The 52,371-nt window shown below is 74.8% G+C and carries 47 protein-coding genes, 1 tRNA gene and 2 pseudogenes; 19 read left to right on the top strand and 31 right to left on the bottom strand.

Annotation, left to right across the window (positions count from 1 at the left end; all coding sequences use genetic code 11):
• The 4 genes from AB0E83_RS21205 to AB0E83_RS21190 all read right to left on the bottom strand — a co-directional run.
• Positions 1–668 (bottom strand): hypothetical protein (locus AB0E83_RS21205; protein ID WP_362113860.1); only part of this gene is annotated, 668 nt, incomplete at its 3' end.
• 130 nt (positions 669–798) lie between these two features.
• Positions 799–1,773 carry an ABC transporter substrate-binding protein gene (locus AB0E83_RS21200; RefSeq protein WP_362113857.1) on the bottom strand — a complete coding sequence of 325 codons (975 nt, stop codon included), beginning with the start codon at positions 1,771–1,773 and terminating at the stop codon, positions 799–801.
• A gap of 34 nt (positions 1,774–1,807) precedes the next feature.
• Positions 1,808–2,476, bottom strand: coding sequence for an ABC transporter permease (locus AB0E83_RS21195; RefSeq protein ID WP_362113854.1), 669 nt, complete (start codon positions 2,474–2,476; stop codon positions 1,808–1,810).
• Between the two features lies 1 nt (position 2,477).
• Positions 2,478–3,164, bottom strand: a complete 687-nt coding sequence (locus AB0E83_RS21190) for an ABC transporter permease (protein WP_362113851.1) — start codon at positions 3,162–3,164, stop codon at positions 2,478–2,480.
• Positions 3,165–3,324: 160 nt separating this feature from the next.
• Between AB0E83_RS21190 and AB0E83_RS21185 the strand changes: the two genes are divergently transcribed.
• Positions 3,325–4,329 (top strand): ATP-binding cassette domain-containing protein, encoded by a 1,005-nt coding sequence (locus AB0E83_RS21185; RefSeq protein WP_362113848.1) that lies wholly within the window; start codon positions 3,325–3,327, stop codon positions 4,327–4,329.
• 4 nt (positions 4,330–4,333) lie between these two features.
• Here AB0E83_RS21185 and AB0E83_RS21180 read toward each other — a convergent pair whose 3' ends face one another.
• Entirely contained in the window at positions 4,334–5,446 is a 1,113-nt protein-coding gene (locus tag AB0E83_RS21180) for an alpha/beta hydrolase-fold protein (protein ID WP_362113845.1), read from the bottom strand.
• Between the two features lie 161 nt (positions 5,447–5,607).
• Here AB0E83_RS21180 and AB0E83_RS21175 point away from each other — a divergent pair, with 161 nt between their 5' ends.
• The 6 genes from AB0E83_RS21175 to AB0E83_RS21150 all read left to right on the top strand — a co-directional run bounded on the left by AB0E83_RS21175 (position 5,608) and on the right by AB0E83_RS21150 (position 10,455).
• A complete protein-coding gene (locus AB0E83_RS21175; RefSeq protein ID WP_362113842.1) occupies positions 5,608–7,455 on the top strand; it encodes a phosphatidylglycerol lysyltransferase domain-containing protein in 1,848 nt (615 codons plus the stop codon).
• Between the two features lie 37 nt (positions 7,456–7,492).
• Positions 7,493–8,356 carry a dihydropteroate synthase gene (gene folP / locus AB0E83_RS21170; protein ID WP_362113839.1) on the top strand — a complete coding sequence of 288 codons (864 nt, stop codon included), beginning with the start codon at positions 7,493–7,495 and terminating at the stop codon, positions 8,354–8,356.
• Positions 8,353–8,838, top strand: a complete 486-nt coding sequence (locus AB0E83_RS21165) for a nuclear transport factor 2 family protein (protein ID WP_362113836.1) — start codon at positions 8,353–8,355, stop codon at positions 8,836–8,838. The genes folP and AB0E83_RS21165 overlap by 4 nt, the downstream gene beginning before the upstream one ends.
• Before the next feature lie 133 nt (positions 8,839–8,971).
• Positions 8,972–9,331: a dihydroneopterin aldolase gene (gene folB, locus AB0E83_RS21160; RefSeq protein ID WP_030495863.1), complete on the top strand. Its 360-nt coding sequence runs from the start codon at positions 8,972–8,974 to the stop codon at positions 9,329–9,331.
• Positions 9,328–9,927, top strand: coding sequence for a 2-amino-4-hydroxy-6-hydroxymethyldihydropteridine diphosphokinase (gene folK / locus AB0E83_RS21155; RefSeq protein ID WP_362113833.1), 600 nt, complete (start codon positions 9,328–9,330; stop codon positions 9,925–9,927). The genes folB and folK overlap by 4 nt, the downstream gene beginning before the upstream one ends.
• A gap of 48 nt (positions 9,928–9,975) precedes the next feature.
• Positions 9,976–10,455: a DUF3180 domain-containing protein gene (locus AB0E83_RS21150; RefSeq protein ID WP_362113830.1), complete on the top strand. Its 480-nt coding sequence runs from the start codon at positions 9,976–9,978 to the stop codon at positions 10,453–10,455.
• 18 nt (positions 10,456–10,473) lie between these two features.
• Here AB0E83_RS21150 and folE read toward each other — a convergent pair whose 3' ends face one another.
• From folE to dacB, 6 genes are all read right to left on the bottom strand, one after another.
• Positions 10,474–11,079, bottom strand: coding sequence for a GTP cyclohydrolase I FolE (gene folE, locus AB0E83_RS21145; protein WP_031006474.1), 606 nt, complete (start codon positions 11,077–11,079; stop codon positions 10,474–10,476).
• Positions 11,080–11,180: 101 nt separating this feature from the next.
• Complete coding sequence (gene ftsH / locus AB0E83_RS21140) at positions 11,181–13,193, bottom strand: ATP-dependent zinc metalloprotease FtsH (protein WP_362113826.1); 2,013 nt, start codon at positions 13,191–13,193, stop codon at positions 11,181–11,183.
• 186 nt (positions 13,194–13,379) lie between these two features.
• Positions 13,380–13,919 (bottom strand): hypoxanthine phosphoribosyltransferase, encoded by a 540-nt coding sequence (gene hpt, locus AB0E83_RS21135; protein WP_030219931.1) that lies wholly within the window; start codon positions 13,917–13,919, stop codon positions 13,380–13,382.
• Positions 13,920–13,960: 41 nt separating this feature from the next.
• Positions 13,961–14,977: a tRNA lysidine(34) synthetase TilS gene (tilS, locus tag AB0E83_RS21130; protein WP_362113823.1), complete on the bottom strand. Its 1,017-nt coding sequence runs from the start codon at positions 14,975–14,977 to the stop codon at positions 13,961–13,963.
• 291 nt (positions 14,978–15,268) lie between these two features.
• Entirely contained in the window at positions 15,269–16,408 is a 1,140-nt protein-coding gene (locus AB0E83_RS21125; RefSeq protein ID WP_362113820.1) for a zinc-dependent metalloprotease, read from the bottom strand.
• Positions 16,409–16,466: 58 nt separating this feature from the next.
• Entirely contained in the window at positions 16,467–17,882 is a 1,416-nt protein-coding gene (dacB, locus tag AB0E83_RS21120) for a D-alanyl-D-alanine carboxypeptidase/D-alanyl-D-alanine-endopeptidase (RefSeq protein WP_362113818.1), read from the bottom strand.
• 102 nt (positions 17,883–17,984) lie between these two features.
• On the opposite strand from dacB, the gene AB0E83_RS21115 reads away from it, so the two are divergent.
• Complete coding sequence (locus AB0E83_RS21115; protein WP_030495855.1) at positions 17,985–18,476, top strand: inorganic diphosphatase; 492 nt, start codon at positions 17,985–17,987, stop codon at positions 18,474–18,476.
• A gap of 126 nt (positions 18,477–18,602) precedes the next feature.
• The gene (locus tag AB0E83_RS21110; protein WP_362113863.1) at positions 18,603–20,258 is read left to right on the top strand and encodes a threonine/serine exporter family protein; all 1,656 of its coding nucleotides are present in this window, start codon (positions 18,603–18,605) and stop codon (positions 20,256–20,258) included.
• A 114-nt stretch (positions 20,259–20,372) separates the two neighbouring features.
• On the opposite strand, the gene AB0E83_RS21105 is transcribed toward AB0E83_RS21110, so the two are convergent.
• Complete coding sequence (locus AB0E83_RS21105; RefSeq protein ID WP_362113815.1) at positions 20,373–21,578, bottom strand: DedA family protein; 1,206 nt, start codon at positions 21,576–21,578, stop codon at positions 20,373–20,375.
• A 173-nt stretch (positions 21,579–21,751) separates the two neighbouring features.
• Here AB0E83_RS21105 and AB0E83_RS21100 point away from each other — a divergent pair, with 173 nt between their 5' ends.
• Entirely contained in the window at positions 21,752–22,120 is a 369-nt protein-coding gene (locus tag AB0E83_RS21100) for a YbjQ family protein (RefSeq protein WP_362113812.1), read from the top strand.
• 230 nt (positions 22,121–22,350) lie between these two features.
• On the opposite strand, the pseudogene AB0E83_RS21095 reads toward AB0E83_RS21100, so the two are convergent.
• Positions 22,351–22,547: pseudogene (locus AB0E83_RS21095) on the bottom strand (MerR family DNA-binding transcriptional regulator); the annotation flags it as partial.
• Between the two features lie 126 nt (positions 22,548–22,673).
• On the opposite strand from AB0E83_RS21095, the gene AB0E83_RS21090 reads away from it, so the two are divergent.
• Positions 22,674–23,951, top strand: a complete 1,278-nt coding sequence (locus AB0E83_RS21090) for an ion channel protein (protein WP_362113809.1) — start codon at positions 22,674–22,676, stop codon at positions 23,949–23,951.
• Positions 23,952–24,001: 50 nt separating this feature from the next.
• Complete coding sequence (locus AB0E83_RS21085; protein WP_362113806.1) at positions 24,002–25,423, top strand: glutamate decarboxylase; 1,422 nt, start codon at positions 24,002–24,004, stop codon at positions 25,421–25,423.
• On the opposite strand, the gene AB0E83_RS21080 is transcribed toward AB0E83_RS21085, so the two are convergent.
• From AB0E83_RS21080 to AB0E83_RS21065, 4 genes are all read right to left on the bottom strand, one after another.
• A complete protein-coding gene (locus tag AB0E83_RS21080) occupies positions 25,420–26,652 on the bottom strand; it encodes a sialidase family protein (RefSeq protein WP_362113803.1) in 1,233 nt (410 codons plus the stop codon). The genes AB0E83_RS21085 and AB0E83_RS21080 overlap by 4 nt on opposite strands.
• A 177-nt stretch (positions 26,653–26,829) precedes the next feature.
• Positions 26,830–27,369 (bottom strand): DinB family protein, encoded by a 540-nt coding sequence (locus AB0E83_RS21075; protein ID WP_362113800.1) that lies wholly within the window; start codon positions 27,367–27,369, stop codon positions 26,830–26,832.
• A gap of 101 nt (positions 27,370–27,470) precedes the next feature.
• Positions 27,471–28,928, bottom strand: coding sequence for an aldehyde dehydrogenase family protein (locus AB0E83_RS21070; protein ID WP_362113797.1), 1,458 nt, complete (start codon positions 28,926–28,928; stop codon positions 27,471–27,473).
• 95 nt (positions 28,929–29,023) lie between these two features.
• Positions 29,024–29,896 (bottom strand): helix-turn-helix transcriptional regulator, encoded by an 873-nt coding sequence (locus AB0E83_RS21065; RefSeq protein ID WP_362113794.1) that lies wholly within the window; start codon positions 29,894–29,896, stop codon positions 29,024–29,026.
• A 340-nt stretch (positions 29,897–30,236) separates the two neighbouring features.
• On the opposite strand from AB0E83_RS21065, the gene AB0E83_RS21060 reads away from it, so the two are divergent.
• Positions 30,237–30,737, top strand: a complete 501-nt coding sequence (locus AB0E83_RS21060) for an ATP-binding protein (protein WP_362113791.1) — start codon at positions 30,237–30,239, stop codon at positions 30,735–30,737.
• A gap of 167 nt (positions 30,738–30,904) precedes the next feature.
• Here AB0E83_RS21060 and AB0E83_RS21055 read toward each other — a convergent pair whose 3' ends face one another.
• The 6 genes from AB0E83_RS21055 to AB0E83_RS21030 form a co-directional block, all read right to left on the bottom strand.
• Positions 30,905–31,117, bottom strand: coding sequence for a DUF397 domain-containing protein (locus AB0E83_RS21055; RefSeq protein WP_030219358.1), 213 nt, complete (start codon positions 31,115–31,117; stop codon positions 30,905–30,907).
• 250 nt (positions 31,118–31,367) lie between these two features.
• The gene (locus AB0E83_RS21050; RefSeq protein WP_362113788.1) at positions 31,368–32,303 is read right to left on the bottom strand and encodes a hypothetical protein; all 936 of its coding nucleotides are present in this window, start codon (positions 32,301–32,303) and stop codon (positions 31,368–31,370) included.
• Entirely contained in the window at positions 32,300–32,905 is a 606-nt protein-coding gene (locus tag AB0E83_RS21045) for a SigE family RNA polymerase sigma factor (RefSeq protein WP_362113785.1), read from the bottom strand. Before AB0E83_RS21045 ends, AB0E83_RS21050 begins: the two co-directional genes overlap by 4 nt.
• Before the next feature lie 80 nt (positions 32,906–32,985).
• Positions 32,986–33,504 (bottom strand): hypothetical protein, encoded by a 519-nt coding sequence (locus tag AB0E83_RS21040; protein ID WP_362113783.1) that lies wholly within the window; start codon positions 33,502–33,504, stop codon positions 32,986–32,988.
• A 111-nt stretch (positions 33,505–33,615) separates the two neighbouring features.
• Positions 33,616–35,730 carry an FUSC family protein gene (locus tag AB0E83_RS21035; protein ID WP_362113780.1) on the bottom strand — a complete coding sequence of 705 codons (2,115 nt, stop codon included), beginning with the start codon at positions 35,728–35,730 and terminating at the stop codon, positions 33,616–33,618.
• 51 nt (positions 35,731–35,781) lie between these two features.
• A complete protein-coding gene (locus AB0E83_RS21030) occupies positions 35,782–36,933 on the bottom strand; it encodes a DUF2786 domain-containing protein (RefSeq protein ID WP_362113773.1) in 1,152 nt (383 codons plus the stop codon).
• Between the two features lie 160 nt (positions 36,934–37,093).
• Here AB0E83_RS21030 and AB0E83_RS21025 point away from each other — a divergent pair, with 160 nt between their 5' ends.
• Together AB0E83_RS21025 and AB0E83_RS21020 are read left to right on the top strand one after the other, a co-directional pair.
• Complete coding sequence (locus tag AB0E83_RS21025; RefSeq protein ID WP_362113771.1) at positions 37,094–37,900, top strand: ABC transporter ATP-binding protein; 807 nt, start codon at positions 37,094–37,096, stop codon at positions 37,898–37,900.
• Positions 37,894–40,023, top strand: coding sequence for an ABC transporter permease (locus AB0E83_RS21020; RefSeq protein ID WP_362113768.1), 2,130 nt, complete (start codon positions 37,894–37,896; stop codon positions 40,021–40,023). Before AB0E83_RS21025 ends, AB0E83_RS21020 begins: the two co-directional genes overlap by 7 nt.
• Before the next feature lie 321 nt (positions 40,024–40,344).
• Here AB0E83_RS21020 and AB0E83_RS21015 read toward each other — a convergent pair whose 3' ends face one another.
• Complete coding sequence (locus AB0E83_RS21015; protein WP_362113765.1) at positions 40,345–41,274, bottom strand: NADP-dependent oxidoreductase; 930 nt, start codon at positions 41,272–41,274, stop codon at positions 40,345–40,347.
• 206 nt (positions 41,275–41,480) lie between these two features.
• Here AB0E83_RS21015 and AB0E83_RS21010 point away from each other — a divergent pair, with 206 nt between their 5' ends.
• On the top strand, positions 41,481–42,725 hold the full coding sequence (locus tag AB0E83_RS21010) for a LuxR C-terminal-related transcriptional regulator (RefSeq protein ID WP_362113762.1): 1,245 nt from the start codon (positions 41,481–41,483) through the stop codon (positions 42,723–42,725).
• Positions 42,726–42,792: 67 nt separating this feature from the next.
• Positions 42,793–44,490 carry a bifunctional 3'-5' exonuclease/DNA polymerase gene (locus AB0E83_RS21005; protein ID WP_362113759.1) on the top strand — a complete coding sequence of 566 codons (1,698 nt, stop codon included), beginning with the start codon at positions 42,793–42,795 and terminating at the stop codon, positions 44,488–44,490.
• Between the two features lie 44 nt (positions 44,491–44,534).
• Here AB0E83_RS21005 and AB0E83_RS21000 read toward each other — a convergent pair whose 3' ends face one another.
• Positions 44,535–45,884, bottom strand: coding sequence for a hypothetical protein (locus tag AB0E83_RS21000; RefSeq protein WP_362113756.1), 1,350 nt, complete (start codon positions 45,882–45,884; stop codon positions 44,535–44,537).
• A 92-nt stretch (positions 45,885–45,976) separates the two neighbouring features.
• Complete coding sequence (locus tag AB0E83_RS20995) at positions 45,977–46,486, bottom strand: SigE family RNA polymerase sigma factor (RefSeq protein ID WP_362113753.1); 510 nt, start codon at positions 46,484–46,486, stop codon at positions 45,977–45,979.
• A 169-nt stretch (positions 46,487–46,655) separates the two neighbouring features.
• On the opposite strand from AB0E83_RS20995, the gene AB0E83_RS20990 reads away from it, so the two are divergent.
• On the top strand, positions 46,656–47,039 hold the full coding sequence (locus tag AB0E83_RS20990; protein WP_362113750.1) for a DUF6479 family protein: 384 nt from the start codon (positions 46,656–46,658) through the stop codon (positions 47,037–47,039).
• Between the two features lies 1 nt (position 47,040).
• Positions 47,041–47,814 (top strand): RNA polymerase subunit sigma-70, encoded by a 774-nt coding sequence (locus tag AB0E83_RS20985; protein ID WP_362113747.1) that lies wholly within the window; start codon positions 47,041–47,043, stop codon positions 47,812–47,814.
• Positions 47,815–47,833: 19 nt separating this feature from the next.
• On the opposite strand, the gene AB0E83_RS20980 is transcribed toward AB0E83_RS20985, so the two are convergent.
• The 5 genes and pseudogenes from AB0E83_RS20980 to AB0E83_RS20960 form a co-directional block, all read right to left on the bottom strand.
• Positions 47,834–48,520, bottom strand: a complete 687-nt coding sequence (locus AB0E83_RS20980) for a pyridoxamine 5'-phosphate oxidase family protein (protein WP_362113744.1) — start codon at positions 48,518–48,520, stop codon at positions 47,834–47,836.
• A gap of 88 nt (positions 48,521–48,608) precedes the next feature.
• A tRNA-Thr gene (locus AB0E83_RS20975) sits at positions 48,609–48,682 on the bottom strand.
• Between the two features lie 96 nt (positions 48,683–48,778).
• Positions 48,779–50,326, bottom strand: a complete 1,548-nt coding sequence (locus tag AB0E83_RS20970; RefSeq protein WP_362113741.1) for an alpha/beta hydrolase — start codon at positions 50,324–50,326, stop codon at positions 48,779–48,781.
• 65 nt (positions 50,327–50,391) lie between these two features.
• Positions 50,392–51,594 carry a DNA polymerase III subunit delta' gene (locus tag AB0E83_RS20965; RefSeq protein WP_362113738.1) on the bottom strand — a complete coding sequence of 401 codons (1,203 nt, stop codon included), beginning with the start codon at positions 51,592–51,594 and terminating at the stop codon, positions 50,392–50,394.
• Positions 51,595–51,664: 70 nt separating this feature from the next.
• Positions 51,665–52,371: pseudogene (locus AB0E83_RS20960) on the bottom strand (dTMP kinase); the annotation flags it as partial.

The raw sequence follows: 52,371 nt of genomic DNA, 5'->3' as shown, positions 1-52,371 counted from the left end.
CGGCCGTGCTGCTCGGCGGCGTGCCGGCCGCGCGGCTCCTCGGTCTCGGCGGCGCGCTCGGCGAGGTCGCGGGCGCGGGCCGCCTCGGCGGTGCGCCGGGCCTGCTGGGCGGCGGCGTTGCGGGAGAGGTCGCGCAGGGCCTCGGCGGCGCGGCGGTACGCCTCCGGGGTGGGCGTCGCCCCCGCGGCGGGCAGCTCCTTGGGGGTGTCGGCGGCGCTCGCCCGGGCCAGGACGCGGCGGCCCTCCAGGGCGCTGGCGCGCTCGGTCTCGGCGGTCGCGTAGCGGCGGAGCAGGTCGGCGTGCTCGCCGCGCAGTCCGGCCAGTTCGACGCGCTTGGCGCGGAGCTTGGCGTCCAGGCGGATGCGCAGGGCGCGGGACTCCTCCAGGTCCGCCTCCAGTTCGGCGAGGCGCTCCTCGGCCTTCCACTGGTCGGCGGTGCGGGCCCGGGTCAGCTCGGCGACCTGGCGGCCGGCGCTGCGGTCCCAGCCGCGCATGAGGACGGCACCGGTGACGGCGGCGGCCGCCGCCGCGGCGGCGAGCAGCCGCACGACCACGAGTTCCCCGGGGATCCAGGCGGCCACGGCGCAGACGACCGCGGCTCCGGCGACCGCGGAGGGCGGCATCAGCTTGTGCAGAGGCGGGGAATGGCGGTGACGTCCACGTGGCATGGCCTGAAATTTACCGTGCGTAGGGACGGTGTGGGGGGTCGGCCCGGCAATCTCTTGGCCACTTCTCGGCGACGGAATCGGAGAGACCGCGTTCCGCTTCCGCTTCGGGCCGACTTCCCCTCTCCCGGGTCTACTTGCCGACCAGCCCCTTCTCCTTCAGATAGGCGGCGGCGACATCCTCGGGCTTCGCCCGCTCGGCGTCGACCTCGCGGTTGAGTTCGGCGAGATCCGCGGTGGTCAGCACCTTGGTGATCTTGTCGAGCGCGGCGGCGACCTCGGGCGCCCCGGCCTCCTTCGCGTTCACCACCGGCAGGACGTTGTCGGCGTTCTGCAGGTGCTTGTCGTCCTCCAGGAAGACCAGGCCGAAGCCGTCCACCGTGGCGTCCGTGGTGGTGGTCAGGACCAGCTGGTCCACGCCGTCCTTGACCGCCTGCTTGGCCTGCGGGGTGCCGACGCCCTTGGGGTCGACGCCGATCACGTCGATGCCGTAGGTCTTCTTCAGGCCGGGGGCGCAGAAGGGCCGGACCGCGCATTCGTCGCCCGCCGCGATCTTCACCTTCAGCTTCGCCGCGCCGAGATCGGAAAGCGTCTTCAGGCCGTTCTTCTCGGCGAATTCCTTCGACACCGCGAAGGCGTTCTGGTCGACGGCCCCGCCGGCTTCCAGGACCTTCAGTCCGCGCGGTTCCGCGAGCTTCCGGAGCGCCGCCACGGTGGCCTTCGCGTCACCGGAGGCGACCGGCTTCTCCTCCGGCGCCTTCGGGCCGTTCGTCTTCGCGTTGAGGAATTCCGCGAGCGTCGCCGCGTATTCCGGGACGACGTCGATCTCGCCCTTCTCCAGGGCGGGCTCGTACAGTTCGCGGTTCTTCACCGTGGTGACCGAGACCGAGTAGCCCGCGTCGCGCAGCAGCAGCGCGTACAGCTCCGCGAGCACCTTCGACTCGGTGAAGGCCGCCGCGCCCACCACCAGGGAGCCCTTGCCGCCGCCGGAGCCGCCGGACGCCTCCTCCTTGCCCTGCTCCAGGCTGTCACCGCCGCACGCGGCGAGCGAGACGGCCAGCGCGGCGGAGCCCAGCAGCGCGCCGGCGGCGCGCGAGATCCTCTTCACGGATTCAGTCCTTCGCTCTCGGTGTCCAAGTACGTCAAGTGCGGGGCGGGCGGGGCACGAGGAGCCGGTCCACCCCGATCAGCAGGCCCTCCACCACGAGCGCCAGCAGCGCCACCAGGACGGCCCCCGCGACCACCTGCGCGGTGTCGTAGAGCGCGAAGCCCGCGGTGATGATCCGGCCGAGACCGCCCTGGCCCACCATGGCGGCGATGGTCGCCGTGGCGACCACCTGCACGGCGGCGGAGCGCACCCCCGCCATCACCACCGGTGCCGCGAGCGGCAGTTCGACCCGCCGGAAGAGCTGGGCGCCCGTCATCCCCATGCCCCGGGCCGCCCGGACGGCCGCCCGGTCGACCTCGCGCACCCCCACGTACGCGTTGGTCAGCAGCGGCGGCACCGCGAAGAGGACCAGGGCGGTCACGGTCGGCACGTAGCCCGCGTTCCGCAGGGGGGAGACCATGAAGAGGGCGAGGACGGCGAAGACCGGGACGGCCCGCCCGACGTTCGACACGTTGACCGCCAGCGCGCCGCCGCGCCCGAGGTGGCCGAGCCAGAGCCCGAGCGGCAGCGCGACCGCGCCGGCGATCAGCAGCGCGAGGCCGCTCACGTACACGTGCTCGGCGAGGCGGGCGCCGACGCCCTCCTCGCCGGTCCAGTGCGCACCGGTGGTGAGCCAGGTCCACGCGTCCGTCACGACCCCCACCTCACCCACCTCCCGGCGCGCCCGTGGCCCGGGCCCAGGGCGTGAGCACCCGCTGGACGCCCAGGAGCAGCAGGTCGGCGGCGACCGCGAGCAGCACGCACAGCACCGAGGCGGCGAGCACCTGCGCCTTGAAGAAGGTGGGCAGGGCGTCCTCGATGAGGTTGCCGAGGCCGCCGCGGCCGACGACCGAGCCGATGGTGGTGAGCGCGACCGTGGAGACGGTGGCCATCCGGACGCCGGCCATCAGGACCGGCAGCGCGAGGGGCAGTTCGACCTGCCAGAGCAGCCGCCAGGGTCCGAAGCCGAGGCCGCGGGCGGCCTCCCGGGTCTCCGCCGGGACGGCTTCGAGGCCCGCCAGCGCGTTCCGCACCAGGATCGTCAGCGCGTACAGCACCAGGCCGGTGACGACGAGCGCCGAGGAGAGCCCGAAGACGGGCAGCAGCAGCGAGAACATGGCGAGCGACGGCACCGTGTAGAGCAGGGTGGTCAGCCCGAGGACCGGGGCGGCCAGGCGGGGCCGGGCCCGGACGAGGAGGGCCAGCGGCACGGCGACGAGCAGCGCGATCGCCACGGAGGCGGTGGTGATGCCGACGTGCTGGACCAGGGCGTCGGTCAGCTCCTCGCGGCGGGTGCGCAGGTACTCGCCGCAGATCCAGTCGTTGGCGACCAGGCAGTTCGACGAGCTCATCCGGACCTCCCCCCGGCCGTCGGCGTACGAACGCGTGTCTGACGACCCTAACCCCCGCCACCGACAACGGGGCCGGTCCACGGGCCCGCGCCGCCGATCCGCCACCCCGCCGCAACACGGCCTTCACACGCGCCGGATGACGAGGGGACAGAATGGGCCCATGATCCGGTTCGAACAGGTGACCAAGCGCTATCCGGACGGCACCACCGCGGTCGACGACCTCTCCTTCGAGGTGGCCGAGGGGGAACTCGTCACGCTCGTCGGCCCCTCCGGCTGCGGCAAGACGACCACGATGATGATGGTGAACCGGCTGGTCGAACCGACCTCCGGCCGCATCCTCGTCGACGGCCGGGACGTCGCCGGCACCGACCCGGTCGCCCTGCGCCGCAAGATCGGATACGTCATCCAGCAGGTCGGGCTCTTCCCCCACCGCACGGTCCTCGACAACACCGCGACCGTCCCCGCCCTCCTCGGCTGGAAGAAGTCCGCCGCACGCGCGCGGGCCGCCGAACTCCTCGAACTCGTCGGCCTCGACCCCGCCGTCCACGGCCCCCGCTACCCCGCCCAGCTCTCCGGCGGACAGCGCCAGCGCGTCGGCGTGGCCCGCGCCCTCGCCGCCGACCCGCCGGTCCTCCTCATGGACGAGCCCTTCGGCGCCGTCGACCCCGTCGTCCGCGAACGGCTCCAGAACGAGTTCCTCGCCCTCCAGGCCACCGTCCGCAAGACCGTCCTCCTCGTCACCCACGACATCGAGGAGGCCGTCCGCCTCGGCGACCGCATGGCCGTCTACGGACAGGGCCGCATCGAGCAGTTCGACACCCCGGCCACCGTGCTCGCCGCCCCCGCCACCCCGTACGTCGCCGACTTCGTCGGCGGCGACCGCGCCCTCAAACGGCTCGCCGTCACCCCGGTCACCGCCGAGGACCTGGACCCGCTGCCGGACGACCGCGCCCCGGCCCCCGCCACGCGCGCGCGCACGGACGGCGCCCACGCCCCCGTACCGCCCTCCGTCCCCCTCGGGGGCACCCTCAAGGACGCGCTCGCGCTGCTCCTCCAGGACGACTCCGGCCGGCTCACCGTCACCGGGGCCGACGGACACCCGGCCGGCGTCCTCACCCCCGCCGGGGTCCACCGGGCCCTGCGCCGCGCCTCCCGGACCCCCTAGGGGCTCAGTCCCCGCGGAGCTTCCCGCTCATCCACACCAGGCCGGGCGGGATCTCCCTCTTCCAGGTGGTGAAGTTGTGCCCGCCGCTCTCCAGCGTGATCGAGGAGACCCGGGCCGGGCTCCTCACCTTGCGGATGAACTCCTGGGTCCCCTTCAGGTTCCCCTCGCCCGTCCTCGACGTCGTCACCAGGAACGACGAGGCCGGCTGCGGCCGGTGGTCCAGGCTCCACAGCAGGTCGGCCCGGCGCCGCAGCCCCTGGTCGCCGTGGAAGAGGTCGCCCGTCGTCACGTCCTCCGCCGCCTTGTAGTACGCGGAGAAGCCGGCGCCCGCGGCGAAGCGGTCCGGGTGGTGCAGCGCGATCTTCAACGCGCAGTACCCGCCCGTCGAGTTCCCCATGAACCCCCAGTTCCGGGGCTTCGTCCCCACCCGGTACGCCGCCGAGACCGCCCGCGGCAGGTCCTCGGCGAAGAAGGTCTCCGTCCGCGGACCGCCCGGCACGTCCACGCACTCGGTGTCCCGCGGCGGCGCCACCGTCGGCCGCAGCATCACCAGGACCATCGGCTGCATCCGCCCCTCCTTCGCCTGGAGGTACGCCGTCCTCGGGTACTTCAGCCCCTTGATGAGGTTCTCCGCCGTCCCCGGATACCCCGTCAGCACCACCGACGCCGGGAACGACCGCTTCGCGTACCGCTCCTGGAAGTACTCCGGCGGCAGGTAGACGAAGGCCGGCGAGGTGATCCCCGACCGGTCGCCGCGGATCACCACCTGCTGGATCTGCCCGCCCACCGACGGCCGCGCCCCGCCCGGCACGTCCAGGGCGCGCGTCCCCACCACCCGCACGTCCTTCGACGCGGCGCCGTGGTCGACGACCACCCCCATCTCCTGCTCCTGGCCGAAGAGGTCCGCCCACGAACCGTAGAAGAGGAAGGAACGATTCGCCCCGAGCCCCACCGCCGCGAACAACACCACCTGCGTCGCGAACAGCAGCCCGACCCTGCCGAGCACCGCCCGCCAGCCCCGCCGGGCCAGCCGGGGCCACAGCACCACCGTGACCGAGAACAGCACGACGGCCACCGCCACCGCCGTGACGAGGACCGCGCCGCTGGTGAGACCCATGAGACGGTCGAACCTTCCTTCCTGGGACGTCCCCGGACGCCCCGACGACTTCCTGAGAATTTCCTGAACCCGAATGAACCCGCCCCCGCCCAGCCCCGTCCTAAGGAGCGCCCCGAACAGGGCCCCAAAAGACCACGGAAGCACGGGAAGCGCGGGAAGCGATGTCTGTCACGGTAGATGGGGACAAAACATCATCGGTTCCGGTTCGGGTCCGCCGATTTCTGAGCGGCCCGGCCCCCGAGAAGGTCCCCTCCCTCGTCGGTACGGCCTGCACCCTGATCGGACTCGTCGACATCGCCGCCGGGGTCTTCCCCCGGTTCCGCGCCAGCCGGGTCCACGCCCTCGCCGAGGTCCTCCCCGGCACCCTCGGGCCGCTCTCCGCGGCCGTCTCGCTCAGCGCCGGCGTCCTCCTGCTCCTGCTCGCCCACGGCCTCAAGCGCCACAAGCGCCGCGCCTGGCGGGCCGTCGTCCTCCTCCTCCCGCTCGGCGCCGCCGCCCAGTTCGTCTGGCGCCACTCGGTCCTCGGCTCGCTGCTCTCGCTCGGCCTGCTCGCCCTGCTGCTGCGCCACCGCGACCAGTTCGCCGCCCTCCCCGACCCCCGCAGCCGCTGGCGCGCCCTCGCCAACTTCGTCGTCATGGGCGCCGGTTCCCTCGCCCTCGGCCTCGTCGTCGTCAGCGCCCACCCCCGCCGCGTCGTCGGCGACCCCAGCCTCACCGACCGCCTCGAACACGTCCTCCTCGGACTCCTCGGCGTCGAGGGCCCCGTCGCCTACACCCACGGCGTCGACTGGACCGTCGGCTACTCCCTCGGCGCCCTCGGCATGCTCACCGCCCTCACCACCCTCTACCTCGCGCTCCGTCCCGAGCACCCCGCCGCCCGCCTCACCGCCGACGACGAGACCCGGCTCCGCGCCCTCCTCGAACGGCACGGCGGCCGCGACTCCCTCGGCCACTTCGCCCTCCGCCACGACAAGGGCGTCGTCTTCTCCCCCAGCGGCAAGGCCGCCGTCTGCTACCGCGTCGTCTCCGGCGTCATGCTCGCCAGCGGCGACCCCATCGGCGACGTCGAGGCCTGGCCCGGCGCCATCGAACGCTTCATGGACGAGGCCCGCGCCCACTCCTGGACCCCCGCCGTCATGGGCTGCTCCGAGACCGGCGGCCAGGTCTGGACCCGCGAGACCGGACTCGACGCCCTCGAACTCGGCGACGAGGCCGTCATCGACGTCGACGCCTTCTCCCTCTCCGGCCGCGCCATGCGCAACGTCCGCCAGATGGTCAAGCGGATCGAACGGAACGGCTACACCACGCGCGTGCGCCGCGTCCGCGACCTCGACGACGCCGAACTCGACCTCGTCCGCAAGGCCGCCGCCGACTGGCGCGGCACCGACACCGAACGCGGCTTCTCCATGGCCCTCGGCCGCATCGGCGCCCCCGGCGACGGCGACGCCGTCATAGCGACCGCCCACCTCGCCGACCCCGAAGGCGGCCCCGAAGGCCCCTACGGCGACCTCAAAGCCATGATCCACTTCGTGCCCTGGGGCACCGACGGCATGTCCCTGGAACTCATGCGCCGCGACCGCTCCGCCGACCCCGGCATGAACGAGCTCCTCATCGTCGCCGCCCTCCAGGCCGCCCCCGCCCTCGGCATCCGGCGCGTCTCCCTCAACTTCGCCATGTTCCGCTCCGCCCTCGCCCGCGGCGAACGCATCGGCGCCGGCCCCGTCCTCCGCCTCTGGCGCGGCCTCCTGCTCTTCCTCTCCCGCTGGTTCCAGATCGAGTCCCTCTACAAGTTCAACGCCAAGTTCCAGCCACGCTGGGAACCCCGCTTCGTCGTCTACCGCGCCGGCCGCGACCTGCCCCGCATCGGCCTCGCCGCCATGCAGGCCGAAGGCTTCCTCACCCTCGCGCTGCCCCGCCCCTTCACCCGCCGTGCCAGCCGGGCCCCCCGCCCCTGCGCCCACGCCGTCCCCCTGCGGAGCGCCCGCGACCACGAGGTCAGCACGGCCTGAAACCGCCCCCGACCCCGGCGGGCCCTACGCTGGTCGTATGAGTACGACGATCGACCGGGGCGCTCCCCTCGGCCTTCCCGAGTGGGACCGCTGCGCGGTCATGGGCGTGGTCAACGTGACCCCGGACTCCTTCTCCGACGGCGGCCGCTGGTTCGACACGACGGCCGCCGTCAAGCACGGCCTCGACCTCGTCGCCCAGGGCGCCGACCTCGTCGACGTCGGCGGCGAGTCCACCCGCCCCGGCGCCACCCGCGTCGACGAGGAGGAAGAACTCCGCCGGGTCGTCCCCGTCGTCCGCGGCCTCGCCGCCGAAGGCGTCACCGTCTCCGTCGACACCATGCGCGCCTCCGTCGCCTCCGCCGCCGTCGCGGCCGGCGCCGCCCTCGTCAACGACGTCAGCGGCGGCCTCGCCGACCCCGGCATGGTCCCCGCCGTCGCCGCCGCCGAGGTCCCCTTCGTCGTCATGCACTGGCGCGGCTTCAGCGCGTCCATGAACAGCCTCGCCGTCTACGACGACGTCGTCGCCGAGGTCGTCACCGAGCTCCGCACCCGGATGGAGGCCGTCGTCGACGGCGGCATCGCCCCCGAGCGGATCGTCGTCGACCCCGGCCTCGGCTTCGCCAAGCTCGCCCCCCACGACCTCGCCCTCGTCGCCCACCTCCCCGAGCTGCGCGCCCTGGGCCGCCCCCTCCTCGTCGCCGCCTCCCGCAAGCGCTTCCTCGGCCACGTCCTCACCCGCGAACCCGGCGCCGCCCCGCCGCCCGCCCGCGAGCGCGACGCCGCCACCGCCGCCGTCTCCGCCCTCGCCGCCCACGCGGGCGCCTGGGCCGTCCGCGTCCACGAGGTCCGCGCCACCGCCGACGCCGTCCGCGTCGCCCGCGCCGTCGAAGGAGCCCGGTGACCGCGGCCCGCGAGGCCGACCGGGCGGCCGTGGAGGCCGCCAACACCGCCTTCTACACGGCGCTGGAGGAGGGCGACTTCGACCGCCTCGAAGACCTCTGGCTCGACGACGGCGCCACCGACATCTCCTGCGTCCACCCCGGCTGGCCCGTCCTCACCGGCCGCGGCGAGGTGCTCCGCTCGTACGCGCTGATCATGGCGCACACCGACTACATCCAGTTCTTCCTCACCGACGTCCGGGTCTCCCTCGGCGGCGACACCGCCCTCGTCACCTGCACCGAGAACATCCTCAGCGGCGGCCCCGCCGAGGACGGCGCCGAGCTCGGCCCCCTCGTCGGCCAGCTCGTCGTCGCCACCAACGCCTTCCGCCGGACCCCCGGGGGCTGGCGGATCTGGTCCCACCACGCCTCCCCCGTCATCGCCGAATCCGACGACGACACCCCGCCCGCGGCCCTCGACGACGACCCCGGCCCCTCCGCCTGACGGCCCCGGAAGCCGCTCCCGACGGCCCCGACAGCAAGCGCTGTCGGTGGCCGCAGGTAGATTCGATGGAGGACACCCGGCCGTCCGCACCCGGCTGCGTGCCCCCGCAACTACGACAGCAGGAGTGATTCGCGTGGATCGTGTCGCGCTGCGCGGCCTCAAGGCCCGAGGTCACCACGGCGTCTTCCCCAAGGAGCGCGAGGAGGGGCAGACCTTCATCGTGGACCTGGTCCTCGGCCTCGACACCCGCCCGGCGGCCGCCGACGACGACCTGACCAAGACCGTCCACTACGGCGTCGTCGCCGAGGAGGTCGTCGACGTCGTCCAGGGCGAGCCCGTGGACCTGATCGAGACCCTCGCCGAGCGCATCGCCCAGCAGTGCCTCAGCCACGCCGGCGTCCAGGAGGTGGAGGTGGTCGTCCACAAGCCGGACGCCCCCATCACCGTCCCCTTCGACGACGTCACCGTCACGATCACCCGGAGCCGACGATGAAGCCGACCCAGAGCGACCCCACCGTCCAGCCCGTGCCGGCCGCCGTCGTCGCGGCCGTCGACGCCGCCGACAGCACCCTCTCCAACCCGCGCTGGGCCGTCGTCGCCCTCGGCGCCAACCTCGGCAACCGCCTGGAGAACCTCCAGGGCGCCCTCGACGCCCTCGCCGACACGCCCGGCCTCCGCGTCAAGGCCGTCTCCCCCGTGTACGAGACCGAGCCCTGGGGCGTCGAGCCCGGCAGCCAGCCCTCGTACCTCAACGCCGTCGCCCTCGTGAAGACGACCCTCCCGCCCTCCTCCCTCCTGGAGCGCGCCCAGGCCGTCGAAGAAGCGTTCCTGCGCGTCCGGGACGAGCGCTGGGGCGCCCGCACCCTCGACGTCGACATCATCACGTACGCGGACGTGGTCTCCGACGACCCCGTCCTCACCCTCCCGCACCCCCGCGCCCACCAGCGCGCCTTCGTCCTCGCCCCCTGGCACGACGTGGACCCCGGAGCCCTGCTCCCCGGCCGCGGCGCCGTGGCCGACCTCCTGACCGCCGTCGACCGCACCGGCGTCACGCCCAGGACCGACCTGGAACTCCGCCTGCCCGAGTAATCGTTACGCTACGTGGCAGACCGCCCGCGACCACGTGAAGGACACCCGGTGAAACAACTGCGGCTCAAGGTGCTCGCCGGACTCTTCCTGGTCGCAGGCGCCCTCTCCTGGGGCGGCGCCCGCCTCTGGGACTCCGTCGGCACCCTCCCCAGCGTGCCGCTGGCCGCGCCCGTCGTCCTCGCCGTGATCGCGGCGGTCCTCACCGCCACCGCCCTCTCGCTCCGCGCCCGCCTCAGGGCCCAGCGCGAGCGCCGCCCCGGCGCCAAGGGCGTCGAACCCCTGATGGCCGCCCGCGCGGTCGTCTTCGGCCAGGCCAGCGCCCTCGTCGCCGCCCTCGTCGCCGGCCTCTACGGCGGCGTGGGCGTCTTCCTCCTCGGCTCCCTCGACGTCCCCGCCCGCCGCGACCAGGCCCTCTACTCCGCGGCCGCGGTCGTCGCCGCCTTCGGCGTCATCGCCGCCGCCCTCTTCCTGGAGCGCGTCTGCAAGCTCCCCGAAGACGACGAAGGCCCGGGCGGCGCCCGGGCCTGAGGCCGTTCCCCCCGCGCGTCAGCGGGCCATGATGAGGCTCATCGCCTCGGCCCGGGTCGCGGGGTCGCGCAGCTGGCCCCGGACCGCCGAGGTGATGGTCTTCGCACCCGGCTTGCGGATGCCGCGCATCGACATGCACATGTGCTCGCACTCGAAGACCACGATGACGCCGCGCGGCTCCAGGATCTCCATCAGCGAGTCCGCCACCTGGGTGGTGAGACGTTCCTGCACCTGCGGGCGGCGGGCGTAGACGTCGACGAGCCTGGCCAGCTTCGAGAGCCCCGTGATCTTGCCGGTGGTGGAGGGGATGTACCCCACGTGGGCCACCCCGCGGAACGGGACGAGGTGGTGCTCACAGGTCGAATACACCTCGATGTCCTTGACCAGCACCATCTCGTCGTGGCCCAGGTCGAACGTGGTGGTCAGGACGTCCTCCGGCTGCTGCCACAGCCCGGCGAAGATCTCCTTGTACGCCCGCGCCACGCGCGCCGGCGTCTCCCGCAGACCCTCGCGGTCCGGGTCCTCGCCGACCGCGATGAGGAGCTCTCGTACGGCGTTCTCGGCGCGCTTCTCGTCGAACTCGCCGATGGTTCCCTCGCCGTCCAGCGTCACCGGGTCGGTCATCTGTGCCTCGTTCCGTCTGGTCTGACATGGCGCGAAAAAGGGCCGCGCCCTCACAGGCTAAAACCTGGGAGGGCGCGGCTTCCATTCCGGGGGTCCGGGGCTCAGGGCTCCGGGGTGTCCTCGGGGGCGATGTCGATGCCCTTGGTGGTGTCCACCGAGGCCGTGCCGTTCGCGCTGTTCGTCAGGGCCAGCTCCTTGGGGGAGAGGACCGGCGGACGCGTGGACGGGGTGCGGCGGGAGGAGCCGGTCCAGGCCGGGCGGGCCGGGCGCTTGACGATCGGCGCGAAGATCTCGGCGATCTCCTCCTTGCCCAGGGTCTCCTTCTCCAGGAGGGCCAGGACCAGGTTGTCGAGGACGTCGCGGTTCTCGACCAGGATCTCCCACGCCTCGTTGTGCGCGGTCTCGATGAGCTTCTTGACCTCTTCGTCGACGAGCGCGGCGACCTCTTCCGAGTAGTCGCGCTGGTGCGACATCTCACGGCCGAGGAAGGGCTCGGTGTTGTCGCCGCCGAACTTGATGGCGCCGAGCCGCTCGGTCATGCCGTACTGGGTGACCATCGCGCGGGCGGTGGCCGTGGCCTTCTCGATGTCGTTCGCGGCACCCGTGGTCGGGTCGTGGAAGACGAGCTCCTCCGCCGCGCGGCCGCCCAGCATGTAGGCGAGCTGGTCGAGCATCTCGTTGCGCGTGGTGGAGTACTTGTCCTCGTCCGGGAGGACCATCGTGTAGCCCAGGGCGCGGCCGCGGGACAGGATGGTGATCTTGTGGACGGGGTCGGCGTTCGGGGAGGCCGCCGCGACCAGGGCGTGGCCGCCCTCGTGGTACGCGGTGATCTTCTTCTCCTTGTCCGACATGATCCGGGTCCGCTTCTGCGGGCCCGCGACCACGCGGTCGATCGCCTCGTCCAGCATCTGGTTGTCGATCAGCTTCTTGTCCGAGCGGGCGGTCAGCAGCGCCGCCTCGTTGAGGACGTTGGAGAGATCGGCACCGGTGAAGCCGGGGGTGCGGCGGGCGACGGCCGAGAGGTCGACGTCGGGCGCGACCGGCTTGCCCTTCTGGTGGACCTTGAGGATCTCCAGACGGCCCTGCATGTCGGGGCGGTCGACGGCGATCTGCCGGTCGAAGCGACCCGGGCGCAGGAGGGCGGGGTCGAGGATGTCGGGCCGGTTGGTGGCGGCGATCAGGATGACGCCGCCCTTCACGTCGAAGCCGTCCATCTCGACGAGGAGCTGGTTGAGGGTCTGCTCGCGCTCGTCGTGTCCGCCGCCGAGGCCGGCGCCGCGGTGGCGGCCGACCGCGTCGATCTCGTCGACGAAGACGATGGCCGGGGCGTTCGCCTTGGCCTGCTCGAAGAGGTCACGGACGCGGCTGGCGCCGACGCCGACGAACATCTCGACGAAGTCGGAGCCGGAGATCGAGTAGAAGGGCACCCCGGCCTCGCCGGCGACGGCGCGCGCGAGGAGCGTCTTGCCGGTGCCGGGCGGGCCGTAGAGCAGGACGCCCTTGGGGATCTTGGCGCCGACGGCCTGGAACTTCGCGGGCTCCTGGAGGAACTCCTTGATCTCGTGGAGCTCCTCGACGGCCTCGTCCGAGCCGGCGACGTCGGCGAAGGTGGTCTTGGGCGTGTCCTTGGTGATGAGCTTCGCCTTGGACTTGCCGAAGTTCATCACCCGGCTGCCGCCGCCCTGCATCTGGTTCATCAGGAACAGGAAGACGACCACGATGAGGACGAAGGGGAGGAGCGAGAGCAGGATCGAGACGAAGGGCGACTGCTTCGTCGGGGAGACGGTGTAGCCCTTCTCGACCTGGCCGGCCTCGAACTTCTCCTGGAGCTTGTCGGCGATGTCGACGCCCTGGCTGCCGATGTAGCTGGCCTGGACCTTGCTGCTGCCGTCGATCTTGTTGTCACCGGTGAGCTCGATCTTGATGATCTGCTCGTCACCGGTGGTGACCTTTGCCTGCTTGACCTGGTTCTTGTCGATCGCCTGGACGACCTTGCCGGTGTCCACCGTCTTGTAGCCCTCGGACGAGCCGACGACCTGCATCAGCACGACCACGGCGAGGACGGCCAGCACGATCCACATGACCGGCCCACGGAAGTATCGCTTCACGTCCATCCATACGGAGCGCGTGCGCCCCGTCCCTCCTGCCCGTAGGTAAATGCCTCTGTGTGAGAAAAGCTGTGCGAGAAAGCGTGTGGGAAAAGCTGTTCTTCGGACGGTACCTCAGCATCGTCGCCCGCGACCGCCTTCCCGTGGTTCAACGGCGGGAAGGCGGTGCGGGTTCCCCGTGCGAGGGGTCGCTCAGCCGCCGTAGACGTGCGGGGCGAGCGTGCCGACGAAGGGGAGGTTCCGGTACTTCTCGGCGTAGTCGAGGCCGTAGCCGACGACGAACTCGTTGGGGATGTCGAAGCCGATCCACTTGACGTCGATGGCGACCTTGGCGGCCTCCGGCTTGCGCAGCAGGGTGCAGACCTCCAGGGAGGCCGGCTCGCGCGAGCCGAGGTTCGACAGGAGCCAGGACAGGGTCAGGCCGGAGTCGATGATGTCCTCGACGATCAGGACGTGCTTGCCCTTGATGTCGGTGTCGAGGTCCTTGAGGATGCGGACGACGCCCGAGGACTGGGTGCCGGCGCCGTAGGAGGAGACGGCCATCCAGTCCATGGTGACGGGGGTGGACAGGGCGCGTGCCAGGTCCGCCATCACCATCACGGCGCCCTTGAGGACACCGACGATGAGCAGGTCCTTGCCCGCGTATTCCGCGTCGATCTTCGCGGCCAGCTCGGCCAGCTTGGCGTCGATCTCTTCCTTGGTGATGAGCACCGACTGGAGGTCGGTGCCCATGTCCTTCTCGTTCACCCGGGTCACTTTCGTTGCAGCGTGCGTCAGCCTTGCCGGATGACCAGTCTGCCACCCTGGCGGCGGGCTTCGACCCGTCCGGGCAGGTTGATGGCGCCTTGGCCGCGCCAGCCGGTGACGAGCCGGTCGAGTTCCTCGATGTGGCGGGCGAAGAGGGAGCCGGCCGGGGCGCCCTCGGCGATCACCGCGCGGCGCAGCACGCGGCGGCGTACGGCGGGGGGCAGGCCGAAGAGCTTGTCGCAGGCGAGGGCGCCGGCCTCGTCGCGTACGGCGGTCTCGGCGTCGGCGGCCCAGGTGTCGAGGGCGTCGGCGTCGTCGCGGGAGAGCTGGGCCGTTCGGGCGAGGGCTTCGACGACGCCTTTGCCGAGGGCCTTCTCCAGGGCCGGGAGGCCCTCGTGGCGGAGGCGGGAGCGGGTGTAGGCGGGGTCGCTGTTGTGCGGGTCGTCCCAGACGGCGAGTTCCTGGGCGATGCAGGCCTTGCGGACGGTCTGGCGGTCGAGCTGGAGGAAGGGGCGGCGGTAGCGGCCGTGGGTGCCGGAGACGGCGGCCATGCCGGAGAGGGAGCGGATGCCGGAGCCGCGGGCGAGGCCGAGGAGGACGGTCTCGGCCTGGTCGTCCCGGGTGTGCCCGAGGAGGATCGCGGCGGCGCCGTGGCGCTCGGCGGCGGCGTCGAGCGCGGCGTACCGGGCGTCGCGGGCGGCGGCCTCGGGGCCCCCTTCGCGGCCGACGGTGACGGCGACGGCTTCGACGGGGGCGAGGCCGAGGGCGGTCATGCGGTCGGCGACCTCGGCGGCGCGGCCGGCGGAGCCGTCCTGGAGCCCGTGGTCGACGGTGACGCCGCCGGCGCGGACGGGGAGCTTGCGCGCTTCGAAGGCGAGGGCGGAGGCGAGCGCCATGGAGTCGGCTCCGCCGGAGCAGGCGACGAGCACGAGGGGGTGCGCGTCGCGGGGGGCGGCGGGGTCGGCGGGGTGCTCGGTGAGGACGTCGTGGAGTACGCGGCGGACCGCCAGGCGTATCGCCGCGACCGCAGGATGGGGACCCATGGTTCGGTGCCCTTCGTGAATGGGGTGGGGTGCCTCGGTCGGAGTCTTAACGGTCGGAATGGGGTGTTCGGTCACTCAGAGTGCGTCGATGGTGACAGAAACGTCGCCCTTACCCGAGCATTGCACGCCTCACCCCACGCCCAGGGTCCCTCGGATGGGTGATTGGTGGTGCGCTCCGGCGTGTTCCGGCGCGCTTCCGCCCTCGGGGCCGTACGCGGGCCCCGGCGCGGGTCTCCGTGCGGCGCCCGTCCGCAGGCTCCGGCGCGGGTCCCCGCGGGGGCCGTCAGCGGGTCAGGAATCGGTCCTGCGGTGGACGCGGGCGATCCAGTCGGCGGGGGCGGCGATCTCGCTCTTGGTGGGGAGCGTGTTGGGGGAGGTCCAGACGCGGTTGAAGCCGTCCATGCCGACCTGGTCGACGACGGCGCGGACGAAGCGTTCGCCGTCGCGGTACTGGCGGAGCTTGGCGTCGAGGCCGAGGAGCTTGCGCAGGGCGAGGTCGAGGCGGGAGGCGCCGCGGGCGCGGCGGGCCTGGAACTTCTCGCGGATCTCGGCGACGGAGGGGACGACCTGGGGGCCGACGCCGTCCATGACGTAGTCGGCGTGGCCTTCGAGGAGGGACATGACGGCGGTGAGGCGGCCGAGGATCTCGCGCTGCTCGGGGGTCTGGACGAGCTCGACGAGGGAGGGGGCGGGGTCGCCCTCCTCGGCCTCGGGGCGGCCGCCGGCGAGGGCCTGGGCGGCCTCGCGGAGGCGTTCGAGGAAGGTGCCGGGGTCGACCTCGGTGGCGGCGAGGAATGACTGGATCTCGCCCTGGAGGTGGTCGCGGAGCCAGGGGACGGCGGTGAACTGGGTGCGGTGGGTCTCCTCGTGGAGGCAGACCCAGAGGCGGAAGTCGTGGGGGGAGACGGCCAGCTCGCGCTCGACGTGGACGATGTTGGGGGCGACGAGGAGGAGCCGGCCGCCACCGTCGGGGGCGCCGGGGAGGTCGCGGCTGACGGGGGCGAAGGTCTCGTACTGGCCGAGGATGCGGGAGGCGAGGAAGGAGAGCAGCATGCCGAGCTCGACGCCGGTGACCTTGCCGCCGACGGCGCCGAGGACGGCGCCGCCGGGGGTGTCGGCGCGGCGTTCCTTCATCTTGCCGAGGAGGGGGGTGAGGAGTTCGCGGAAGCCGGCGACGTTGGCCTTGATCCAGCCGGTGCGGTCGACGACGAGGACGGGGGTGTCGTGCGCCTCGGTGCCCTCGGGGAGCATCCGGGTGTAGGCGCGGACGTGTTCCTCGGCGGCCTTGGCGTGGCGGCGGAGTTCGGCGACGACGGCGCGGGCCTCGTCGCGGCCGACGTCGGGGCCCGGGCGGACCAGCCTGGTCGCGGTCGCGACCGCGAGGTTCCAGTCGACCATTCCGGACGTGCCTGCACCACCGATGCTCGTCATGCGTCAACCGTACGGGTTCGGGGCCGGTCGGGGACCTCTTCGGAGGGTGGCACGGGGGTTACTTCTGGCCGGTGAGGGCGGCGGAGAGGCGGTCGAGGGCGGGCTGGGCGAGGTCGGGCGAAGGGGTGCGGCCGGCGAGGAAGGCGAAGGCGAGGAGGCGGCCGTCGGCGGTGACGACGGTGCCGGCGAGGGTGTTGACGCCGGTGAGGGTGCCGGTCTTGGCGCGGACGAGGCCGGCGCCGGCGGGGGCCTGGCCGTAGCGGCCGGCGAGGGTGCCGGTGAAGCCGCCGACGGGGAGGCCGGTGAGGACGGGCCGCAGGGCGGGGCGGGCGGGGTCGGCGGCGCGGGCGAGGAGGCCGGTGAGGAGGGCGGCCGGGACGCGGTCGCGGCGGTCGAGTCCGCTGCCGTCGGCGAAGCGGGTGCCGGCGAGGGGGAGGCCGAGGCGGCCGAGTTCGGCGTGGACGGCCCGTTCGGCGCCGCGGAAGCTGGCGGGCTGCCGGTGGGCGAGTGCGGTCTGCCGGGCGAGGGCCTCGGCGAGGTCGTTGTCGCTGTGGGTGAGGGTGCGCTCGACGAGGTCGGCGAGGGGGGCGGAGAGGGTACGGGCGAGGGGGGCGGCCTTCGGGGTGCGGCCGGGCGCGGGGGCGCCGGTGACCTTCACGCCGGCGTCGGCGAGGTGGCCGGCGAAGGCGGTGGCGGTGGCGCGGGCGGGGTCGGCGGAGCGGGGGGCGGGGCCGCTCTCGCTGTCGTCGAGGCGTCCCCCGCTGGTCATCAGGGCGGTGACGGGGGCGAGGTTCTCGTTGGGGCCGATGGGGTGGAGGGCGGCGCCCTCGTAGAGGCTCGTGTCGTAGGCGAGGCGCACGGTGGTGTGGCCGCGCTTCCGCAGGGCGCGGGCGGTGTCGGCGGCGAGCGCCTCCAGCCGGGCCGGGTCGAGGGTGGGGTCGCCGCCGCCGGTGAGGGTGACCGTCCGGCCGTCGGGGGCGGCGGTGACGGTGGTGGCGATGCGGTGGTCGGGGCCGAGGGCGGAGAGGGCCGCGGCGGTGGTGGCGATCTTGATCGTGGAGGCCGGGGTCATGGGGGTGCCGGCGCCTTCCCCGTAGAGCTGCTTCCCGGTGGCGGTGTCGACGACGGAGGCGGTGCGCGCGGTGCCGAGGCCGGGATCGGCCAGGAGGGGGACGAGGGCGCGGGCCAGGTCGTCGGGGCGGGTGCCGGGGGCGGGGGTCCGGTCCGCGGTCAGCGCGGTGAGGACGCCGGGGGCGCTGGGCGCGGGGGCGGGTTCGGCGGGCTCCGGGGCGGCGGGGGCGGCGGCCGGGGCGGGGTGACGCTCGCCACCCGTCGCGGGGGCGGCGGCGCGGGCCCGCTCGGCCGTACGCTGGCCTCCGTCCCAGGGTCCGGCCGCGGTCGCCGCCGCGGCGGCGAGAGCCAGACCGAGCACGGCGGAGCCCGCCGTGAGCTGCCACACCCTCGGTTCCGGCATCGCTGACCAGCCCCTTTCGCAATCACGTACGTGCGTGAGGGACACTTAATCACCGCGCGTCGTCGCGAGCATTCACTTGTGTTGATTCAGGAGGAGCCACCCGTGGAGTTCGACGTTCTCATCGAGATCCCGAAGGGGTCGCGGAACAAGTACGAGGTCGACCACGAGACCGGTCGCATCCGCCTGGACCGTCGCCTCTTCACGTCGACGGCCTACCCGACCGACTACGGCTACGTGGAGAACACCCTCGGCGAGGACGGCGACCCGCTGGACGCGCTGGTCATCCTCGACGAGCCGACCTTCCCGGGCTGCCTGATCAAGTGCCGCGCCATCGGCATGTTCCGCATGACGGACGAGGCCGGCGGCGACGACAAGCTGCTGTGCGTGCCGGCGACGGACCCGCGCATGGAGCACCTGCGCGACATCCACCACGTGCCGGAGTTCGACCGCCTGGAGATCCAGCACTTCTTCGAGGTCTACAAGGACCTGGAGCCGGGCAAGTCGGTCGAGGGCGCCGACTGGGTCGGCCGCGCCGAGGCCGAGGCCGAGATCGAGAAGTCGATCGCGCGCGCCAAGGAGCAGGGCGCTCACTGACGCCTTGATCGTCGCGGGAGGCGGTGCGCCCTTCGGGGTGCGCCGCCTTTCGCGCGTCCACGTTTCGCACACCCGTCTGGCGCTCATACTGGAATGCACGATTCCCTGGGTGTGAGGCGGACGAGAGTGGTGGCGGAGCCGGAGGGCCCCGAGGAGGCTCCGGAGGACCGGAAGCCCCTGTCGGACGAGGCGACCTCGGAGTTCGCGCTGCCGGAGGGGCTGGTGCCCGAGCCGCCTCCGGAGCCGGAGGGCTCGGCGTTCGTGGTGCCGGAGGGGCTGGCGCCCGAGCCGCCGCCGGAGCCGGAGGGCTCGGCGTTCGCGCCGCCGTCGACGTACTCCGCGAAGGACTCGCCGCCCGCCTTCACCCCGGCCTACGGGGTGCCGCTGGCGCGGCTGCCGCAGAACGCTCCCTGGCAGGACCGGATGCGGACGATGCTGCGGCTGCCGGTGGGTGACCGGCCGGTGGTGCCGGAGACGGCCGCGGCGAAGGGCGAGACGGGGCCCTCGGTGCCGCGCGTGCTCGACCTGACCCTCCGCATCGGCGAGCTGCTGCTCGCGGGCGGGGAGGGCGCGGAGGACGTCGAGGCGGCGATGTTCGCGATCTGCCGGTCGTACGGGCTCGACCGGTGCGAGCCGACGGTGACCTTCACGCTGCTCTCGATCACGTACCAGCCGTCGCTGGTGGACGATCCGGTGACGGCGAACCGGACGGTGCGCCGCCGGGGCACCGACTACACCCGGCTGGCGGCCGTCTACCAGCTGCTCGCGGACATCAACGCGCCGGCGCACGAGGTGTCGCCGGAGGAGGCGTACCGGCGGCTCGCGGAGATCCGGCGCAACCGGCACCCGTACCCGGGGTGGGCGCTGACGGCGGCGGCGGGCCTGCTGGCGGGGGCGGCCTCGGTGCTGCTGGGCGGCGGCGCCACGGTCTTCTTCGTGGCGGCGCTGGGCGCGGTGCTCGGCGACCGGCTGGCGTGGCTGTGCGCGGGGCGCGGGCTGCCGGAGTTCTACCAGTTCCTGGTGGCGGCGATGCCGCCGGCCGCGATGGGGGTGCTGCTGACGCTGCTCCACGCGGACCTGCGGCCGTCGGCGGTGATCACGGGTGGCCTGTTCGCGCTGATCCCGGGGCGGGCCCTGGTGGCGGCGGTGCAGGACGGCCTGACCGGCTTCTACATCACGGCCTCGGCGCGGCTCCTGGAGGTCGCGTACTTCTTCGTGGCGATCGTGGTGGGCGTGCTGTCCGTGCTGTACGTGGCGGTGCAGTTCGACGCCCAGCTCAATCCGGAGGGGGTGCTGCGGCCGGTGGAGCGCCCGGTGACGCAGATCGTCTCGTCGATGGTGCTGTGCGCGACCTTCGCGATCCTGTTGCAGCAGTCGCGGGCGACGGTGCTCTTCGCGACGCTGAACGGCGGGGTGGCCTGGGTGGTCTACGCGTCGATCGCGGTGACCGCGGAGGGGTCGGCGGTGATGGCGACGGCGGTGGCGGCCGGTCTGGTGGGTCTCTTCGGGCAGCTGATGGCCCGCTACCACCACACGTCCTCGCTGCCGTACGTGACGGCGGCGATCGGGCCGCTGCTGCCCGGTTCGGCGACGTACTTCGGGGTGCTGGCGATCGCCCAGAACAATCTGGACCAGGGCTTCGCCTCGCTGGCGAAGGCGGCGGCCCTGGCTCTGGCGATCGCGATCGGGGTGAACCTGGGAGGCGAGCTGGCCCGCCTCTTCATGCGGGCCCCGGGCGCCGGCTCGGCGCGCAGCGCGGCGAAGCGGACCCGAGGGTTCTGAGGGCTCCGGCGAGGCTCCGGCGCGGGCTCCGGCACGGGTTCCCACGATGTGACGAGGCCCCGCGCCCGGCCGGTCGGCCGGGGGCGGGGCCTCATGTCGTGGGTCCGACGAGGGTCAGCGCTCGCCGTACGGGTACGGGGGCTGGTTCTGGCCGCCGTAGCCGTGCTGGTCGCCGTGGCCGGGCCGCTGCGGCTGCTGGGCCTGCTGCGGCTGCTGGGGGTGGCCGGGCTGCTGGGCGTAGCCGGGGTGGTTGCCGTAGGCGGGCTGCTGGGGGTGCTGGGGGTGCTGCGGCTGGCCGTAGCCGGGCTGGGGGGCCGGGTAGCCGTAGCCGCCCTGCTGGCCGTAGCCGCCGCCCTGCTGTCCGTACGCCCCCTGGTCGCCGTAGCCGCCGGGCCGGTCCTGGTAGCCGCCGCCCTGCTGTCCGTAGCCGCCCTGCTGCCCGTAACCGGCCTGCTGCCCCTGCCCGTAGCCGTACTCCGGCTGGTCGCCGTAGCCGCCGGTCTGGGCGCCGTACCCGCCCTGGTCGCCGTAGCCGGCCTGGCCCGCGTAGCCGTCCTGGTGGCCGTAGCCGCCCTGGCCCGGCTGGTCGCCGTAGCCGCCGTAGCCGCCCTGGCCGGGCTGGTCGCCGTGGACGGGCGGGGCGGCGTGGGGGGCCTCGGGGCCGGCGGGGGGCGCGTCCTGCCGGGCGGCGGCGGCCTTCTTCGACTGGGAGCGGGCCTTGAGGTACTCGATCACGATCGGGACGACCGACAGCAGGACGATGCCGACGAGGATCGCCTCGATGTGCTTGTGGACGAAGTCGACCTTGCCGAGGGAGGCGCCGAGCAGGGTCACACCGGCGCCCCAGAGGACGCCGCCGATGATGTTGAAGGTGATGAACGAGCGGTAGTTCATCCGGCTGACGCCGGCGATGATCGGCGTGAAGGTGCGGATGATCGGGACGAAGCGGGCCAGGATGAGGGACTTCGGGCCGTGCTTCTCGAAGAACTCGTGGGCCTTCTCGACGTTCTCCTGCTTGAAGAACTTGGAGTCGGGGCGCCGGAAGAGCGACGGACCCACCTTCCGGCCGAACAGGTAGCCCACCTGGTCGCCGATGATCGCCGCGAGGACGATCAGCGTGCAGACCAGCCACAGCGGCGAGTCGAGCTTGCCGGTGGTGACGAGGAGGCCGGTGGTGAAGAGCAGCGAGTCACCGGGGAGGAAGAACCCGATGAGGAGGCCGGACTCGGCGAAGACGATGACGAGGACACCGATCAGGCCGAAGGTCTGGATCAGGTAGTCCGGATCCAGCCAGCTCGGTCCGAGGGCAAGCGTGTTCACGGGTTCCGGGCTCCTGCGGTCGGGGTGGGGGCATGTCGGGGTGCGGGAGGGACATGCCGACGGCGCGCCCCAAGCTATCAACGTGGAGCGGCTCCCCCCGGTTCCGCCCGGGTCGCAGGGGATGCGGAAGGGCTCCGCTCCGACGACCCTGGGTGACCAGGAGGTGAGTGCCGATGGGCATCGAGGAGTACGGAGGCGGTCAGGGACCGCACCCCGACGTGCTGGTGGTGACGACGAACGACGTTCCCGGCCACGAGGTACGGCAGGTGATCGGCGAGGTCTTCGGGCTGACGGTCCGCTCGCGCCACCTGGGCAGTCAGATCGGCGCCGGTCTCAAGTCGATGATCGGCGGCGAGCTGAAGGGGCTGACGAAGACCCTGGTGGAGACCCGGAACCAGGCGATGGAGCGCCTGGTGGAGCAGGCCCGCGCCCGGGGTGCGAACGCGGTCCTGATGTTCCGCTTCGACGTGACGGAGGCCGCGGACGTGGGCACGGAGGTGTGCGCCTACGGGACCGCGGTGGTCATCGCGCCGCGGCCTTGAGCCCGGCCCCGGTCGGCGGGTGACCGGGCATGGGTGACCGGCCGTGCGCGACCGGCTGTGCGCGACCGGCCGTGACCGGGCTCACGTGGCCGGTCACGCGCGGCGGGTCCGTACGCGGCCGGTCCGTGCGCGGCGGGTCCGTACGCGGCCGGTCCGTACGCGGCCGGTCCGTACGCGGCGGGGTCGGCGGGGAGCCCCCTCCGTCTCCGGGCCCGGGTCGGCTCGTGCGAGAGGAGGGCGGCGGCCCGGTCGAGGGGAAGCCGAGCTCCCGGTGAGACGGCACGCGCTGGGGCCGGTCGAGGTCCGCGTCGTCGTAGCGGCGGTGGCCCGCCGTCCTGCGTCCGCTCGGGGAGAGCAGTCCGATCGCGCCGTAGTGGTGCAGGGTGCGCACCGTGACCCCGGCGACCTGTCCCACGGAGTGGCCCATGTGGCCGTCCGCCCCTTTCTCTGTCGGTACGCCGTCGGCCTGGGTCCTGACGCGACGTGAGGTGCACGCCCGAAAGCCCGGCGCTTTCGAGGTGTTATGCGGCATTTGCTCACTTATGGTGGGGCGGTGGCCACCGATCATGACGCGACCGCCCCCGTCGAAGCCCCGGTACGGCTCCTGCTGCCGCAGGTCCTGCCCGCCCTCGTGGTGGGCGTCGGGTCGGCCCTGCTCTTCCTGGCGATCAGCGCGGTCGCCGAGGAGCTCCAGGCGGTGCTCTGGGAGACGCTGCCCGATGCCCTGGACATCGGCCGGTACTCCTCGCTGTGGATGATCAGCGTCCTGACGGCGACCGGGGTCGCGGTCGGGCTCGTGGTCTGGAAGGCGCCGGGGCACGCCGGGCCCGACCCGGCCTCCGAGGGGCTCGGCGGGCCGCCGCTGCCGCCCGGCGTGGTGCCGGGCCTCCTGCTCGCCAGCACCCTCGCCCTCGCGGGCGGCGTCTCCCTCGGCCCCGAGCAGCCGACGATCGCCTCCGCGATCGCGCTGGCCGCCTGGCTGGGCCTGCGGGCCCTGCCGAACGTACCGGGCGCCTTCTGGGTCTCCCTGGCCACCGCGGGCACCTTCGGCGCGCTCTTCGGGACGCCCGTCGCGGCCGCCCTCGTCCTCTCCGAGGCGCTCGTCGGCCGGCCCGGACGGGGCTCGCTGTGGGACCGGCTCTTCGCCCCGCTGGTCGCCGCCGGCGCCGGCGCGATGACCACCCAGCTGTTCTCCTCCCCCAGCTTCGCCATGGGTCTCCCGCCGCTGACCGAACCCGGCTGGGAGGACCTCCTCGCCGCCCTCGTCGTCGCCACCCTCGGCGCCCTCTTCGGCCTGCTGGGCTGCTGGGCCTTCCCCGCCCTCCACCGGGCCTTCGGGCGGCTGCGGCACCCGATGCTGATGCTGCCCCTCGGCGGCCTGCTCCTGGGCCTGCTGGGCGCGCTCGGGGGCCATCTGACCCTCTTCAAGGGCCTCCACGAGACCGAGGAGCTCGTCGGCTCCCTCGGGGAGCACTCCTCCGGCGAGCTGGCCGGGCTGGCCGTCGTGAAGCTCGTCGCGCTGCTGGTCGCCGCCGCCTGCGGCTTCCGCGGCGGCCGGGTCTTCCCCGCGGTCTTCATCGGCGCCGCCCTCGGGCTGGCCGCCCAGGCCCTCGTGCCGGAGATCCACCCGGCGGTCGCCGTCTCCTCGGCGGTCCTCGGCGTCCTCCTCGCCACCACCCGGCAGGGGTGGGTGAGCCTCTTCGTCGCCGCCGTCCTCGCCGCCTCCCCCGCCATGCTGACCCTCCTCTGCCTGGCCACCCTGCCCGCCTGGCTGGTCGTCACCGGCCGCCCGCAGCTCGAACTCGACCACCAGGGCCGCGCCCTGCGCTGACCCGCCCGCCCGCCGCGGTCCGCCGCCGCCCGCCGCAGAAGGAGCACCCGATGGCCCCCCTCCACAAGGGATCCGACGACGCCGATTCCGAGCCCTTCCGCCGGCTCGCCCTCAACCCCTTCTTCGGCCAGGCCGATCCGGTCGGCGGGATGACGGAGGCCCCGCCCCGCCACCGGATGCCCGAGGGGCCGCTGCCGCCGGCCAGCGCCTACCAGCTGGTCCACGACGAGCTGATGCTGGACGGGAACTCCCGGCTCAACCTCGCCACCTTCGTCACCACCTGGATGGAGCCCCAGGCCGGTGTCCTGATGAGCGAGTGCCGCGACAAGAACATGATCGACAAGGACGAGTACCCGCGCACCGCCGAACTCGAACGCCGCTGCGTCGCCATGCTCGCCGACCTCTGGCACGCCCCCGACCCGACCGCCGCCGTCGGCTGCTCCACCACCGGCTCCAGCGAGGCCTGCATGCTCGCCGGCATGGCGCTCAAGCGGCGCTGGGCCAGGAAGAACGCCGACCGCTACCCGGCGACCGCCCGCCCCAACCTGGTCATGGGCGTCAACGTGCAGGTCTGCTGGGAGAAGTTCTGCGACTTCTGGGAGGTCGAGCCCCGCCTGGTGCCCATGGAGGGCGACCGCTACCACCTCGACGCCGCATCCGCCGCCGCGCTGTGCGACGAGAACACCATCGGCGTCGTCGCCGTCCTCGGCTCGACCTTCGACGGCTCCTACGAGCCCGTCGCCGACATCTGCGCCGCCCTCGACGACCTCCAGGGCCGCACCGGCCTCGACGTCCCCGTCCACGTCGACGGCGCCTCCGGCGGCATGATCGCCCCCTTCCTCGACGAGGACCTGGTCTGGGACTTCCGCCTCCCCCGGGTCTCCTCGATCAACACCTCCGGCCACAAGTACGGACTCGTCTACCCCGGCGTCGGCTGGGCCCTGTGGCGCGGCCCCGAGGAACTCCCCGAGGAACTGGTCTTCCGGGTCAACTACCTCGGCGGCGACATGCCCACCTTCGCCCTGAACTTCTCCCGCCCCGGCGCCCAGGTCGTCGCCCAGTACTACACCTTCCTCCGGCTCGGCCGGGAGGGCTACCGGGCCGTCCAGCAGACCAGCCGGGACGTCGCCCGGGCGCTCGCCGAACGCGTCGAGGCCATGGGCGACTTCCGGCTCCTCACCCGCGGCGACCAGCTGCCCGTCTTCGCCTTCACCACCACCCCCGACGTCACCTCCTACGACGTCTTCGACGTCTCCCGCCGGCTCCGCGAGCGCGGCTGGCTCGTCCCCGCCTACACCTTCCCCGCCCACCGCGAGGACCTGTCGGTGCTGCGGATCGTCTGCCGCAACGGCTTCTCCGCCGACCTCGCGGGCCTCCTCGTCGAGGATCTGAACCGCCTGCTGCCCGAACTCCGCCGCCAGCCGCGCCCCTTCACCCGGGACAAGGACGCCGCGACCGCCTTCCACCACTAGGACCCGCCCACGGAGGCGTCGTCGCCGCACGCCAGCAGGAACGCCGACCAGCGGACGCCGTCGCGCGTCAGCTCGTACCGGCAGCGGGCGTCCTCGCGCAGGAGGCCGACGGCGGTGCGGCGGACGTACGCGGTGCCGTCGTCCAGCTCCCGGAAGGTCCGGCCGCCGTCCAGGCTCCGGTGGCCGGACGTCTGGGCGGCGACGTCGAGCCGGCCGCCCGGGCCCGGCACGGGGAGCCCTTCCAGCGAGCGCGGCTCCCGGTCCGGGCCCGTGGTCCACGTCCGCTGCCAGGTCCTGCCGCCGTCCCCGGAGCGGTACAGCGCCCGCAGCGGGTTCTTGACCGGCTCGCCGCCCTCCAGCTCGCCCACCTCCGCCGCGTACACCGCGTCGGGGCCCACCACCACCGACGTGTACCAGGACGGGGGGTCCGTCGGGCCCGGGCTCGGCAAGCGGCTCACCGACCAGCTGCGGCCCCGGTCCCGGGAGACGGCGACCACCGCCCGCCCGGTCCCCGGCTCCCCGCCCGACACCCACCACGAGCCGTCCGGCTCCGCGACCGCCGCCGGCCGGGGGTGCGCCCCCAGCGCCGGCTGCGCCACCAGCTCCCGCCGCCGCCCGTCCCGCGGCGAGATCACCGCCAGCCGCTCCCGGGCGCACGACTCCGTCGGGGCGCCCGGATCCGACGCGCACTCGGCGACCAGTGCCGCCCCCACGGGTATGTCCGGGGTCCGGCCGGCCGGGCGCGGATCGACGCCCCGCCAGCTCCGCCCGCCGTCGGCGGTGAACCAGCCCCGCAGCGGCTCCTCCCCGCCGCCGTCCTCGATCAGCGCCCGCCCCGGGCCCAGCACCCACAGCCGCGCCGACACCCCTTCCGTGCCGCGCAGTTCGGGAAGGGGCGAGACGCGCTGCTCCCATCGCTCCGCGCCCGGGTCGAGCACCGCGACCCGCTGGCGGCAGAAGCCGTTCTCCGGCCGGCCCGGGTCGCTCACGCACTCCGCGAGGAGCGTGAAGCCGCTGCCGTCGGCGGCGAAGCCGACGCCCGACGCCCACCCCGGCAGCCCGGCGCCGTCCGCGATCCTCGGCGGAGCGCCGAACATCCCTCCGTCCACGGGCCGTTCACTCCGGGGCGCCGGTGCCGGCCCGCCCGTACAGGCGGCCAGCAGCCAGGCCAGCAGCAGTGCCACGAGCGCGCGGAGCGGGGCCGGCACCCGGGAAACGGGAACGCGCATCGGACTTCCCCCTGTCCCTCGGGCGGTTCGCGGTGAACCGTCTGCTTCTGGTACACCGCGCACCGCCTCCGGGTTCCACCCTGGGGAAAGAAAAATTCACCGGACGCCGGACGCCGAACCGGGGCGCCGAGCCGGGACGCCGAGCGACCGCTTCCAGCCCCCGGCCCCGCCCCGCCCTCAGCCCTCACGCTCCAGGGCGATCAGGTCGAGGGAGACCTTGCCGTCCAGGGATTCGCGGATCACGTCCGCGTGCCCGGCGTGCCGGCCCACCTCCTGGACCAGGTGCAGCAGCATCCAGCGGACCGAGACCCGGCCGTCCACGGGGAACCAGGGCGCGGTCGGCAGCGGGAAGGTGTCGTCCAGGCTCGGCACCGTACGGACGAACTCCTCGGTCTCCTTCGCGACGCCCTCCCAGAAGGCCAGCACCTCGGGGATCGTCTCGCCGTCGACGAGCCGGAACGACTCGCCCCAGGTCTCCCGGGTCCGCTGCAGCTCGTTCTCCCGCCGCTGCGCGAGCCGCAGCCAGTTCAGCTCGGCCTCGGCCGCGTGCTTGACCAGGCCGGAGAGGCTCAGCTCGCTGGCGCTGGGCCGGCTCGCCGCCTGCTCCTCGGTGAGGCCGGTCAGGGCGCGGCGCAGCGCGGCGCGCTGTGCCTCCACGAAGTTGAGGAACGCGCCGCGCTCGTCGCCGGGGGCCTCCGCGGGAACAAGAGCCACCATGATGTCCGCCTTCCGTCCATACGTGTTCGCCCGCGTGTCTCCCGGGCCGTGCCCACCGTACGGAGGAAAGAGGACAGGTCCTGTCCTAGAACGGGTGCCGTCTAGAAGGGGAAGCGGCTGCGGCCGTGCTGGATCGAGATCCACTTCTGGGTGGTGAACGCCTCCACCATCGCGTCGCCGTTCAGCCGGCCGACGCCCGAGTGCTTCTCGCCGCCGAAGGGCACGATCGGCTCGTCGTGCACGGTGCCGTCGTTGATGTGGATCATGCCGGTGTGGATCCGCTTGGCGACCCGCACGCCCCGCTCGACGTCGGCGGTGTGGACGGCGCCGCTCAGCCCGTACGGGGTGTCGTTGGCGATGCGCACGGCCTCGTCCTCGCCGTCGAAGGGGACGATCAGGGCCACCGGGCCGAAGATCTCCTGGGCGAGGACGGGGGCGTCGGCGGGGACGCCGGTCAGCACGGACGGGGAGACGAGGTTGCCCTCGACCGCGCCGTGCAGCAGCGCGGTGGCGCCGGCCGCCACGGTCTGCTCGACGACCCCGGCGACCGACTCGGCCTGCTGGGAGTTGATGAGCGGGCCGATGTGGGTGGCGGGGTCGGCCGGGTCGCCGACCCGGAGGGTCTTCACCTTCGCCACGAACTTCTCGGTGAACTCCGCCTCCAGGCGGCGGTCGACCAGGATGCGGTTGGCGGCCATGCAGACCTGGCCCTGGTGGACGAAGCGGCTGAAGACGGCGGCGTCGACGGCGTAGTCGAGGTCGGCGTCGTCGAGGACGATCAGGGCGCTGTTGCCGCCGAGTTCGAGGACGGCGTGCTTGAAGTTCTCGGCGCAGACGGTGGCGACGTGGCGGCCGACCTTGTCGGAGCCGGTGAAGGAGATGACCTTCGGGACCGGGTGGGTCAGCAGCGCGTCGCCGATCTCGGCGATGTCGGTGACGACGACGTTGAGCAGGCCGGCCGGGAGGCCCGCGTCCTCCAGGATCTTCGCGACGAGGGTGCCGCCGCAGACCGGGGTGTTCTGGTGCGGCTTGAGGACGACCGCGTTGCCGAGCGCGAGGGCGGGGGCGACCGACTTGATCGAGAGGAGGAAGGGGAAGTTGAAGGGGGAGATGACGCCGACGACGCCGACCGGGAGGCGGTAGACGCGGTTCTCCTTGCCATCGACCGGGGAGGGCAGGATGCGGCCCTCGGGCCGGAGCGCCAGCTGGATCGCCTCGCGCAGGAACTCCTTGGCGAGGTGCAGCTCGAAGGCGGCCTTGAGGCGGGTGCCGCCCAGCTCGGCGACGATCGTCTCCGCTATCTCCTCCTCGCGGTCCTCGACGATCCTGAGGGCGCGCTCGAAGACCAGCCGGCGGGTGTACGGGTTGGTCTCCGCCCAGGCGGCCTGCGCGCGCTCGGCGGCGCGGTAGGCGCGGTCGACCTCCTCCGCGGTGGCCACCGTGATCGAGGCGAGCCGCTCCCCGGTGTAGGGGTTGAAGTCGATGATGTCCCAGGAGCCGCTGCCCGGCTTCCACTCGCCGTCGATGAACTGGTGGGCCAGATCGGTGAAGTGCGACATGGACGAAAGAACCCCTCTGCCGGCTGCCGGTCGACCGGGCACGGACGGGCGCCTGATCGCCGGGGCTACTGATGCGCCGTCATCGTACTGATGTCTCAGGAGAGTTGGAGGAGGCCACGGAGAAGATCACGGCTTTCGGCCGGATCCGGACTGTCCTTCGCCAGCTTCTCCATCACGGCGGCGTACTGGCCGACCTCCTCCCGCTTGTCGAGGTAGAGGGCGCCGGTGAGCTGTTCCAGATAGACGACGTCGGAGAGGTCGGACTCGGGGAAGCTGAGCATGGTGAAGGCGCCGCTCTCGCCGGCGTGCCCGCCGAAGCTGAAGGGCATCACCTGGAGGGTGACCCCCGGGTGCTCGGAGACCTCGATGAGGTGCTTCAACTGGCCGCGCATGACGTCCCGGTCGCCGTACGGACGGCGCAGCGCGGCCTCGTCGAGGACGACGTGGAAGTGCGGGGCGTGCTCGGAGACGAGCACCTTCTGGCGTTCGAGGCGGAGGGCGACGCGGCGGTCGATCTCGGCCCGCGAGGCGCCGGGCATGCCCCGGGAGACGACGGCGTGGGCGTACGCCTCGGTCTGCAACAGACCGTGCACGAACTGCACTTCGTAGACGCGGATGAGGGAGGCGGCCGCTTCGAGGCCGATGTACGTCTGGAACCAGCCCGGCAGGACGTCGCCGAAGCTGTGCCACCAGCCGGCGAGGTTGGCCTCGCGGGCGAGACCGAGGAGCGCGCCGCGCTCGGTCTCCTCGGTGACGCCGTAGAGAGTGAGCAGATCCTCTATGTCCCGGGCCTTGAAGCTCACCCTTCCCAACTCCATGCGGCTGATCTTGGATTCGGAGGCGCGGATCGAGTACCCGGCCGCCTCGCGGGTGATCCCCCTCGACTCGCGCAGGCGCCTCAGCTGGGAGCCCAGCAGAATGCGCCGGACGACGCTCCCGCCCGCTCCGTTCATTTCGCCTGCGGTCACGGCTCCCAGCCTCCCCTTCACGGTGACGAGCCCCCGTCGAGCCCCGGATTCTGCCACCAAACGCTTCAGCGCGTACACATCTGGTTACGGAAGGGGACGCGTGGGATCCTCGGCGGACGAGAACCGGACACGCCGCCGTCAAGAAGATTTCCACAGATTCGCCACAGGGTCGGACAGGTCCGGCACCCTTCACCGCGTGCACGTGCATCTGCCCTTGCATCCCGTGGGCGCATTCGGAACCATGGACCCCGCGCAGCCGCGCACTCGTTCGTGTTGTCGTGTTGTCGCACCGCTTCGCACCGTTGTCGCACCACCGCCGCGATTCCCGGGAGTGCCTCGCATGGGGACGAATGGATCGACCGTGCTCGAGCCTTTACGGCAGGGTCTCCCGCCGATCGATCCCGGCGCCGTCTCCACCTCCGCCTCCTGCGCCCTGCCCGCCCGGTACGAAGCCGTGCGCGGGGCCCGGAAGTTCACCAGTGCCACGCTCGACCGCTGGGACCTGGCCGACCGGTTCGACGACGTGGCCCTCGTGGTCTCCGAGCTCGTCACCAACGCGCTGCGGCACGGCGTCCCGGACGCCGGGCGCCCGGACGAACCGCAGGGCCCGCCGGTCCGGCTGCACCTGATGCGCTGGGCCTCCCGCCTGGTGTGCGCGGTGCGCGACCCCAGCCGGGAGAGCCCGGAGGCGCGCGGCGGCGAGGAGGACTTCTCCGCCGAGTCGGGGCGCGGCCTGTTCCTGGTGGAGTCGTTCAGCGACAGCTGGGGCTGGCACCCGCTCGCCGGGACCCTCCAGGGCAAGGTGGTGTGGGCGCTCTTCCGGGTCGGCCCGGAGGAGTAGGGCCTTCGCGCGTACGGGAGAAGGGCCCCGGCGGTCACCGCCGGGGCCCTTCTCCGTGCCCGGGGAGACCTCGCCCGGGGAGACCTCCCGGAAGACGCTCCCGGAGAGACGCTCCCGGAGAGACGTTCCCGGGGAGACGTTCCCGGGGAGACGCTCTCGGCGCCGGTTCACACGAGGTGGTCGAACTCCCCGTCCTTCACGCCCAGCAGGAGCGCCTCTATCTCGGCCGGCGTGTAGACGAGCGCCGGGCCGTCCGGGTGGCGGGAGTTGCGCACGGCAACGTTTCCCCCCGGCAGTTTGGCGAACTCGACGCACGAGCCCTGGGAGTTGCTGTGCCTGCTCTTCTGCCAGACGACGCCCCGCAGCTCCGTGGCCGCCATGCCGTTGTACGCGTGGTCCGCGTGGTGCACCGGAAGCTCCCCGAGTTGCTTGGTACAGGTGTCAACTTCCCCGGATCATAGCTGCGTTCATATGCCGCTGCATGAGCAGATGCACGTGCACGAGGCGTGGCGTAGCCGATACGCCACGCACCGTGCCAACGATGTCAGGTCGCCCGGAAACGCCCCCGCGATCTTCTCATCCGGGGGGACGGGAGCACGGGGGCGATGGTTCCCGGCGGGGCCGCGCGGGTCAGACGGCCGGGAGCTCGGACAGGAGGCGGCCCGCGCGGTCGTACAGGCGGAGGGCGACGGGGGCCTCGTCGGGGGTGACGGCGTACCAGACGCCCCAGCCGGGGCTGCCCGGCAGCTCCAGGAGGGCGGCCTCGACGACTCGTCCCCGGGCGTCGGCGAGCTCGACCCGGCCGGCGGCCCGGGTGCCGTGGTAGAGGCCGGAGTGGAAGGTGCCCTCGCCCTGGTGGCTGAGGCCGGGGGTGCTCAGGTCGACGTTGCCGTCGGTGACGCTGCGGAACTGTTCGAGGCCGTCCTCGCCACCCTCCCAGTGCTTGCCCCGCGCCGTGAGCCACACCGTCCACCCGGGGGCGGCGGCCACCCGCTCCCCCGCCGCGACGGTCCGCACCGGGGCGCCGGGGAGCCGCGAGGTGCCGACGGGGACCTGCGGGACCGACGGCACGGAGGGGGCGCCGGAGGCGGGCGGCACGGAGGGGATGCCGGAGGAAGGCGGTACGGAGGGGGCGCCGGAGGAAGGCGGTACGGAGGGGGCGCCGGAGGAAGGCGGTACGGAGGGGGCGCCGGAGGCGGAAGGTACGGAAGGGGTGCCGGAGGCAGGAGGGGCGGAGGCGGCGGGGCGGGCCGGCGGGGCGGCGAGCCCGGCGGCCGGATGCGGGTCGCGGACCAGGGCCGTCCCGGCCGCCACGGCCGCCGGGACGCCGAGGACGGCGAGAACGGAGAGGGCGACGGTACGGCGCCGGCGGCGGGCGCGGCCCGCGCGGAGGACCGCCGCCAGGGGCGCGGGCCCCGGCGTCACGTCGTGGGCGGCCCGGCCGAACTCGGCGCGCAGCAGGTCGTCCCAGGCGTCGGCGGCGCCGGGGCCGTCCTCGGACCGGGGCGCGCGGTCCCGCGCGCCGGCGGTGGCCGGTTCGCCTGCGGCGTCGGGGGCGGGGGTCATGGGCGGGCTCCGTAGGGGGTGCGGAGGGGCGGGCCGGACAGCGACGGCGGGCCGGCGGCGAGCCGGGGGTGGGCGCGCAGCGCGGCGAGGCCGCGCCGGGCGTGGGTCTTGACCGTGCCGAGCGAGCACTGGAGGACGTCGGCGATCTCCTGCTCGGTCAGATCGTCCCAGTACCGCAGGACCATCACGGTGCGCTGGCGGGCGCTCAGGTCCCCGAGCGCCTCCAGCAGCTCGGCCCGCCGCTCGACGTGCTCGGCGTGGCCGGCGTCCCGGTGCCGGGCGGGTTCCGGCAGGACCGGGACGAGCAGGTGGGCGACCCGGCGGCGGCGGAGGCGGCTGAGGTTGTTGTTGACGAGGGCGCGGCGCACGTAGAGGTCGAGGCCGTCGCGCGGGACCTTGCCCCAGCGGCCGTACACCTTCGCGAGGGTCGTCTGCACCAGGTCCTCGGCCTCGTGGAAGTCGCCGGTGAGCAGCTGGGCCGTGCGCACGAGCCGGGGCCAGGCGGCGACGGCGAAGGCGGCGAACTCGGCGTCGGCGCCGGTCTCCGCCCCGGTCCCGGGCTCCGGCTCCGGTGCCGGGTCTGGCGCTGGTGGGTGCGTCACGGTGGCGGACCTCGCGTTCGGGAGGCGGGGCGGCGGGGCCCGCCCCGTGCCGGGCCCCGCCGAGCGTGCTGGACGGCCCGTCAGACGTCCATGGCGGGCAGCTCGACGAGGAGCCGGCCGTCCTGGGCGTAGAAGGCGACGGAGACGTCGCGGTCGGACGGCGCGGTGTGCGCGTACCAGACGCCCCAGCCCGGCCGGCCGGGCAGCTGGAGCAGGGTCGCGCGGGTGACGCGGCCCTCGGCGTCGGTCACCTCGACGCGTCCGGCGGCCTCGGGACCGCCGTAGACGCCGGAGTGGAAGGTGCCCTCGCCCTGGTGGCTCAGGGCGGGCCGCGAGAGGTCGAGGTTGCCGTCGACGACGCTGCGGAACTGCTCGAAGCCGTCCGGGCCGGTCCAGTGCTTGCCCTCGCGGGTGAGCCAGATCGTGTAGCCGTCGCCGGCGTCGACGCGCTCGCCGGAGCGGACCTTCTGCACCGGCGAGGAGGGGACGGAGACGGCGGTGGCGGGGGAGGCCGGGGCGGCGGTGGCCGGGGCGGCGAGGGCGGCGGCGGCCACCACCGCCGTCACGGCCGCTCCCGCGGCGAAGAGACGCTTCTTCATGGGTTCGCTCCTGGTTCCGGACGGTCTTCCACCCTTCTCAACTCCCTCAGTGCGGGGTTCGGATGACAGGCCGTCGGAAGAATTCCGGAGGGAGGGACCGGCGGCGGCCGCTCAGGCGTCGGCGAGCGCCGCCGCCAGTTCGTCCAGGGCGGCGAGGAGCAGGTGCGCCGCCTTCCGCAGCAGCGGGTCGGTGACCTCGGTGTCCCAGGCGGCGACGGTCGCGCGGAGGTCGTCCCAGGCGGGGACCCGGCGCTCGCGGACGGCCTTCGCGCCCCGCTCGGTCGCCTCGCGCAGCGCCTCCGCGAGACCCTCGGCGGCGGGCAGGGGCGGGGCGCCGCGCTCGGGGAGGTGGGCCTCCAGGAGCATGGCGGCCCGCCCGAACTCGGCGAGCGCGTGACCCGCGCCCTCGGCCGCCGCGTGCGAGAGCCCCCGGTGCCGCACCGGTTCGTGGCCGGCCCGGCCCAGGGCGTCCTGCCAGGCCACGCGCGCGGCGCGGGCGGCGAGCAGGGCCTCGCGCACGTCGGGGCTGCCGGGCCCGGCCGGGTCGGCGTACCGGGCGGCGACGGTCGCCGCGTACTGCCCCGAGGTGGTCAGCCAGTCGGCGAGCCGGCCGCGCAGCCGGGGCGTCTCCCAGGCGGGGTAGACGGCGTAGGCGAGCATCGCGAGGAGGCCGCCGAGGAGGGTGAGCAGGACCCGGTCGCGCACGGTCTGGGTCACCCCGGAGCCCTCCATGCCGAGGAGGAGGACGACGTACGCGGCGACGCAGACCTGGCTGACGGCGTACCCCGTCCTCATCAGCAGGTACATGCCGAAGGCGGAGAGGACGGCGAGGCCGGCCAGGAGGTACGTCCCCGGGTGCGCGGCCCGCACCACGGCGGTGGCGAGCGCGACCCCGACGAGGGTGCCGCCGAAGCGGGCCACCGAGCGGGCGTACGTCTGCGAGAAGTCCGGGCGCATCACCATCACGGAGGTCATCGGCGCCCAGTAGCCGTGCCCGAAGGGCAGCACCAGACCGAGCAGGTAGCCGGCGGCGGTGACGGCGGAGACCCGGAGCGCGTGCCGCAGGACCGGCGACCCCGGCCGCACCTCGGCCCGCGCCTTCGCGACGACGAGCGGCGCGAGCCTGAGGAGACCGGGCCGGCTCCGGGCGACGAGCCCGGCGTCCCCCGGCTCCCTCTCCCCCGGTGCCGCCTCCCCCGGCCTCGGCTCCCCCGGTCTCGGCTCCCCCGGCTCCGTCTCCGTGCGCGGTTCGACCGCCTCGACGACGTCGCCGAGGAGGGCGGCCAGGCGGAGGGCGGCGCGGTGGGAGCGGCCGGAGAGGACCGTGCCGGTGTCGGGGGTGCGCAGGGCGGCGACGGCGGCCGGGGGCAGCCGGACCGGCCGGCCGTGCCGGATGGCGTGCGCGACGGCGTCGAGGACCTCCGCCGCCGCGGCCAGCAGCTCGCGGACCCGGTCCCGCTGCGGCCCCTCGGCGGGGGCGCCGACGGCCGGGTCCGCGAGCGAGGCGAGCACGGGCCGGATCCGCTCGGCGAGCCGCCGGGGCCCGTGGAGTTCGGCGGGGCGGCGGCGGGCCTGCCGGGGCGTGACGGCGGCGGCGCTGCGGGCGGTCATGAGCGGGACCGGGTCGAAGGGCGCGACCGGGTCGTGGCGCAGCCGGCGGGCGTAGTCCGCCTCCGCCGCGAGCGCGTCGGCGAGGGCGTCCCGCTGGGCGCCCCAGGGCCGGACCGGCAGCAGCACGACCAGGGCGGCCTGGACGACCCCGCCCGCGAAGATCATGGCGGCGTGGCCGGCGGCGGTCGCCACGGAGGTGGGCAGGGTGACCGTGACCAGCATGATCGCCACGTTGGAGGAGGCGATGAGGCCGGCCGTGGGGCCGACCGCCCAGGCGAGCCCCGAGAGGAAGGTCCACAGGAGCAGCAGCGCGAGGAAGAGGGCCGCGCGGGAGCCGACCAGGTAGCCCAGGAAGGTGGAGACGGCGAGGCTGCCGCCGGAGGCGAGCGCGAGGGTGGGCCGGGGCCGCCAGGAGCGCTGGAAGGTCGCGATGGCCGCCTGGAAGGCGCCGAAGGCGGAGGAGGCGGCGACGGCCGGCCCGAAGAGCGCCAGCGAGAAGCCGATGACGAGCGCGAGCCCGAGGGCGCCCCGGGCCGCGGCGGCGGGGGCGAGCCGCCGCCGCTCGACGGTGAGTCCGGAGCGGGCGGTCTCCCTCAGCGCCCGGAGCCAGCTCATGGGCCGAGCGTAGCGACGATCCCCCCGTGATCCGACATTTCGCCCAGCGGTTCAGCCTCGGGCGCGGCGGTCGAGACGGGCCCGGTCCGGGGTGAGGGCGGCGGACTCGGCGGCGGTGGCGCCGTGGTTCCAGCCGTCCTCGTCCCACATCGCGCGGACCCGGGTGGCCCGCGTCTCCGGGAAGAGCTCGTCCGTGCGGGCGGCCACCGCGACCTCCCGGGAGGCCAGGACCGGGAGGAGGGTCGGGGCCTCGGCGGCCACCCGCCGGGAGGTCGCCGCCAGGCGGGCGCCGAGCCGGTTCGCGTACGCGAGGAGGAAGGACTGCCGGAAGGACTTGGTGCGCTTGCGGCCGCCCTTGCGCTGCTCCGCCTCCGCCCGGGTCATCGCCGTCGTGCCCTGCACGAGGAGCGAGGTGTACAGCAGCTCGACCGGGTCGAGGTCCGCCTCGAAGCCGACGACGGTCGAGAAGCCGTACGCCTCGTTCCACACCGCCCGGCAGTGGTTGGCGGTCGCCACCGCGTCGAGCAGGATCGCCTTCGCCTGCTCGTACGGGGGCTCCACGCCGATCCGGACCGCGCCGGGCGTCTGCGGCGACGGCGCCCCGGCCGCGAGGCCCGCCTCGTCGAGGCTGTGCCGGGCCATCAGCTCCTGCGCCTTCGCGGTCAGCGCCTCCGCCTCCTCCGGGTAGCCGGTGGCCTCGGCCTTGGCGAGCAGCGCCCGGATCCGGGCGAGCGTCCGGGGCTCCCCGGCCGCCGCCGGCGGCAGCGTCGCGCCCGGTACGGGGCCCACCGCGTCGAGCCGGGGCAGCCGGACGAGCAGCCGGTACAGCTCCAGGACGGCCGTCGCGTGCGAGAAGCGGTCCGCGGCCCCCGGCCCGTCCCCGGTCTCCAGCGCGTCGAGCTGTTCCCGCCAGCGCCGGGGCAGCGTCGCGTACCGGGCCGTCTCGGCCCGCACGAGGCCGCCGAGCAGCCGCAGGTGCTCCTCCGCCAGCTCGCGGCGGACCGCGCGCGCGAGGTCGGCGGGCTGCCAGCCGCGCTCCCACAGCGTCCGGACGAACTCCTCGCCGCGCCGCGCGAGACCGGCGTCGGCGGCCGGGTCGGCGGCGAGCAGGGAGGCCGCCGTGTCGAGGGAGCGGTCGTCCCCGGTGTGCAGGGCCGCCCCGAGCGCCCGCTCGACGGTCGACCCCCGCTCTTCCTGCCGCATGGTCCGCCGCCCTCTCCGTGCCTCGTGTCCGGCCTCCTCCGATGGTCTCAGGGCGGCGGGGGTACGCCTGGCCCCGCCCCCGGAGGGTAGGTCTGGCCCCACCCCGGGACGCCCGGCAGACGGCGTGACCGGGACCCGGGCGAAACGGTTCGCTGGAGCCATGACCAGCACCCCTTCCCTTTCCCCTTCCCCCGCCGTGCGGCTCCGGGGGCTCGTCCGGCGGCACGGGGCCGTCCGGGCCCTCGACGGCGTCGACCTCGACGTCGCCGCCGGGACCTTCACCGCCGTCATGGGCCCCTCCGGCTCCGGGAAGTCCACGCTGCTGCGCTGCGCCGCCGGCCTCGACCGCCCGGACGCGGGCCGGGTCGAGGTGGCGGGCACCGCCCTGGAGGGGCTGAGCGAGCGGCGGCTGACGCTGCTGCGGCGGGACCGGATCGGCTTCGTCTTCCAGTCCTTCAACCTGCTGCCGACCCTGACGGCCGCGCAGAACGTGGCCCTCCCGCTCCGTCTCGCGGGCCGCCGCCCGGCGCGCGGCGAGGTCCGGGCGGCGCTCGCCCGGGTCGGCCTGGCCGGCCGCGAGAGGCACCGGCCCGCCGAGCTCTCCGGCGGCCAGTGCCAGCGGGTCGCCATCGCCCGGGCGCTGATCGCCCGCCCCCCTGTCCTCTTCGGCGACGAGCCGACCGGCGCGCTCGACTCCACGACCGGCGCGGAGGTGATGGACATGCTCCGCTCCCTCGTGGACGAGGAGGGCCGGACGCTGGTGATGGTGACCCACGACCCGGTCGCCGCGGCCCGCGCGGACCGGGTCGTCTTCCTGGTCGACGGCCGCCTGGCCGGCGAACTCGCCGCGCCGACGGCGGGCGAGGTGGCGGCCCGGCTCGCGGGCCTGCGCCCGGCGGGGCCGGGAGCGGGACCGGGGACCCGCGCGGGAGCGGGCGCCGCGGAAGTGGGGGCCGCGGCATGCTGAGCGTCGTACTGGGCGGGCTGCGGGCCCGGTGGGCCTCGTTCCTGGGCGGCTTCCTCGCCCTCGTGCTCGGCGTCGGGCTGCTCACGGCGACCGGTCTCGGGCTCGCCGCCGCCCTGGACCCGCCGGCGCCCGCCCCCGAGCGGTTCGCGTCCTCCCCCGTCGTCGTCCTCGGGCGGGACACCCTGACCGTGGAGGTCCGGCGCGGCCCCGGAACGGCGCTCGTCTCCCGGCCGCTCGACCGTCCACAGCCTGTGGACACGGCCCTGCTGCGGGAGCTGCGCGCCCGCTGGACCGTGACGGAGGAGCCGCCGGCCGGCGGCGGACGGCCCGACGCAGGACGCGCCGGCGCCGAACGCCCCGACGCCGTCGGACTCGACGCGCCCGCCGAGGAGGTCCGCGCCCTCGTCGGCGACCGGGCCCAGGTCCTCACCGGGGCCGACCGCCGCCGCGCCGACCCCGGCCACGAGCGGGACGGCCACGAACTCACCGGCCTGACCGCCCTCCTCGGCACCGCCGGCGGTGTCGCCGCCTTCGTCTCCGTCTTCGTCGTCGCCTCCGTCTTCGCCTTCTCCGTGGCGCTGCGCCGCCGCGAGTTCGGACTGCTCCGCACCGCCGGGGCCACCCCCGGCCAGGTCCGCCGGCTGCTGCTCGCCGAGGCGGCGGTGCTCGGCGTGACCGCGTCCGCGGCGGGCTGCGCGCTCGGCGGCCTCGCCGCGCCGCCGATGGCACGGGCGCTGGTGGCCCGGGACCTGGCGCCGGGCTGGTTCGCGTCCGCCCTCGGCGGGAGCGCCGGATGGCCGTACCACGTGGCCTTCTGGACGGGGCTCGGCGTCGCCCTCGCCGGGGCGGCCGCCGCCGCCCACCGGGCCGGGCGGACCGGCCCGACGGCCGCGCTGCGCGAGGCGGACGTCGACCGGGACGTGCTGCCGCCGGGCCGGGCGCTGCTCGGTGCCGGGCTGCTCCTGACCGGGCTCGGGCTGCTGGTGTGGACGTACGCCACCGAACCGGAGGCGCTGCTCAAGCGGAAGACGTACACGACCCTGCCGATGCTCCTGATCGGCGGCGCCGCCCTGCTCGCCCCGCTCCTCGTGCGGCCCGCGGCCCGGCTCCTGCCGGTCCCTCGGGGCGGAGCGGTCGGGCTCCTCGTCCGGGAGAACGGCGCGGCCGCCGTGCGCCGCACCGCCGCCGTCGCCGCGCCGGTCCTGGTGACCGTGGCGCTGGCGGGGACCCTGTTCGGCGCGTCGGAGAGCGTGGCGCGGGCGAAGGAGACGGAGGCGCGGGACCGGACGGCGGCCCCGTACGTCGTCGAGGGCCGGCGGGTGGAGCTCCCGGAGGCGGCTCCGGCCGGCACGGTCGTCGCCGCCTCCGGGCCGACCTCCCTCTTCGTACGGGACGGCGCCGAGGCGGTCGTGAAGTACCGGGCCCGCGCGGTCGCCGACCCGGCGGCCTTCGCCGAGCTCGCCCGGCTCCCGGTGGTCGCGGGCGACCTGCGGGATCTGGACGACCGGTCGATCGTCGTCAACGAGGAGTTCGAGCGGCGGCGGGTCGGCGAGGAGGTGGAGGTGTGGCGGGCGGACGGCAGCGGACCGGTACGGCTCCGGGTGGCGGCCGTCCTGGCCCGCGGCACCGGCGACAACGGCCCGTACGTCACCCGCGCCCAGGCGCCCGGCGCCCCGCTCGACCGCCTGGAGTCGAACCGCCCCCTGCCCACGGCGGACGGGTCCTCCGCGACCCCGCCGGCCGCGAACCGGGCGGCCCGGCTGGGCCTGCGCCTCCTCCTCGGCCTCGTGCTGCTCTACACGGTGATCGCCCTGGCGAGCACCCTGCTCATGGCCACGTCCGTCCGGGGCGGGGAGCTGGCCTCGCTGCGGCTGGCCGGCGCCACCCGCCTCCAGGCGCTGCGGGCGGTGGCGGGCGAGTCGCTGCTCGCGGTGGCCATCGGCACGGCCCTCGGACTCGGCGTGACCGCCGCCGTCCTCGGCGCCCTCGGCGCGGGCCTCGCCGCGCTCTCCGCGCCGGTCGTCCTGACCGTGCCCTGGGCCTGGGCGGGCGCGGCGGCGGGGGTGTGCGCGGTGGTGGCCGTCGCCGCGTCGGCCCTCCCCGCGTGGCGCCTCACCCGCTGACCCGCGATCGTGGAACAGGGCGGTGGCCGGGGTCGGAGCCGGGCCACCGCCCCACCCCCCGTGTGTGGGCAGGCGTTCCGCTAGGGCTGGGGGTCCCCCTGGACGAAGTCCTTGGGGGAGGGTGGGCACACGGGACGGCGCCCCGTGCCGGGCCAAGGCTTTCCGCGCCTGGACCCGCACCCCTTGTACGGCTCCGTACCGGTGCGGGTCCAGGCCCGGTCGCGGAGGCACCGCTAAGGGTGCCGTTCCGTTGTGCCCACCCGTTCCGCCCTTTGCGGAACGATTGCCCACAACGAAACGGCGGGCGCAGCGCGCGTGGGGTTACGGCGTCAGGACCAGCTTGCCGCGGACGTGGCCCGTTTCGCTCAGGTCCTGCGCCCGGGCGGCTTCCTTGAGCGGGAGGGTCTCCGCGTGCCGGAGCTTCAGCGTGCCCGCGAGGACGCCCTCCGCCTGCGCGGTCAGCCAGGCCCGTACCCGGTCGAAGTCCTGCTCGGGAAGGCTGTAGGCGATGCCGTGCTCCGCCGCGTCCACGGCCGCGATCGTCGCGATCCGCCCCTTGTCCGCGGCCCCCTCCCCGCCGAGCAGCTCGATCGCGACCGGCAGCACCCCGTGCCCCGCCGCGTCGAAGACCGCGTCGACGCCCCGCGGGGCCGCGGCCCGCACCCGGTCGGCGAGCCCGTCGCCGTACGCGACCGGGACCGCGCCGAGCCCCCGCAGGTACGCGTGGTTGGGCTCGGACGCCGAGCCGACGACCGTGACGCCCGCGGCGACCGCGAGCTGGACGGCGATGGTGCCGACGATCCCGGCCGCGCCGTGCAGGAACAGCGTCTCGCCCTCCCGTACGCCGATCTCCGCCAGCACCCGCGCCGCGGTCTCGCCGGCGACCGGCAGGCCCACCGCCGCCTCCCAGGACAGGCCGGCCGGCTTCGGCAGGACGTTGCCGGCGAGGGCGTACCGGGCGTACGCGCCGGTCGCCGACCAGCCGAACACCTCGTCGCCGAGGGCGAGTCCGGTGACGCCCTCGCCGAGCGCGTCGACCGTGCCGGCCACCTCGATCCCCGGCACGGCGGGGAACGTCGTCGGGAAGAACTCCTCCAGCAGCCCCCGACGCACCTTCCAGTCCATCGGGTTGACGCCCGCCGCCGCCACCCGCAGCCGCACCTGACCGGGGCCCGGCACCGGCACCTCGGCCTCCGTCGTGTGCCGCAGCACCCCGGAGTCGCCGAACTCCTCGAACACGATCGCTTCCATCGTCGTCCCCGCTCCCCCCGTCGTCCCCGTCGTCCCCGCTGTCCCCGTCGTCCCCGTCGTCATGTCGCTCTCCCTGTCGGCGCGTTCACTGTCCGGCACGGTCAAGCCTGCGCCGGGCGGCGGCCCTTCCCGGCCCGTCCTCCGGCCAGTACCGCCTGGCCGAAAGACCAGCCGCCCGCGGCCGCCCGCTGGTTACGCTGGCCGTCATGGACCCGCTCACGCTGACCACCGCGTACGAGATCCTCCGCAGCCCGCTCGACCAGGTCCTCGGGCGGCTCTCCGCCGCGCTCGCGCCGCTCGTCCCGCACCTCGGCGCCGCCGAACTCTCCACGCACTGCGCGCACTCGCCGTTCAAGAGGACGGGCGCGACCGACGGCCTCACCACCGCCGATCTGGCGCCGCTGCTCGCCACCGGGGTGCCCGGCGAGCCCTGGGAAGGGACGGCCCGGCTCGGCGGCCGGCCCCGGACGGTCCTCGCCGTGACGAGCGACGCCACCGCCCGCCGTTCGCTGCTCGTCCTGGTGCGGGAGGACGGCGCCGCTCCCGCCGGGCCGGACGAACGGGCCCTGGCGCAGGGGCTGTGGAACCTGGTGACCGCCCACCTCGACCGGTTCGCGGTCGAGGCCATGCCCGGGGCGCTGGCCCGCTCCCGCACCGCCGCCGACACCCGCGCCCGGGTCACCGCCGAACTGACCACCGCCCACGCGGCGGCCCTCTCCGGCCTCCTCTCGGTGCTCCGCAGCGGGAGCCTGGACGACACGGCGGCCCGGGCGGCCGCCACCGAACTCGCCGCCACCGCGCTCGTCGAGGCCCACGCCACCCGGCGGCAGGACCGGGAGATCGCCGAGGAGCCGGCCGGCGGGGCCTTCGGGCGGCTGGCCGACCAGCTCCGGCCGATGCTCCGGCACAGCCCGGTCCGGCTCGAACTCGGGCCGCCGGACGAGAACCGCTCGCTCCCCGCCGACGTGGCGCACGCCGCCCGGTCCATCGTCCGGTCGCTGCTCCTGATCGCCCTGGACCAGGAGGGCCTGAGCCGGGTGCACGTCGGCTGGCAGCTGACCAAGGACGAGCTGCTGGCGGCCGTGCGCGACGACGGGCCGGGCGCCCTCGCCTCCTGCGAGCTCGGGGCGGGCACGGTCCGGGACCGGCTGGACGTCCTCGGCGGACGGCTGGAGATCGAGGCCGTCCCGAACTGGGGCACGACCATGACGGCCGTCCTGCCGCTGGCCTCCCCGGCCCCCCAGGTGGAGGCCGCCCATCCGCTGGCGTCGCTCGGCGAGCGGGAGACCGAGGTCCTGCGGCACCTGGCGCTCGGCCACCGCAACCGCCGCATCGCCGGGGAGCTGCACATCAGCGAGTCCACGGTGAAGTTCCACGTGGCGAACATCCTCGGCAAGCTCGGCGTCGCCTCCCGCGGCGAGGCGGCGGCCCTCTTCCACGCGGCGGCCTGAGCCCTCCTCCGCCGGTCGCGGATGTCGTGCGCCGCCGCTGTCAGTGGCGGGTGCCAGACTCGCACCCATGAGCGAGAGGTGGGCGCTGGCGCCGGAGCCGGAGGGGGAGGGCGCGTTCCTCGTCCCCCTCGGGCCGGACGGGGCGCCCGCCGGGGAGGTGCGCCGCGAGCCGGACCTGGCCGCGGCCGTCCGGTCCCGGCCCGGGGTGGCGCGCTGGGTGTGGCGGTCGACGGCGGAGGTGTACCCGCGGCTGCTCGCCGCCGGGGTCCGCGTCGAGCGGTGTTACGACGTCGAGGCCGCCGAGCAGCTGCTCCTCGGGCACGAGGGCCGGCTCGGCGAGCCCCGCTCGGCCGCCGCCGCCTGGGCCCGGCTGCGCGACGCCCCGGTGCCGCCCGACCCGCCGCAGCGCGCGGCCGAGCCCGGCTCGCAGGACTCCCTCTTCGAGCCGGCGCCGGCCGCCCCCGTCCCCTTCGAGGGCCTCCTCGCGGTCTACGCGGAGCAGCAGCGCCGCCACGACCGGGCCGAGCACCCGGGCCGGATGCGGCTGCTCACCGCCGCCGAGTCGGCCGGGATGCTGGTCGCCGCGGAAATGCACCGGGCCGGGCTGCCCTGGCGGGCCGACGTGCACCGGGAGCTGCTGCACGACCTGCTCGGGGAGCGGTACGCGGGCGGCGGCGAGCCGCGCCGCCTCGCGGAGCTGGCGGACGAGGTGTCGGCCGCCTTCGGCCGCCGGGTCCGGCCGGACCTGCCGGCCGACGTGGTGCGGGCGTTCGCGGGGGCCGGCGTCCGGCTGCGGTCCACCCGACGCTGGGAGCTGGAGGAGATCGACCATCCGGCGGTGGCGCCGCTGATCGCGTACAAGAAGCTGTACCGGATCTGGACGGCGCACGGCTGGTCCTGGCTGGCGGACTGGGTGCGCGACGGCCGGTTCCGGCCGGAGTACCTGCCGGGCGGCACGGTCAGCGGCCGCTGGACGACCAACGGCGGCGGGGCGCTCCAGATCCCGAAGGTGATCCGGCGCGCGGTCGTCGCCGACGAGGGGTGGCGGCTGGTGGTCGCGGACGCCGACCAGATGGAGCCGCGGGTGCTGGCCGCGATCTCCCGCGACCCGGGCCTGATGGAGGTCGCCGGGCACCCCGACGACCTGTACACCCGCCTGTCCGACCGGGCGTTCTCCGGCGACCGGGACCACGCCAAGATCGCCCTGCTGGGCGCGATCTACGGCCAGACCAGCGGCGACGGCCTGAAGAACCTGGCGGCGCTGCGCCGCCGCTTCCCCCGCGCGGTCGCCTACGTCGACGAGGCGGCGAAGGCCGGCGAGGAGGGCCGGCTGGTCCGCACCTGGCTCGGCCGGACCAGTCCGAGGGCGGCCGGCGCCGGGGACGACGACGAGGCGGGCATCCCCCAGGAGGGCCCCGAACAGCCCGTGGAGGAGGGCGGTTTCACCCCGGGCTACGCCTCGGGGAACGCGCGGGCGCGGGGCCGCTTCACCCGCAACTTCGTGGTCCAGGGCAGCGCCGCCGACTGGGCCCTGCTGATGCTGGCGGCCCTGCGCCGCACGCTCTGCGCCGCCGGGATGCGGGCCGAGCTGGTCTTCTTCCAGCACGACGAGGTGATCGTGCACTGTCCGGCGGAGGAGGCCGGGGCGGTGACGGAGGCGATCCGGGCGGCCGGGGACGAGGCGGGCAGGATCGCCTTCGGGCCGACGCCGGTCCGCTTCCCCTTCACGACGGCGACGGTGGAGCGGTACGCGGACGCCAAGTAGCGCCCGCGCACCGCCCGTTCCCCCGCTTCCCCCGCCTCGGCCCCCTACTTGGCGGGCAGCTTCGCCCACTTCGGGTCGAGGGCGATCGCCTTCAGCTGCTCCATGGTGAGCGCGGGCTCCGCCCGGGTGGCGTCCTCGTGCTGGGAGCCGGTGTTGAAGGCGCCGACGACGACCCGGAAGCCGTCCTCCGTCATGGTGTCGGCGGTCCACCAGACCACGCCCGCGCCGCCCTTCTCGCCGGGCTGCTGGGAGAGCTTCACCCTGCGGCCGTCGGGCAGGGTGGTGACGTCCCCGGAGCCGTAGAGGTCGCCGGCGACGTCGCCCATGCCGTACTGGACGTTGACCTGGACGAGGCTCTTGCCCTTGCCGTCGTCGACGACCACGTAGCCGAACTGGCCCTCGCCGCCCTTGGTGACGACCGTGACCCCCTTCGGCATCAGGGAGCGCAGCGTGTTGGGGACGGCGTTGCCGGTGACCTCCGGCGGCAGCTCGCGCACCTTCTCCGGCACGCCGCCCTTCCCCGGCCCGGCGGGCGCGGTGGGCAGCGGCGGGATCCGCTTCAGCAGCGACCGCCACGCCTCGGCGCTGACGAGCGCCTTCATCTGGTCGGCGGTGAAGGGCGGGTTCTCACGGCTGATCTCGGCGCCCTTCTGGGCGGGCGCGTTGTACTCGTTCGCGTCGATCAGGAAGCCGTCCTTCGTGAGCAGGGTCGCCCGCCAGTTCTTCGTCTCCTCGCGCTTGTCGGGGTACTCGTACCCCTGGACGACCATCCACCGGGAGCCGTCGGGCAGCCTCCCCTCGTCGCAGTCGTCGTGGGGGGTGAAGACCGGGTCGGGGCAGGTCACCATGTCGGCGCCGGCCTCGGGTCCGCGGCCCGCACGGCTGAGGAAGACGCCGAAGGCGGCCTCGCCCCGCCCGTCGTCGTAGGTCCCGCTGAGGCCCTGGCCCGTGCCGTCGAGGCCGTCGAACCGCCACGTTCCGGCGGGGGTGTGGGCCTTGACGACGTCCGCGATCTCGGAGAGGGGGATCTCCGCCATCCCCGGCTTCAGCGTGTCGGCGGTCGGCTTCGGTCCCTCGGGGGTCGTGGCCGCCGTCCCGCCCGCGCCCTGCCCGCCGCCCTCGGGCGCCGCCGCCACGGACGCCTTCCCCGCCGGCCCGTCGGGGGTGACGACGGTGCCGGCGTAGACGCCGCCGACGCCGACGGCGGCGAGCGCGAGGGCGCCGCCGGTGACGGCGAGGCGGCGGCGCAGCAGCCGGCGCCGGCCGCGGGCGAGTCCGCCGGAGACCAGCTCGGGCCGGCCGTCGAGGGCGAAGCTCTCGCCGGTGGCGCGCAGGGCGGGGCCGAGCTCGTCGGCGAACCCGGCCTCGGGGTCGTGGTGTTCGTTCTGGGGCATGGCGAGATCACCGTCTCTGCTTCGGAGGTGCGGATCGGGGTGACGGGCGTCGGCGGACGGCCCGGAAGAAGGCCCGGCGGACGGGCGGTCGCTCAGCGGGCGGCGAACTCGGCGATGCTGCCGCCGAGTCGCTGCCGCAGCTTGCCGAGCGCCCGCGTGGAGCGGGTGCGGACGGCCGCGGAGCTGGTGTGCAGGGCGTCGGCGGTCTCCTCGACGCTGCGGTCCTCCCAGTAGCGCAGCACCACGACCGCCCGGTCCTTCGGGGGCAGCGCGGCGAGCGCGTCGAGGAGGGCGATCCGCAGCAGGGGGTCGCCGCCGTCGTCCGGCGTGTGGTCGGGCAGTTCGCCCAGCGGGCGTTCGGTCGCGGAGCGCCGCCGCTGGTGGCTGAGGAACGTGCGGACGAGAACGGTCTGGGCGTACGCGGCGGGGTTGCCGAGCCGGGAGGCGCGCCCCCAGAGGGCGTACATCTTCCCCAGCGTCTCCTGCGTGAGGTCCTCCGCGAGGTGGACGTCGCCGCTGGTCAGCAGACAGGCCGAGCGGAACAGCTGGCCGGTGCGGGCCGAAGCGAACTCCAGGAACCCGTCCACGCGGGACGTTCTCATGCCCCTCCTCTCCCTGGCGGTCGCACGGGGTCACGGGCGGACGCCCTGCGCGACCGCCGGATGTGTCTGTCGTGCCGTACACCCCTTCGACGCGATGGGCCCGGGGAAATGTTTCAGCGAACTCGACCGCGGACGCATCCAAAAAAGTGGAATCGGGTAATCCTGTTGTATGAACACTCTCAGCGCAGCAGAGGTCCTGGCCGCTGGAGTCTGGCAGTCGGGCCTGGCACAGGTGCTCGGCGGCCTGGTCCTCGTCGCCGTCCTGATCACGGCCTTCTGGTTCGGCTACCGGGTCCGGACCCGCGAGCCCCGCCCACCGGAACCCGAGGAACAGCCGCACCGCCCGGACACCGGCGCGCTCCCCGGCGAGATGTCGGAGTACCGCCGGCCGGCCGAGATGCCGCACACCGACGGCGCCCACCGGCTCATGCCGTACCAGCTCAAGGACAGCGGCACGGAGACCTCCCCCGAGCCTCCGAACGAGGAGAAGCGCAAGTGGGGCGGCATCTCCAGCGGCGGATTCGGCAGCGGGGGCACCGGGCACGGCGACTGACGTGGACGGCCCCACGCGCACCGGGCTGCGGGCGATGGCCCGCGGCCTGCTCGGCTCCGCCGCCGAGGCGGACCGGGCGGTGCGGACCACCGAAGGCGTCCTGGCCGCGTACGGCCCCCGCCCCGGCGCGCGCCGGGGCCCGGGCCCCGTCCCCGACCCGGGCCCGCCCCCGGAGTCCGTCCTGGCCCGGGTCTGCCTCGGCCGGCTCCGGGCCCGCGAGGCCCGCCGCACCGACCCGTGGGACCCCTGGGCGGAAGCCCCCGGCTCCCCCGGCCTGACCCCGGCGGAGCGGCTCGTCCTCGTCCTCCACGACCTCTTCGGCGTCCCGTACGAGGACCTCGCCCCCGCCCTGGAGCGCGGCCCGGCGGCGGTCCGCCAGATCGGCGCCCGCGCCAGGGCCCGGGTCAGGGGCGCCGAGGAGATGCCCGCGCCCGATCCGGCACGGCTCCGGGCGGCGGTGGACGCGGTCCTCGCCGCCGCCCGGGAGGGCGACACGGCGGCGCTGCGCGCCCTCCTCGACCCGGACGCGGTGCTGCGGGCCGACCACGGGGCGGTGCGCGGCGGGGTCCGGCCCGCCCACGGCGCCCCGGCGGTCGCCCGGGTCCTCGCCGCGCGGGCGGCGGTGGCCCGCCCCGTCCTGGTGGACGGCGCCCCGGCCCTGGCCGGCGCCCCGGAGGCGGTCTACGTCTTCACCGCCCCGGCCGGCCCCATCACCTCGGTCGACGTCCTGGCCGACCCGCCCCACCTCTCCCGCCTGGCGATAGCCACGCCCTGAGCCGTCTCTCCCCCGCGGCCTAGCCCTTCCCGCCGTCGGCCCGCCGGCCGGCCCGCTCCGCGATGTGTCCGGGCACGGCGGCGGCGAGCTCCTCCGGCAGCGCGGGGTCGGGCTCCGGCGTGCCGAAGGCGGTCACCACCGGCAGCACCCCCGCCCACAGCCCCAGCTCCGCGTCCGCGGAGTCGCTGTCGTCCGGCGGCCCGCTCCGGGTCTTCACCGACGCCTCGGTGAGGTCGAGGGCGAGCAGCGCGGTGGCCGCCAGCTCCTTCCGGCTGGGCCGGCGCACGTACTCCCACTGCCCCGGGCTGCTCTGCTCGGTCAGCGCCCGCAGCCCCCGCAGCTTCTCCTCCGGGTCGGTCACCACCTCGGGGACGCCGTAGACCATGGCGCACCGGTAGTTCACCCCGTGCTCGAACACCGACCGCGCGAGGACCAGCCCGTCCACGTGCGTCACCGTCACGCACACCGTGCTCCCCGGCGCCTGCACCAGGCTCCGGCTGGCCACGGACCCGTGCACGTACAGCCGGTCCCCCTCGACCCCGTACGCGGTCGGCACCACCATCGGCGTCCCGTCCACGACCACCCCGAGGTGGCACAGGAACCCGGCGCCCAGCACCGCGTCCAGGTCCTCCCGCCGGTACGACCCCTTCTCCCGCATCCGCCGCAACCGAGTCCGCTCGGTCACGGCCAGCTCGCTCCCGCCCATGCTTCCCCCTGCCCTCGAAACGGCCCGAACCCGGCCCGAACACCACGAAACCCCAGGTCAGAAGCTTCCGACCTGGGGTTCCAGAGTGAGCCGCCTTCGGGATTCGAACCCGAGACCTACGCATTACGAGTGCGTTGCTCTGGCCAACTGAGCTAAGGCGGCGTGCTGCGCGACACCATGGTGGGTGCAGCAGCGTCGCCAAGTCTACACAGTTTCCGGGAGTGCTCCGACCACGGCCGGAGCGGGCGGTTCCGGGGGCTATGAGCAGCGCTTTCCGTCGGCGGGCGGGGTGCCTTCCAGGAGGTAGGCGTTGATCGCCGTGTCGACGCAGTCGCTGCCCCGGCCGTAGGCGGTGTGGCCGTCGCCCTCGTAGGTGAGGAGGGTGCCGGAGGAGAGCTGGCCGGCGAGGGACTCGGCCCACTTGTAGGGGGTGGCGGGGTCGCGGGTGGTGCCGACGACGAGGATGGGGGCTGCGCCCTCGGCGGTGATGCGGTGCGGGCGGCCGGTCGCGGGGGACGGCCAGTAGGTGCAGTTCAGGGCGGCCCAGGCGAGGCCGGTGCCGAAGACCGGGGAGGCCGCGTCGAAGGAGGGGACGGCCTTCTCCGCGTCGGCCGGGCCCCGGTAGGCGGGGGGCAGGTCGAGGCAGTTCACGGCGGCGTTGGCGGCCATGAGGTTCGCGTACGAGCCGTCCGGGTCCCGCTCGTAGTAGCTGTCGGCGAGGGCCAGCAGGGCCGAGCCCTCGCCGCCGATCGCCCGGGTCAGGGCCTCCCGCAGCTGCGGCCAGGCGCCCTCGTCGTACATGGCCGCGATGACGCCGGTGGTCGCCAGGGACTCGCCCAGCGCGCGGTCCTCGCCGGTGGGGACGGGGGTGGCGTCGGCGTCGCGGAAGAACTTCTTCAGGGCCTCCCCGGCCTCCCGGGCCGAGCCGGTGCCCAGCGGGCAGTCGGGCCGGGTGACGCAGTCGGCGGCGAAGGCCCCGAACGCGGTCTCGAAGCCGGCCGTCTGGTCCCGGTTGAGGTCGAGCGCCGACAGCGACGGGTCCATCGCCCCGTCGAGGACGAGCCGGCCGACCCGCCCGGGGAACAGCTCGGCGTAGGTGGCGCCGAGGAAGGTGCCGTACGAGGCGCCGACGTAGTGCAGCTTCTCGTCGCCGAGCACCGCCCGCAGGATGTCCATGTCCCGGGCCGTCTCCACCGTGGAGACGTGCGCCAGGACCGGGCCCGACCGCTTCTCGCACCCCGCCGCGAACCGCTTGAAGGAGGCTTCGAGCGCGGCGGTCTCCGCCTTGTCGTCCGGGGTCTGGTCGACCTGTGTGTACGCGTCCATCTCGGGGCCCGTGAGGCAGTCGACCGGCTCGCTGCGGCCGACCCCGCGCGGGTCGACGGCCACCATGTCGTAGCGGGCCCGCACCGGCTCGGGGTAGCCGACGCCCGCGTACCCCTGGAGGTAGTCGACGGCCGAGCCGCCCGGCCCGCCCGGGTTCACGAGCAGCGAGCCGATCCGCTCGCCGGGGCCGGTGGCCCGCACCCGGGAGACGGCGAGCTCGATGCCGGGCCCGTCCGGCTTCGCGTAGTCGAGCGGGGCGCGCAGCGTCGCGCACTGGAAGCCCTCGACCCCGCAGTCCCGCCAGGCGAGCTTCTGCCCGTAGTACTTCTTCAGCGCCGCGGGCGAGGGCGACGGCGAGGCGGCCCCGGTCGCGGACCCCGCCGGCGCGGCCGCGTCGCTGCCCCCGGTGCAGCCGGAGAGGATCAGCCCGGCGGCGGCGAGGGCCGCGGCGGAGGTACGGAGGAAGCGCCTGGAGTCCATTCCCGGAGCGTATCCGGACGGGTACGGACCGTGTCCAATCGCCGGCGGCCCGGCCGGCCCCGGCCTCAGTCCCGCAGCGCCATCGTCATCGCCTCCACCGCGAGCAGCGGGGCCACGTTCCGGTCCAGGGCCGCGCGGCAGGCGAGGACCGCCTCCACCCGGCGCAGGGTCCGCTCCGGGGTGGTGTCGCGGGCGATCCGCTCCACCGCGTCCCGCACGTCCTCGTTGGCCAGTTCCGAGCGCGCGCCCAGCTGGAGCGCCAGCACGTCCCGGTAGAAGCCGGTGAGGTCGGTGAGGGCGAGGTCCAGGCTGTCCAGCTGGGTCCGCCGGCCGCGGCGCTTCTGCTTCTCCTCCAGCTCCTTCATCATCCCGGCCGTGCCGCGCGGCATCCGGCCGCCCTGGGCGGCGCCGAGCGCCGCCTTGAGCTCCTCGGTCTCCTTGGCGTCGACCTCCTCGGCGACCTGCTTCGCGTCCTCCGCCGCCGCGTCCACCAGCTCCTGGGCGGCCTTGAAGCAGCCCCCGATGTCCGCCACCCGCAGCGGCAGCTTGAGGACGACGGCCCGCCGCGCGCGGGCCCGCTCGTCGGTGGCGAGCCGCCGGGCCCGGTCGACGTGGCCCTGGGTGGCCCGGGCCGCCGCGTGGGCGATCGCCGGCTCGATGCCGTCGCGCCGGATCAGCACGTCGGCCACCGCCTCGACCGGCGGGGTGCGCAGGGTCAGGTGGCGACAGCGGGACCGGATCGTCGGCAGGACGTCCTCGACCGAGGGCGCGCAGAGCAGCCAGACCGTGCGCGGCGCGGGCTCCTCGACGGCCTTCAGGACGGCGTTGGCCGACTTCTCGTTGAGCCGCTCGGCGTCGGTGACGAGGATGACCTGCCACCGGCCGTTGGCCGGGGAGGTGAACGACTTGCGGACGGTGTCGCGCATGTCCTTGACGAGGATCTCCGTGCCGACGGCGGAGACCGTCGTCACGTCGGCGTGGGTGCCGATCAGCGTCGTGTGGCAGCCGGTGCAGAAGCCGCAGCCCGGCGCCCCGCCGAGCGCCCGGTCGGGGCTCACGCACTGGAGGGCCGCCGCGAACGCCCGGGCGGCGTCCACCCGGCCCGCGCCGGGCGGGCCGGTGAAGAGCCAGGCGTGCGTCATCTTGGACGCCTCGGGGCCGGGCTCGCCGGCGGCCTGGGCGGTGACCAGCGCGTCGGCGTCCCGCGCGGCGGCGGCGAGCTGCTCCTCGACCCGCTGCTGTCCGACCAGGTCGTCCCATACGGCCATGTCTGCCCCTCCTGAAGGTACGCCCTCCATTGTGGGGCAGCCGACTGACAGCCCGGTCCGGCGCGGGGCCTCAGCGGCGCCGGCGGCCGTCCTTCCCGGGCCCGTCCCCGCCGTCCTCGTCGTTCTCGTCGTTCTCGTCGTCGTACGCCCCGAACAGCTCGTCCGCCAGCGTGGGCAGGTCGTCCAGCGGGGTCTCCTCGGCCCAGTCCGAGCGGCGGCGCGGCCGGCCCCGCTCGTCGAGCTGGGGCAGCTCGCGGGTGACGTCGTTCGCCCCCGCCGCGCCGGTCTCCCGCTCGTCCCGGAAGAAGTCCCGCGGCACCCGGTCCGCCGGATCGGCGCGCCGCTCGTCCCGCCGCTCGTCCCGTACGGGCGGCAGCACGGCGGTCTCGTCCAGGGCGGCGGTCCGGGGGTCGGCGGCCCGGGGGTCCCGGACCTGCGGCAGGACCGCCGTCTCGGCCTCGGGGCGCGGGCCCTCCGGCCGGACGACGGGGGTGGGCACGGTGACCTCGTTCGGCGAGACGGTCGGGGCGTCGCCGTCCGCCGCCGGGGCCGTACCGGAGTCCTTGCCGAGGTTCACGACCGGCGTCTGCACCGTCACCTCGGCCGCCGACTCCTCGGCCGCCCTCCGCTCGGCGGCGGCCCGCTCCGCGGCGGCCTTCTCCGCTGCGGCACGCTCGGCGGCAGCCTTCTCGGCCGCGGCACGCTCCGCGGCAGCCCGCTCGGCCGCCGCCTTCTCCGCGGCCGCCTTCGCCGCCGCTTCGGCCGCGGCCTTCGCGG

It is taken from the genome of Streptomyces sp. NPDC035033 (genome assembly GCF_040636735.1).
Classification (GTDB): domain Bacteria; phylum Actinomycetota; class Actinomycetes; order Streptomycetales; family Streptomycetaceae; genus Streptomyces.
Note: the sequence above shows the minus strand (reverse complement) of the source record. Positions and strands in the feature narration are given on the sequence as shown.

Excerpts from the sequence above, each read along its gene's own strand:
- AB0E83_RS21190 (WP_362113851.1), bottom strand. The coding sequence starts at position 3,164 with ATGAGCTCGTCGAACTGCCTGGTCGCCAACGACTGGATCTGCGGCGAG.
- AB0E83_RS21185 (WP_362113848.1), top strand. The coding sequence starts at position 3,325 with ATGATCCGGTTCGAACAGGTGACCAAGCGCTATCCGGACGGCACCACC.
- AB0E83_RS21180 (WP_362113845.1), bottom strand. The coding sequence starts at position 5,446 with ATGGGTCTCACCAGCGGCGCGGTCCTCGTCACGGCGGTGGCGGTGGCC.
- AB0E83_RS21175 (WP_362113842.1), top strand. The coding sequence starts at position 5,608 with ATGTCTGTCACGGTAGATGGGGACAAAACATCATCGGTTCCGGTTCGG.
- folP (WP_362113839.1), top strand. The coding sequence starts at position 7,493 with ATGAGTACGACGATCGACCGGGGCGCTCCCCTCGGCCTTCCCGAGTGG.
- folK (WP_362113833.1), top strand. The coding sequence starts at position 9,328 with ATGAAGCCGACCCAGAGCGACCCCACCGTCCAGCCCGTGCCGGCCGCC.
- folE (WP_031006474.1), bottom strand. The coding sequence starts at position 11,079 with ATGACCGACCCGGTGACGCTGGACGGCGAGGGAACCATCGGCGAGTTC.
- ftsH (WP_362113826.1), bottom strand. The coding sequence starts at position 13,193 with ATGGACGTGAAGCGATACTTCCGTGGGCCGGTCATGTGGATCGTGCTG.
- hpt (WP_030219931.1), bottom strand. The coding sequence starts at position 13,919 with ATGGGCACCGACCTCCAGTCGGTGCTCATCACCAAGGAAGAGATCGAC.
- tilS (WP_362113823.1), bottom strand. The coding sequence starts at position 14,977 with ATGGGTCCCCATCCTGCGGTCGCGGCGATACGCCTGGCGGTCCGCCGC.
- AB0E83_RS21125 (WP_362113820.1), bottom strand. The coding sequence starts at position 16,408 with ATGACGAGCATCGGTGGTGCAGGCACGTCCGGAATGGTCGACTGGAAC.
- dacB (WP_362113818.1), bottom strand. The coding sequence starts at position 17,882 with ATGCCGGAACCGAGGGTGTGGCAGCTCACGGCGGGCTCCGCCGTGCTC.
- AB0E83_RS21100 (WP_362113812.1), top strand. The coding sequence starts at position 21,752 with ATGGGCATCGAGGAGTACGGAGGCGGTCAGGGACCGCACCCCGACGTG.
- AB0E83_RS21085 (WP_362113806.1), top strand. The coding sequence starts at position 24,002 with ATGGCCCCCCTCCACAAGGGATCCGACGACGCCGATTCCGAGCCCTTC.
- AB0E83_RS21080 (WP_362113803.1), bottom strand. The coding sequence starts at position 26,652 with ATGCGCGTTCCCGTTTCCCGGGTGCCGGCCCCGCTCCGCGCGCTCGTG.
- AB0E83_RS21075 (WP_362113800.1), bottom strand. The coding sequence starts at position 27,369 with ATGGTGGCTCTTGTTCCCGCGGAGGCCCCCGGCGACGAGCGCGGCGCG.
- AB0E83_RS21070 (WP_362113797.1), bottom strand. The coding sequence starts at position 28,928 with ATGTCGCACTTCACCGATCTGGCCCACCAGTTCATCGACGGCGAGTGG.
- AB0E83_RS21060 (WP_362113791.1), top strand. The coding sequence starts at position 30,237 with ATGGGGACGAATGGATCGACCGTGCTCGAGCCTTTACGGCAGGGTCTC.
- AB0E83_RS21055 (WP_030219358.1), bottom strand. The coding sequence starts at position 31,117 with ATGGCGGCCACGGAGCTGCGGGGCGTCGTCTGGCAGAAGAGCAGGCAC.
- AB0E83_RS21050 (WP_362113788.1), bottom strand. The coding sequence starts at position 32,303 with ATGACCCCCGCCCCCGACGCCGCAGGCGAACCGGCCACCGCCGGCGCG.
- AB0E83_RS21040 (WP_362113783.1), bottom strand. The coding sequence starts at position 33,504 with ATGAAGAAGCGTCTCTTCGCCGCGGGAGCGGCCGTGACGGCGGTGGTG.
- AB0E83_RS21035 (WP_362113780.1), bottom strand. The coding sequence starts at position 35,730 with ATGAGCTGGCTCCGGGCGCTGAGGGAGACCGCCCGCTCCGGACTCACC.
- AB0E83_RS21030 (WP_362113773.1), bottom strand. The coding sequence starts at position 36,933 with ATGCGGCAGGAAGAGCGGGGGTCGACCGTCGAGCGGGCGCTCGGGGCG.
- AB0E83_RS21025 (WP_362113771.1), top strand. The coding sequence starts at position 37,094 with ATGACCAGCACCCCTTCCCTTTCCCCTTCCCCCGCCGTGCGGCTCCGG.
- AB0E83_RS21020 (WP_362113768.1), top strand. The coding sequence starts at position 37,894 with ATGCTGAGCGTCGTACTGGGCGGGCTGCGGGCCCGGTGGGCCTCGTTC.
- AB0E83_RS21015 (WP_362113765.1), bottom strand. The coding sequence starts at position 41,274 with ATGGAAGCGATCGTGTTCGAGGAGTTCGGCGACTCCGGGGTGCTGCGG.
- AB0E83_RS21010 (WP_362113762.1), top strand. The coding sequence starts at position 41,481 with ATGGACCCGCTCACGCTGACCACCGCGTACGAGATCCTCCGCAGCCCG.
- AB0E83_RS21005 (WP_362113759.1), top strand. The coding sequence starts at position 42,793 with ATGAGCGAGAGGTGGGCGCTGGCGCCGGAGCCGGAGGGGGAGGGCGCG.
- AB0E83_RS21000 (WP_362113756.1), bottom strand. The coding sequence starts at position 45,884 with ATGCCCCAGAACGAACACCACGACCCCGAGGCCGGGTTCGCCGACGAG.
- AB0E83_RS20995 (WP_362113753.1), bottom strand. The coding sequence starts at position 46,486 with ATGAGAACGTCCCGCGTGGACGGGTTCCTGGAGTTCGCTTCGGCCCGC.
- AB0E83_RS20990 (WP_362113750.1), top strand. The coding sequence starts at position 46,656 with ATGAACACTCTCAGCGCAGCAGAGGTCCTGGCCGCTGGAGTCTGGCAG.
- AB0E83_RS20980 (WP_362113744.1), bottom strand. The coding sequence starts at position 48,520 with ATGGGCGGGAGCGAGCTGGCCGTGACCGAGCGGACTCGGTTGCGGCGG.
- AB0E83_RS20970 (WP_362113741.1), bottom strand. The coding sequence starts at position 50,326 with ATGGACTCCAGGCGCTTCCTCCGTACCTCCGCCGCGGCCCTCGCCGCC.
- AB0E83_RS20965 (WP_362113738.1), bottom strand. The coding sequence starts at position 51,594 with ATGGCCGTATGGGACGACCTGGTCGGACAGCAGCGGGTCGAGGAGCAG.